Consider the following 57,671-nt stretch of genomic DNA (forward strand, 5'->3'; position numbering starts at 1 on the left):
TGCGAGGCGCTCGGTGCCCGCCTGTCGGAGCTGCTACGCGAGGTCAGCGACACGGTCGCCCTCGCCGAGCAGATGCCCGGCGTGCTGGTGCCGGTGCAGGACGAGCCGGCCGAGCCGACGCCGGTCGCCGCCGCCTCGGTGCGCAAGGCCACCAACCGTGGGGTCCGTCAGGTCACCACCGACGGCACGGTCGCCGTCCAGGTCCGGCAGGACTCGCCGCTCAAGGCCACCCTCCGCAGCACCCGGGTCCGTCCCGCCGAGCGGGACGTGGTCTGCGCCGCCTGAGCGCATCGCGCTGCGTGGTCGGGCTGGCCGCTGCCGCGTAGGGTTGATCCCGGGCAGTTCCGGTCGTCGTCCCCGCTCGCCGGTACGGACGCCGGGTTGGCGTCCGGCTGGGACGATGGGAAGCCAGTGCCGCCCCACGGCGGGGCCGGCCGTTCCGATCGTCGGGCGCAGCGAGGCTACTGAGGGGATATCACCGAGATGGCTAACCCGTTCGTCAAGGGTTGGAAGTACCTGATGGCGCTGTTCGGCGCCCGGATCGACGAGCACGCGGATCCGAAGGTGCAGATCCAGCAGGCCATCGAGGAGGCCCAGCGCCAGCACCAGGCCCTGGTGCAGCAGGCCGCCGCCGTGATCGGCAACCAGCGTCAGCTGGAGATGAAGCTGTCCCGGCAGATGTCCGAGGTCGAGACGTTGCAGTCCAACGCCCGCCACGCCCTCGTCCTCGCCGACCAGGCCCGCGCCCGCGGCGACGAGGCCGAGGCCGGCCGCTACGAGCAGTCGGCGCAGACCCTCGCCACCCAGTTGGTCGCCGCCGAGCAGGCCACGGAGGACCTGAAGACGCTGCACGACCAGGCGCTCGGTGCCGCCGGGCAGGCCCGTCGGGCGGTGGAGAACAACTCGATGATCCTCCAGCAGAAGCTCGCCGAGCGTTCGAAGCTGCTCAGTCAGCTGGAGCAGGCCAAGATGCAGGAGACGGTGGCGCGCTCGCTGGAGTCGATGTCCGCGCTCACCGCGCCCGGCACCACCCCCACCCTCGACGAGGTGCGTGACCGCATCGAGCGCCGCTACGCCAACGCGATGGGCCGCGCCGAACTGGCCAGCAACTCCGCCGAGGGGCGGATGCTGGAGATCCAGAAGGCGACCATCGACTCGGCGGGTTCCGCCCGGCTGGAGCAGATCCGCTCCAGCATGGCCGGCGAGCAGCTCGGCGGCCAGCAGGAGCAGCCGGCGGTGGCGCAGGACAGCTCCGCCGCCGACCAGGCGGGGGCGTCCCGCCTCGACGAGATCCGCGCCAGCATGACCCGCGACCGGGGTGCCGGCGGCACCACCGCCGCCGGCTGACCGGCCGGTCCGAGGAGGTAGAGGGTGGCAGACGAGCGTACGCGGTACTTCCGGCGCCTCGACCGGCTGCGCCGGTCCGCCCGCCGGTGGAGCGTTCTCGCCGGTGGGCTCGGCGGGGCGACGGCGGTCCTGACCCCGTACGCCGGGCTGGGCCTGCCCGACGCGGCATGGGCCGCCGGGGCGGGTGGTGCGGTCGCCCTCACCGCCTGGCGCTGGATCGACCTGCGGGCCCTGGCCGCCCGACCCGCGCCTCCCCCGCTCGACCCGGCGGAGGCCGCCGCCCGGTCCCGGGCCCGACTCGTCGCCGCCGTGGAGCGCCTGCCCGTCGGCCCCGGCGTGCTCGCCGAGGTGCGCCGGGTGCGGTCCCGGGTGGCGCTGCGCGGCACCAGCGCGGCGCAGCCGTGGGCCCGCCTCGACCGGGCCTCGCTCACTCTCGCCGGCATGACCGGCCGGCTGACCGGCCTCGCCGAGCCCGCGGTGCGGGAGGCGGCGGCCGCCGACCGGTCCCTGCGTGACCTGGCCGACCGGGTCGCCAGCGTCGAACGGGCGCTGCGGCTCGCCCCGCCGGACGCCCGACCGCCGCTGACCGAGGCGCACCGGGCGTTGACCGGCCAGTTGGAGGCGGGCGTGTCCGCGTACGAACGGCTGGTGGTGGCCGCCGCCGGTTACCTCGCCGAGGACTACCGTCCCGACGCCGCCGACCCGGCCGCGACCCGGCTGACCGAGGCGACCGACCTGCTGCACGGCGTCGCCGCCGCCCTGGCGGAACTCCGCTCGGGCGGTGCCCAGGTGCGCCCCACCTGAGCGTCACGGCGGCGTCGTCACGGTCACCGGCCCCGAGTACGGGGAGGTGCCGACCACGTTGAACGACCGGATCCGGTAGTGGTAGGTGACGCCCCGGGCGAGCCCGGTGTTGGTGAAGCCCCGGCCGGTGACCGTGAACGTGGCCAGGTCCCGGCTGAACGCCGGGTCCAGGGCCCGCTGCACGGTGAAGCCCGCGCCCGGCCCCGCCGTCGTGCCGGCCGCCCAGCCCAGCACCACCGTCGCCAGGTCCGGCGCCGGCGCGCTCGCGGTGACGCTCAGCGCGCTGGGCGGGTTCGGTCGTGGCGGGGTGGTCACCGTGGCCACGGTCGACCAGGCCGAGGCGGCACCCAGGTACGTGGTCCGCACCCGGTAGTAGTAGGTGGTCTCCGGGGCCACGGCGGTGTCCAGGTGCTGGTCGCCGACGCCCACCGCGGTCGTCCCCGGCCCGCTGGTGAACGTCGGATTGGTGGCCCGCTGCACGTCGAGGCCGGTGGCGAAGGACCGGTTGGCCCAACGCAGCGCCACCCGCAGCGGGGCCGCCGGGGGGATCGCGGCGGTCAGTCCCGCCGGGGCGGTGAGTTCGACGGTGGCGGGCACCCCGTTCGACCAGGCGGAGCAGCTGACGGCGTTCTCCGCCCGGATGCGGTAGTGGTAGGTCACTCCCGGCGTGACCGTCGCGTCGGTGTAGCGGGACGCCGTCGCCGCCACGGTGATGACGGTCAGCTCCCGGGTGAAGCCGGCGTCGGTGGCCCGTTGGAGCAGGTGGCTGCTGGCCGATGGTCGGCTGCCGTTGCCGGTCCAGGTCAGGGTGATCGCCGGCAGGGCGGTCGCCGAGCCGGGTGCCGGGTTGGCCGTCAACCCGGTGGGTGCCTGGGGGGAGACCCGCAGCACCAGCGGTCGGCTCGCCCCCTGGTCGCGGTGCCCGGCCAGCCGGCTCGACCAGCGGTACTCCCAGCCCAGGTTGACGGGCTGGTTGAGCACCGTCGTGGGCCGGCCGTCGAAGGGGCTGACCGGGGTGCCGTCGAGCCGTACACCGCTCGGGCGGGTCGGGTCCAGCAGGCGGACACTGTCACCGACCTTGAAGGGCAGGGGGGGCGCCACGGGCCGCAGCGCCACCACCACGTCCTCCCGGGGGTCGACGCGAACCACCTGCCGCCAGCCCAGCTCGCCCGGCTGCGGCGGGCGGATCGTCCCGTCCCGCCCGACCCGGTTCACCACCTGCACCTCTACCCCGTCGAACTGCACCGGGTGCGTCTGCCGGGCGTCACCGCGGATGCGCCACAGCTGGGTGCCGTCGGCCGGTGCCCCCACCGCCACCGTGGGGTCGGTGACCAGCACGACCTCCGTGGCCGGGTCGGTGGGGCCCAGCGACAGCGTGTCGGGGGACAGCGGGCCGGCGTTCGGATGCCCGACCCCGAGCCGGCCGGTGAGCCGCCCGTGGCCGGGTTCGAACGCCTGCCGGACCGCCTTGACCGCCAGCGGCAGGGTGACCGGCGTGGCGCTGCCCGCCGGGGTGAACGTGACCGTGGTGGCGTGCACCGGCACCGTCGTGTCCCGGGCGGTACGGGTGCCGAACGCCGGATCGTACGCCGGCTGCGGCACGATCGGTGGCCGCTGGGCGGTGGCGTACGCGCCGGGCAGCCGGGCCCGCAGCCGCTCCCAGTCGTACGGCGCCTCCGGCGTGCCGGTCACCCGGAACTGCACGAGCGTGCGGGTGTTCGGGCCGTACCCGGGCAGGGTGGGCGGTGCCCCACCCCCGGCGGTGCGGTCGGGGGCGCCGGTGTGGTGGTCGTACCGGGGGTCGGCCGCCGGCAGCGGGGCCGGGCAGTCGTTGTAGAGGATCAGGGTGCTGCCCGGGGCCACTTCGGCGAAGTCGACGAGGACGTCGGCGCGTTCACCGGGGGCCAGCAGCAGGGCCGGGCAGTCGACGTTGAGCACCGTCGCGTCACGCCGGTCGTACCGGAAGCCCACCGGGCGGTTCGCCACCGCCACCGGGGCCGGCAACAGCCCGCACTCGTTGCCGATGCGTACCAGTTCGGGGCCGGCGGCCCGTGGGTCCGGCACGCCGCCCACCCGCCCGTCGGTCGGCCAACCGGTCGGGCGGTCCGGCGCGGGTACGGCCGCCACCATCGGCACCTCACCGGCGTCCCCGGCTGCCAGCCCGCCGTCCGGCCCCCACATGGGTGCGTCGGAGACGGCCCGGTACAGCTGGAGGTTCAGGGAGCGGTCCGTGCAGGCGTTGAGGATCCGGAACCGGTACAGCCGTGGCTCCACCTCCAGGTACGGGTAGGCCACGCCGTTGACGAGCACCGTGTCCCCGTACGCCTCGGGCACCGCCGACGGGTGCGGCACCTGCGGGGCCTCCGGCGGTTCGTCCGGGTCGGTCAGCGGGTCGTGGTGCGGGTTCGGCGCGGGCCCGGCGGCGTCCGCTCCGTCGGCGGTACGCGACCACGGCCCGTACTCCCAACGCCCGGCCGGGTTGGTCCCGTCCGCGCGGTACGGGTTCTGCCGTGCCTGGTAGACGTGCGGGAACCACAGGCTGCCCCGGGCCCCCCACCGGTCCCGGTCCCAGGTCGGGTCCTGCGCGGCGAGCTGGGTGTCGTCGGGTACGAAGGTCTTGTCCTCGAACACCAGGGGCCACTGATCCGCCGGCAGGACGCCCTCGGCGATCAGGTCGTCCTCGACCGGGTCGGTGATCAGGTAGAGCGCCACCTGCCCCGAGTAGCAGGTCAGCCGGGACAGTCCCTGGGTGTTGTCGTGGAACCACAGCAGCCGGCCGCTCTGGTCGTTGGGCAGGTACAGCGTGGTGGCACCGCGGCCGGGGGGCGGCATGTCCGGCACGTGGGTCAGGCCGGGCCCCGTCGGGTACGGCGTGATCTCGCCCGCCGGGGCGACCCACTGTCCGGGGTTGCCGGCGCTGGTCCATCCGGTCAGCGCTCCCGACAGGTGCAGTACGGCCCGGTTCTGCGGGTAGGGGGCGGGCCCGTCGAGCGGACCGGTGCCCGCCCCGGCCACTGTGGTGTCGACGGGCAGGAACAGTTCGCCGGCCCGGCCGGTGGGTAACTGGTTGATGAACTTGATCCGGACGGGCCGGCCCCGCCGCGCGGTGATCACCGGGCCCAGGTGCCAGGGCCGTTCCGGCGGCACCACCGTGTTGTGGCCGTCGGGGTCGGTGCCCAGGTTGATCTGCCGGTAACCGCGCAGCCGGGTGGCCGGCAGGTCCCGGTGCAGCCGCTGCGCGTACTCCTGGAGACTGATCTCGTAGTAGTCGCAGCCCGGGTAGGTGACGGTGTCCGGCACCGCCACCGGCAGGTGGGCACCCCGCGTGCCGGGCCGGGGGCCGAGCCCCGGCAGGGCGTCGACGAACTTGCGGATCCCGGTGCCGGGCACCAGGCGACCGGCTGCGTCGACCACCGGCAGGGGGCTGTGTGCGTGGTTCGGCACCGCACCGAAGCACCGGGGCACGGCAGCCGGGTCGAGGCTGGCCGGCGCAGCCTCCGAATGCCGGGGCGGGTCCGGGGTGTCGTCGGGGTCGGTCCGGGCGGTCGGCACCGGCGGGCCGTCCGCTGCCACGCCGCCGGGTCCGGTACGGGTGTCGCGGCCGATCCACGTCGACCGGAGCTTGCGGAACACGGCCATGGTTCTCCCCGGGGCCGGGCGCGGCGGCCACCACCCCGGCGGGGCGACCGTGAGCGCGCTTCGTTGACGGTCCGTGAGCACTCAACCGCAGCATGCGACGTCGACGGCCGGGTGAGGAAGTACCCAATCGTCCCTATCTCCCACCTGCCCGGCGTGTCGTCGATGCCACCCCGGCGGTCGTCCGCCCGGAGGACTTCCGGGCCCTTCCGGGAGGGGCGCCGAGCGGCGCGGGGGAGCCGGTCAGGCTGGCGGTGGGGGGCCGGGTTGGCAGGTGGGGCACCAGTAGGTGACCCGTCCGCCCAGATCCTGGTGGCGGATGGCTGTGCCGCAGCGCCGGCACGGCTGGGCGCGTCGGCCGTACACGTGACTGGTCTGCCCGCGACGCAGCGAGCCGGTGGTGCTCTGCGTCCAGCGGCCCCGGTTCGCGGCGAGCAGCCGCTGCGCCAGGGCGACCGTGCCGGCCAGGTCGGGGACCTGCCGCACCGGGGTCCACGGCGAGAGGCCGCGCAGGAACAGCACCTCGCACTTGTAGAGGTTGCCGACACCGGCCAGGTTGCGCTGGTCGAGCAGGGCCTCGCCGATGGTGGCGTCGGGGTGGGCGGTCAGCCGGCGCACCGCCTCCACCGGGTCCCAGTCGGGGCCGAGCAGGTCGGGGCCGAGGTGGCCGACCAGGGTGCCCTCGTCGGCGGTGGGGAGTAGCGCCACCTCGTGCAGGTGGTGACCGACGGCCACCGCCTGCGGGCTGCGCAGCACCACCCGGATCAGGTGGGCGGGCCGGGCGGCCCACCGCTCACCCGGCGCGTACGCCCGCCAGGCCCCGTCCATCCGCAGGTGGGAGTGCAGTGTCCAGCGGCCCCCGGTGCCGGGGGTGGGACCGCCACCGGACTCCGGGGCGGCGAGGCGCAGCAGCAGGTGTTTGCCCCGGCTGGCGGACTCACGCACGGTCCAACCGGTGAGGTCGGTGGCGGCGAGTTGCGGCACCCGGAAGTCGCTTCCGGTGAGCCGGGCGCCGGCCAGCGCGCGGTGCAGCACGCGGGCGGTGTTCCAGACGGTGTCGCCTTCGGGCACCCTGCCATCCTCCCTCGTCCGAGCGAAATTCGCATGTATCGCTATTTGTACTTAGGTTCCTATCGATCAGCGTAAAAGGCACTATCAGGGAGTTCTGAGGAGAACGCTATGAATCGCTCCCCGCGTCGCCCACGTCCCGCCGTCCTCGCCTGCGCCCTCGTCACCCTCCTGCCGGTCTCCCTGCTGCCGGGCCCCGCCGTCGCGTCCCCCGGGCGCGACCGCTGGGAGACCGACCTCAGCCTCGTCGACGGCGACGACGTCAACGTCCGATACTCCCGTTCCGGCCTGCGCCTGGCCGACGCCCGGCCGGCGCCGCCCACCGCCGGCGGTCCGCACCGTGCCGGCGGTCCGGATCGTGCCGGCGGTCCGGATCGTGCCGGCGCCGAGGGCATGCAGCTGTCCGCGCCGCGCCGGCTCCACCGGCCCGCCACCCGGATCCGCGCCGAGGTCACCGCCACGGTCAACGGCGGCGCCGTCGTCGTCACCCAGGTGCGTGGCTGGCGCCCCAGCGGCTGGTCCGAGTGGCGGGAGGCCACCCCGGCGGCCGTCTTCGACCGGCCGGTGCGCACCGTGCAGACCCGGATCGTGATCGTCGCCGGCCCGGCGGGCGGCGGCGTCGAGGTGCGGGCCGTCCGGCTCACCGCCGACCGGACCACCACCGCCCCCGACCGGGCCACCGCCCCGGCGGCCACCGCCGCCACCCCGGGCCTCACCTTCCGGGTGTACGCTACCCGGATCGGCCTGGTCGGCCAGGTCACCGCCAACGGGCACACCGTGCGGGCCCGGGACCACTTCGTCGCGCTGCCGTCACGGCGTGGCCTGTCCCCGCGCAACTCCGGCGACTACACCGTGCGGGTCTGCACCACCACCGGCAGCCGCTGCGAGTACGCCCCCGTGTGGGACGTCGGCCCGTGGAACACCCGCGACGACTACTGGAACATCAGCGGCGTACGGGAGAACTGGAAGAGCCTGCCGCAGGGCCGGCCGCAGGCGCAGGCCGCGTACCAGAGCGGCTACAACGGCGGGCGGGACCAGTTCGGCCGGGTGGTGCTCAACCCGGCCGGCGTGGACCTCGCCGACGGCACTTTCTGGGACGGGCTGCAACTGACCACCAACGCCTGGGTCGACGTGGCGTACCTGTGGACCGGCACCGGCCCCCGGGGCGTCGTCGGTGACGGCCCGCTGAACATCCGCACCGGTGCCAGCACCGCCTATCCGTCGCGCGGGCTGGCGGCGCGGTACGCCAGCGTGCCCATCCAGTGTTTCGTCACCGGGCAGACGGTGGCCGGCCCGTACCGCACCACGAGCCGGTGGGACCGGCTGGCCGGCGGCCAGTACGTCAGCCACGCCTTCATCTCGGCCGTCTGGGGCGGCACCGTGCCCCGCTGTTAGTCGGTGCGTCGGCCCCGAAGTGTCGCCCTGATCCGGGCGGGCCCGGCGTGACGCCGAGCCCGCCCGGATCGCGGTCCGGCCTGTCTCAGATGTGTGGGATCTCGCCCTGCGGCTTGTGCACCTGCACGCCCGCGAACGGGTGGTGCGTCGAGTCGGTCATGCTCACCGTGCGAGCGGCGCGAGCCTGAACTGCTGGTTGGCTTGTCCGTGGCAGTCGTACAGCTGGATCTGGGCACCGTTGGTGGTGCTCCAGACGTCGAGGCATCGTCCGGATTGCACGCTGCTGATGGTGCCGTTGGAGTTGACGTTCCACTGTTGGTTGGTCTGGTTGTGGCAGCTGTAGATCTGGATGGCCGCACCGTTGCCGGAGCCCGCGGCGTCCAGGCACCTGTCGCCGTACACGCGTAGTTGCTTGTTCGTGGTGTACGTCCATGCCTGGTTGGGCTGCCTGTTGCAGTCGTAGAGCTGGACCCGGGTGCCGTTGTTGCGTGAGGCGTTGGGTACGTCGACGCACCGGCCCGACTGGATGCCGACGATCTCGCTGGCGGAGGTGGGTGGCGACGTGGGGGTGGGCCCCGGCGTGGTGGGCGTCGGAGTGGGCGTGGGGCCGGCGCTGTTCAGCGCGTCCAGAGTGGCCGTGTAGGCGGCCTTCTTGTTGCCGTTGCAGTCGAAGAGCAGCGGGGTGCCGCCGGAGCGCCACGAGTCACAGTCCCGTACCCCCCACACGGTGACTCCGTTGCAGCGGGCCACGGCCAGGCAGTCGTTGACCACGTTGCGGTAGGTGTTGGCCTGCGTGGTGCCGGAGCCCTCGATGTCCAACTCGGTGACCTGCACGTCCACCCCGAGTGCGGCGAAGCTGGACAGCGTGGTGCGGTAGTTGCTGTGGTACGGCGAGTTGGCGTTGAAGTGCGACTGGAACCCGACGCAGTCGATCGGCACGCCACGCTGCTTGAAGTCGCGCACCATGTTGTACACCGCCTGGGTCTTGGCCCAGGTCCAGTTGTCGGTGTTGTAGTCGTTGTAACAGAGCTTCGCGCCCGGGTCGGCGGCCCGCGCGGCGCGGAACGCCGCCTCGATCCAGTCGTTGCCGGTGCGCTGCAGGTTCGAGTTGCGACGGGCGCCGCTGTTGCCGTCCTCGAACGCCTCGTTCACCACGTCCCACGAGTCGATCTTGCCCCGGTAGTAGGTGGCCACCCGCGTGACGTGGTTCAGCATCGCGTTGCGCAGCGCGGTGCCCTCCATGCTCTGCATCCAGCCCGGCTGCTGCGAGTGCCAGGCCAGGGTGTGGCCCCGGACCTTCCAACCCCGGGAGATGGCGTGGTTGACGATCCGGTCCGCGTTGGCGAAGGTGAAGGTGTTCTGCTGCGGCTCGGTCGCGTCGATCTTCATCTCGTTCTCGGGGGTCACACTGTTGAACTCCCGATTCAAGATCGTCGTGTACGCGTTCTCGTTGAGCTTGCCGGCCGCGACGGCGGCACCGAAGTACCGGCCGGACTGGGCCGCAGCCGCGCCCAGGGTCGACTCGGCGGCCTGGGCGAGGTTGGGAAGCAGGGACACGGCCAGGACCGCAACTATCGCTACGGTTCCGGAAAGGGACAGTGCTCGTAGTCGGGTAGGCCCGGCGGGACGGGTCCGGGAACTCATGCTGATCCTCCAGGTGGATGGCTGGCTCTGGTCGCCCGCCGTAGGTGGTTGCGGGCGCTGGCTCTCAGGTGGTGGCGTGATCAGTAATGGCGTGATCAGTGGTGGAGCGATCTTTCGGCAGGTGGGATGCCTGATGGTCGCGTGAGGCGCCTCCAAGGGCCGGACAGGCCATGTGAACGTTCACGGATATCGACGGCTATCAGGCTGACAGAAAGTTCCGGGTTCTTCAACCGGTAGTTTCGGCGTTTTGCCGATAGTTTCGGCCGCCCCCCCGCGCGGTCGTCCACCGGGCGACCGTGACCGCTGTGGCAGTCCGGGTGTGTGTGAGACCCGGATCGGCCTGGTCGGTCAGGTCACCGCCGTGCCACGCGGCCAGTCGCCGAGGCGGGTCAGCGCAGCCGGCCGGCGCCGGGCCCGTTGCTGCCGAGGGTGTCCCCGGGATCGGTCAGCGCGCACCGTCCCAGGGACAGGCAGCCGCAGCCGATGCGGTCCGGCAACTCGTCGCGCAACTGCCCGAGCAGCGTCATCCGCGCGTCGAGGTCGTCGCGCCAGCAGTCGCTGACGCGCCGCCAGTCCTTCTCGGGCGGCGTGCGGCCGTCGGGCAGCAGGGCCAACACGTCGGGCAGCAGGGCCAACACGTCAGGCAGCAGGGCCAACACGTCGAGGATCAGGGACAGCGGGATCCCGAACCGCTGTGACGCCTTGATGAACGAACGCTATCCGGCGCAGCGGGTCGCGGTCGTGGCGGCGTTGGTTGCCCGAGGTGCCGCGCTCGCGGTGGCCCTGGCACTCGTGGTGGCCCTGCCGAGAAGCCGGGCGGCCATCGCCCGCGCGGCGGAGGGACGTCGGGCCGGTGCCGGCCGGGCGGTCAGCCCGCCAGCCGCAGCACGTCCCCGGCGGCGACCGCGAGCAGGTCGGCGGCCCGGCCGCCGTTGACCGCCACGGCCACCAGCCCCGCCGAGTCCGCGTGCACCACCAGGCCGCCGGGGTCGGCGTCGCCGAAGGTACGTCCCCGCACGGCCGTCCGCCCCGCCACCGTGACCGCGGTGGGCAGTGGATCCAGCAGGGCGGCGGGGGCGGCGAGTTGCACGTTGCCGAAGTGGTCCACGGTGAGCACCTCGGCGGTGAAGCCGCCCGGCTCGGGGCGGACCACCGGTGCCGGCAACCGGACCAGGGTGGCCGGGGCCACGGCCGGTCCGGCGTCGTCCAGTGGTGCGCCCAGCGCCAGCCGGGCGGCCACCGGCGCGAACACGTCCCGGCCGTGGAAGGTGGCCGAGACCCGGGGTGCCAGCCAGGCCGGGTTGGTCAGCTCCACGGCGGCGGTGATGCCGCCGAGAACCTGCGCGGCGTCGGGCAGCAGGCCGTTGTCGGGTCCGACCAGCAGCCCGTTCGGTGTGGCCAGGGCGATGCCCCGGCGGGCGGTCCCGACTCCCGGGTCGACCACCGCGACGTGCACCCCCACCGGCAGGTACGGCACCGTCTGCGCCAGCACCGCCGCGCCCCGGCGCACGTCGCCGGGCGGCACCAGATGGGTCACGTCGAGAACCCGGGCGGCGGGTGCCAGCCGGGCGATCACCCCGTGGCAGGCGGCGACGAAGCCGTCGGTGAGGCCGTAGTCGGTGGTCAACGAGATCGGATCGGCCATGCCCGGCAGGCTAGTCGACACGCGTGCCCCCTGGTCGGCGCGCGGCCCGGACATCGCGCGTGCCCCCTGGTCGGCGCGAGGCCCGGGCGTCGCACGTGCCCCCGGGCGTCGCACGTGCCCCCTGGTCGGCTGGGCGCGTTCGGGTGGCCTGGTGGGCCGGTGCGGTCGATGTGGTGGCGGATTCGCGACAGGGCTGTGGCCGACCAGCCACTGCCCATCGACGCGACCGTTGGGCAGACTGCCAGGGTGAGCCTCCGCAGCCTGCCCGTCGTCACCCTGCTCGTGATCGCCACCGCACTCACCGCCGCCTGCGGCGACGACGACCGGTCGCCGGCCGCGGCACCGGGGGTGACGGGGAGTCCCACGGCCGGGGTGGACGCGGTCCCGCCGGAGGGCGGCGCACCCGCCACCGCCACCGCCGTTCCGACTCCCGTGCCGCCGGGCGCGGCGTCGCCGGCACCCGTCGTTCCGAGCACCCGGGGCACCACCGAGCATCGACCGGCCAGCCCGCCCCCGGTGGTGCTGCCGCCGCGCCCGACGTCCGCGCCGAGCGCACGGGACGTCGTCGCCGCGTTCCGGGCCGCCGGGCTGAAAGTGCCCAACGCCCGGGACCGTTCCGTCGACTGCGGCCCGGACGGGATGGGGCTGGGCTGCTCGGAGCTGATCGCCACGGACACGGTGACCGTCTACGTCTTCCCCGACGAGGTCGCCGCCGCCGACATCGCCGAACAGTGGGCCGGCGGGGCGTACCGCAGGGGCGAGGTGGTGCTCAACTACCTGGAGGCCCCGACCCCGGCCGCCATGCGCCCCGCCTACGCCAAGGTCCTCGACCGGCTGCGCTGACCGCGCCAGCCGCGAGCGCGGCGTGGGCGGCGCTCCGGTGCGGCGTGACCTGTGCGGTGCCATGTGTGCGGTGCTTCGGGTGCGGCGGAACGTGGGCGGTGCCACGGTGTGCGGATCCGGCCGGTGTGGCGGGTTCAGGAGCGCAGGCGCAGGCCACGGGGAGTGGCGCGGAAGCCGGCGGCGGTCAGGGCGTCGTGCAGCGGCGAGGACCGCACCGCTTCGCCGTCGGCGCGTTCGACCGAGATGGCACCCAGCGCTCCGGAGTGCACGGCGTCGGCGAGGGCCTTGCCGGCCGTGGCCAGCGGGTCGGGTTCGTCGGTGAACGACAGGATCGTCCGGCCGCCCCGCTCGACGTAGAGCACCAGGTCGCCGCCGGCCAGCACCACCAGCGCCCCGGCCTTGCGCCCGGCCCGGTGGCCCGTCGCCGGGGCCGTGCCGTCACCGGAGTCGACCACCCGCTCCGGCCAGGGCAGCGCCGCGCCGTACGGGTTCGCCGGGTCGGTGGCCGCCAGCACCAGCGCCGGCCCGCCCCGGCCCCGCCCGCCGTCGACCGGCTCGGCCAGAGCGCGGATCCGGTCGACCGCCCCCGGCACCGCGAACTGGGCCGCACCGAGCCCCTCCACGAAGTAGCCCCGCCGGGCCGCGCCGCGTTCCTCCAACGCGGACAGCACCGGGTACACGGCGGCGAAACCGCCGGTCACCTGCTCGGCCACCACCGCGCCCCGGGTGAGGACCCCGTGCCGTTCGAGCAGCACGTCGGCCAGGGCGGCGGCGCGGCGGGTCGGGTCGATGTCCCGTTCCGGCAGCCGTGACCAGCGACCGGCGACTGTCGGCGGGCCGCCCCGGCTGGGCAGCGCCACCCGGCCCGGACGGCGGTAGCGGGTGCGCGGTGTGGCGGGGCGGGCCCGGTGGGCACCGCCGCCGCCGAGGGCCGCCCGCAGCGGGGCCAGGGTGTCGTTGGTGAGGTGGCCGGCCCAGACGAGGTCCCACACGGCGGCGGCCAGCGCGGTGTCGTCGGTGGAACCCACCCGGTCGGACAGCGCCCGGAAGAACAGCGCCTGCCCGGCGCCGAGGGCGTCGAGCACCGCGTCGTGCACGGGGGTGCGGGTGAGTGCGTCGTCGGGCGGGGGGAGCAGCAGCGGCGCGACGTCGGCGTACGCCAGGGCGACCCAGCCGTCGCCGCCGGAGATCGCCCCGGCCCCCGCCCACAGCACCTCCCCGCTGGCACACAGCTCGTCGAGTTGGGCGGGGGAGTAGTCGGCGACCCGGGCCGGCAACACGAGTCGTTCCAGCGCGGACGCGGGCACCGTCACGCCCTGCAACTGCTCGACGGCGGCGGCGACGGCCTCCACCCCCGGGCCGAGGACCCGACCTGCTGCCAGCGGGGCAGGAACGCGGCCAGGGCGCGCGGCGCAACCGGCTCGATCTCCCGGCGCAGGGCGGCGAGGGAGCGGCGGCGCAGCAGCCGCAGCACCTCCGCGTCGCACCACTGGCTGCCGGCCGTGTCGGGGCTGAACTCGCCGGGAACCACCCGACCGGCGGCGGCGAGCCGGCGCAGTGTCTGCTCCACCACGAACACGCCGAGCCCGAACCGGGCCGCGCAGGTGGCGGCGGCGAACGGACCGTGGGTGCGGGCGTAGCGGGCGACGAGGTCGCCGAGTGGGTCGGCCACCGGCGTCAGGTACGCCTCGGCCACCCCGACGGGCAGAGCCACCCCGAGGGCGTCGCGCAGCCGGGCGGCGTCCTCCACCCCCACCCAGCGCTCCTGCCCGGCGATGCGGACCCGCAGTACCCGGCGGGCGGCGGCCAGCCCGGTCAGCCAGTCGTCGGGCACCCCGCGCGCGGCCAACTCCTCGTCGGCGAGGTCACCGACCACGCGGAGCAGTTCGACCACGTCCTCGGCGTCGCGGACGCGGCGCTGCTCGGTCAGCCAGCGCAGCTGACGCTCGGTCTCGGCGAGCACCGCCGGGTCGAGCAGCTCGCGCAGGTCGACCCGGCCGAGCAGTTCCCCGAGCAGGGCGGAGTCGAGCGCGAGCGCGGCGGCCCGGCGTTCGGCCAACGGCGCGTCGCCCTCGTAGAGGAACGCGCCGACGTAGCCGAACAGCAGGGACCGGGCGAACGGCGAGGGCTGGGGCGTCTCCACCTCGACCAGGCGCACCTTCCGGCTGGCCAGGTCGCGCATCAGGTCGGCCAGCGCGGGCTGGTCGAAGACGTCCTGGAGGCATTCCCGGGCCGCCTCCAGCGTGACCGGGAAGTCGGCGTACTCGCGGGCGACGTCGAGCAGTTGCGCGGCGCGCTGCCGCTGCTGCCACAGCGGTTGACGGCGGCGCGGGTCGCGGCGGGGCAGCAGCAGGGCACGGGCGGCGCACTCGCGGAACCGGGAGGCGAACAGCGCGGACGTGCCGACGGACTCCTCGACCAGCTGGGCGACCTCGTCGGGCTCGAAGACCACGACGTCGGCACCGGGCGGCTCCTCGGCGGTGTCGGGCAGGCGCACCACGATGCCGTCGTCGGAGGGCATCACCTGGGCGTCGACCCCGTAGCGCTCAGCGAGCCGGCGGCCGACGGCCAGGGCCCAGGGGCCGTTGACGCGAGCGCCGAGGACGCTGTGCACGGCCAGCCGCCAGTCGCCCAGCTCGTCGCGGAACCGTTCCACCACCACCGTGCGGTCGTCCGGCAACGCGCGGGTGGCCTCCCGCTGCTCCCGCAGGTATGCCATCAGGTTGCCGGCCGCCCAGTCGTCCAGCCCTCCGGCGCGCAACGCCGCCACCGCCTCGGCGTCGGGCTGGCGCAGCAGGGTGCGGACCCGGGCGCCGATCGCCCGCCCCAGCTCCACCGGCCGACCCAGCTGGTCGCCCTTCCAGAACGGCATCTTCGCGGCCTGCCCGGGGGCGGGGGAGACCAGCACCCGGTCGGGGGTGATGTCCTCGATGCGCCAGGAGGAGGAGCCGAGCAGGAACACGTCGCCGACGCGGGACTCGTAGACCATCTCCTCGTCGAGTTCGCCGACCCGGGCGGCGCGTTCGGCACCGGCGAGGAAGACACCGAACAGCCCACGGTCGGGGATGGTGCCGCCGCTGGTGACGGCGAGGCGCTGCGCGCCCGGCCGACCGGTGAGCACGTCGGCCGCGCGATCCCACACCAGGCGGGGGCGCAGCTCGGCGAAGGCGGTCGACGGGTAGCGGCCGGAGAGCATGTCGAGAACGGCGTGCAGGGCCGAGTCGGGCAGCTCGGCGAAGGGCGCGGCGCGGCGGACGACGACGGCCAGGTCGCCGACCCGCCAGGGCTCCAGCGCGACCATCGCGACGACCTGCTGGGCGAGCACGTCGAGGGGATTGCGGGGGTAGTGCAGCTCCTCGATCGCGCCGTCGGTCATCCGTTCGGCGACCACGGTGCAGGACAGCAGGTCGCCGCGGTGCTTGGGGAACACGACACCCCGGGAGACCGCGCCGACCTGGTGGCCGGCCCGGCCCACCCGTTGCAGCCCGGCGGCCACGCTGGGCGGGGCCTCGATCTGCACGACCAGGTCGACCGCGCCCATGTCGATGCCCAGCTCCAGGCTGGAGGTGGCGACCACGGCGGGCAGCTGACCGGACTTGAGCGCCTCTTCGATGTGCTTGCGTTCCTCGCGGGAGACGCTGCCGTGGTGGGCCCGGGCGATCACCGGGACCGCGCCGGCCGCCGCGCCGGCCTGCGCCATCAACTCCCCGGGGGTACGCCCCGGTCGCGCCGGCCCGGAGTGGTCGTATCCAGGCGTAGCGGCCCGGCCCGTCGCGGGGTCGGCGCTCACCGCCCGGCCCGTCGCGGGGTCCGCGGTCACCGCCCGCCCCTCCGCCGGCTCCTCGGCTGCCAGTTCGTTGAGCCGGGCGCAGAGCCGCTCGGCGGAACGCCGCGAGTTGGTGAACACGATCGTCGAGCGGTGTGCCCGGATCAGGGCCAGCACCCGCTCCTCGACGGCGGGCCAGATCGAGGCGCGGCGTGGGCCGGGGCCGCCGAGGTCGTCGGGCGGGGTCTCCTGCTCGTCGAGGCGGGTCATGTCCTCCACCGGGACCTGGACGCTGATCTCGATGGTCTTGGCGGTGGTGGTGGCGACCACCTCGACGGGGCGGGCACCGCCGAGGAATCGGGCGCAGAGGTCGACGGGCCGGACGGTGGCGGACAGGCCGATGCGCTGCGCGGGACGGGGCAGCAGCTCGTCGAGACGTTCCAGGGACAGCGCGAGGTGGGCGCCGCGCTTGGTGCCGGCCACGGCGTGCACCTCGTCGACGATGACCGTCTCGACGCCGCGCAGCGAGTCCCGGGCGGCGGAGGTGAGCAGCAGGAACAGCGACTCGGGGGTGGTGATCAGCACGTCCGGCGGGGTGCGGGCGAAGGCACGGCGCTCGTCGGTGGGCGTGTCGCCGGTGCGCATGCCGACGGTGATGTCGGGTGGGGCCACGCCGAGGCGGGTGGCGGCCTGCCGGATGCCCGCGAGGGGGGTGCGCAGGTTGCGTTCGACGTCGACCGCCAGGGCCTTGAGCGGGCTGACGTAGAGCACCCGGCAGCGACGTCGCGGCTCGGCGGGAGCCGACTCGCGGGCGAGTCGGTCGAGGGACCAGAGGAACGCGGCGAGGGTCTTGCCGGAGCCGGTGGGGGCGACGACCAGGGCGTTACGCCCGGCGGCGATCGCCCGCCAGGCGCCGGCCTGCGCGGCGGTGGGCGCCTCGAAGGCGGCGGTGAACCACTCGCGGGTCGCCGCGCCGAAGCCGTCGAGCACGCCGGCGGCCCTGGATTGCGTCACGTTCCCCATCCTGCCCCGCCGGTACGACAACCAACCGGTGCGGAGCGGGGACGTGTCCGGTGCGGCGTGCGAAGAGACGGTATGGAGCGTTCCGCACGTTAAGTCTTACTTAACTGCTTGCTAGTGGGGGGCAACATAAAGTAACTTCACCCGCAACGTGAAGTGGGTGGGGGGATCGGATGACCGTCGACGAGTGGAGGGTCGAGCCCGGGAGCGACGTGCTCATCCGCAAGGTCGACGGTCACCTCGCGGCCCTGCGGGCCGGCCTGCACGGTCCCGAGCTGGAACTGGCCGAACGTCTCGCCCGGTGTCTGCGGGAGATGGTGGTCGCCACCGCCCAGGCCAGCGCCGCCGACCGGGGGCAGGTCCGTGCGGCGGTGCACTACTTCGTCCTGCGCCGGGAGAGCCGTGGCCGGCTGTTGTCGGTGCGGTCGCTCGCCGCCGCGCAGCGCGTCGCCAACCGGGTCGCCCGCCAGCTCGGCCGACCCGACCTGGTCGTCGATGTCCGCCCCGAGCGGCCCGCGTCCGACGGTGTCCGCGACGCCGTCGACGCGGCCGCCTGCTGACCGACCGGCCCACCGCCCGACAAGCCCCCCGCCGCCTCGGCCGAGGTCACGACGGCTCACTCGGTCACCGGCCGGGACGAGGGGGTGCCGCCGCGCCAACCCCACCCGGGCGCAACGTCCCAACAGGGCTATTTCGGGAAAACCGCCCATCGGGCGGCGATCTGACGTCTGATCGCAGCTAGGGCGTGTCGCGTGGACCGCCGGGCGACCGCCCGGGATCCGTCTCCCGGTCCGACCGGCACCCCCACGGGACGCGCCCGGGGCCCGGTCGGCAGACCAGGCGCGCCGCGGCCACCACGACCGGGGAGCACGGGTGCTCGTACTGCTGATCCTCCACCTCGTGGCGGCCCTCGTCGCCCCGCTGCTCGTCCGGTGGTGGGGGTCCCGGGCCTGTTACCCGTTGGCGCTGGCCCCGGCCGCCGCGTTCGGCTGGGCGCTGGTCCACACGCCGGACGTCGCCGACGGCGGCGCGGTCGTGCAGACGTACCCGTGGATTCCTCAGCTCGGCCTGGACATTGCCCTGCGGGCGACCACCCTGTCCTGGCTGATGACCCTGCTCGTCGGCGGCATCGGTGCGCTGGTGCTGGTCTACAGTGCGCGCTACTTCCACCCCGGCTCGCTCGGCCTGGCCCGGTTCGCCGCGGTGCTGGTCGCCTTCGCCGGGGCGATGCTCGGTCTCGTCCTCGCCGACGACCTGCTGCTGCTCTACGTCTGCTGGGAACTCACCACGGTCTTCTCCTACCTGCTCATCGGGCACAGCACCGAGCGGCGTTCCAGCCGCTGGGCGGCGGCCCAGGCGCTGACGGTGACCACCCTCGGCGGGCTGGCGTTGCTGGTCGGCATCATCATGCTGGGCGAACACGCCGGCAGCTACCGGTGGTCGGTGATCACCGAGCGGCCCCTGCCCGGCGGCGCCTACCTGGTCACGGCGGTGCTGCTGATCCTCGCCGGGGCGCTGTCCAAGTCCGCCGTGCTGCCGTTCAGCGCGTGGCTGCCGGTGGCGATGGCGGCACCGACCCCGGTCAGCGCCTACCTGCACGCCGCCGCGATGGTCAAGGCCGGCGTCTACCTGCTCGGGTTGCTCGCCCCGGTCCTCGCGGCGGTCGGCCAGTGGCGGCCGGTGGTGCTGGTCGCCGGTCTGGTCACCATGCTGGCGGCGGGCTGGGCGGCGCTGCGACAGGACGACCTGAAGCTGCTGCTGGCGTACGGCACGGTCAGTCAACTGGGTCTGCTCACGGTGGTGGTCGGGGCGGGCACCCCCGACGCCGCGTTGGCCGGCCTGGCCATGCTGCTCGCCCACGCCCTGTTCAAGGCGGCGCTGTTCCTGGTCGTCGGCATCGTCGACCACAGCACCGGCACCCGGGACCTGCGCGAGTTGTCCGGGCTGGGCCGGCGCACCCCGCTGCTGGCGGGCGTGGCGGTGCTCGCCGCCGCCTCGATGGCCGGCCTGCCCCCGCTGGTCGGCTTCGTGGCCAAGGAGGCGGTGCTGGCGGCGTTCACCGACCAGCCTCTCGTGCTGGCCGGGCTGGTCGCCGGCACCGCGCTGACCGTGGCGTACAGCATCCGGTTCTGCTGGGGCGCGTTCGCCACCCGACCGGACGTGGCCGACGCCGCCCCGGGGCCCGTCGCGGCGTCGATGCTCGTCCCCCCGGCGCTGCTCGCGGTGGCCGGGCTGGCCGTCGGCCCCGCCGCGGGGGCGCTCGACCACCTGTTCCGCCCGTACGCGGACCTGTTCGGCACGGTCGGCAAGGACCTGGCGCTGTGGCACGGCCTGACCCCCGCGCTGGGTCTGTCGGCGCTGGCGATCGCCGGGGGCGTGGCGCTGTTCGCGCTGCGCGGACCGCTGGCCCCCGCCCTGGCCCGGCTGCGGTCACCGGTCGGCGGCCAGGCGTGGTACGAGGCGGTCACCCACCGCTTCGACCGGCTCGCGATCCAGGTCACCGGCGCCACCCAGCGGGGTTCCCTGCCGCAGTACCTCGGCAGCATCCTGATCGTCCTCGCGGTGCTGCCCGGCGGGGCGATGCTGCTGACCCGACCCTGGCGCGAACGGCTGCCGCTGTGGGACGACCCGCTGCAACCCGTGGTCGTCGTGGTGATCGCCGTGGCGGCGGTGCTCGCGGTCGGCGCGCGACGACGGCTGACCGCGATGCTGCTGGTCGGCGTGACCGGCTACGGCACCGCCATGCTCTTCGTGCTGTACGGCGCACCCGACCTGGCGCTGACCCAGTTCCTCGTGGAGACGGCCACCATCGGCGTGTTCGTCCTGGTGCTGCGTCGGCTGCCCGAGTGCTTCTCCGCACGGCCGCTGCGCCGGAGCCGGTGGGCCCGGCGCGTCGTCGGAGCGGTGGTGGGGGTGGTGGCGGCCGGCCTGGCGCTGACCGCCGCCGGTGCCCGCCGGGAACCGACCATCTCCGAGGCGTTCCCGGAGCTTGCCGTGACCGGCGGCTACGGCCGCAACGTCGTCAACGTGACCCTGGTCGACATCCGCGCCTGGGACACGATGGGGGAGTTGTCGGTGCTGGTGGTGGCCGCCACCGGAGTGGCCAGCCTGATCTTCCAGCGGTCCCGCACCGGACCCCGCCCGCGCCGGCCGGAACCGACCACCCGGCCCCGGCGCAAGGGGCGACCGGTGTGGCTGCGCGGCGGTTCCACCCTCCGGGAGCGCCGCCGGTCGATCGTGCTGGAGGTGGTCACCCGGCTGATCTTCCACACGGTGGTGGTGTTCTCCTTCTTCCTGCTCTTCTCCGGGCACAACGCCCCCGGCGGCGGGTTCGCCGGGGGCCTGGTGGCGAGCCTGGCGCTGACCGTGCGCTATCTGGCCGGCGGGCGGTACGAGCTGGCCGAGGCTGCTCCGGTCGGCGCCGGGACGGTGCTCGGTGCCGGTCTCGCCGTCTCCGTCGGCACCGGGGTGGTGTCACTGCTCGTCGGCGGTGGGGTGCTGGAGAGCGCCAGGGTGGATCTGACGCTGCCGCTGCTCGGCGACTTCTACGTGGTCACCTCCCTGTTCTTCGACGTCGGCGTGTACCTGGTGGTGATCGGCCTGGTGCTCGACATCCTGCGCAGTCTCGGTGCCGAGGTGGACCGGCACATCGAGGCGGCGGGCAACTCGCCGGGTGGCCTGGCAACCGAGGGACGGGGGGCCGCACGTGAGGGGGGTCGGGCCGAACCTGGTGCTCGTCGTGGCCGTGGGCGTGCTGGTGGCCTGCGGCGTGGTGTTGCTGCTGGAACGCAGCCTGAGCCGGATCCTGCTCGGCATCATCCTGCTCGGCAACGGTGTCAACCTGCTCATCCTGCTCGGAGGCCGGTCGGGGCAGGCTCCGGTCGTCGGCGTCAACGACCCCGCCGACACCAGTGACGCCCTGCCGCAGGCGATGGTGCTCACCGCCATCGTGATCACCTTCGGGTTCACCGCCTTCCTGCTCGCCATCAGCTACCGCAGCTGGTACCTCACCGGGGACGACGACGTGCCGGACGACCTCGAGGACCGGCAGATCGTGCGGCTGGCGGAGCGCAACGAGGTGAGAACCGCCGACGTGGGTGGCGAGGGGCCGAACGGTGACCCGGAGCAGGTCGACCCGCCGCTGACCCGCCGGCCCCGCCGGGAGGGCCCCGGATGAGCGTCGCGTCCCTGGTTCCGCTGCCCGTGGTGGTGCCCCTGCTGGGTGCGGCGCTGACGCTGCTGCTGGCCAACCGGCCGTGGCTGCAACGCACCGTCAGCATGACCTGTCTCGCCGGAACCCTGGCGGTGGCGGTGGTGCTGCTGGTGCAGGCGTACCGGTACGGCCCGGTGGTGGTGCAGGTGGGTGGGTGGCCCGCGCCGGTCGGCATCGTGCTGGTCGCCGACCAGTTGGCCGCCCTGATGCTGGTGGTGTCCTCGGCGGTGACACTGTGCGTGCTGCTGTACTCCATCGGCCAGGGCCAGGGCGAGACGGGCGAGAGCGCGCCGGTGACCATCTACCACCCCACGTACCTGGTGCTGACCGCCGGGGTGACGAACGCCTTCCTGGCCGGTGACCTGTTCAACCTCTTCGTCAGCTTCGAGATCCTGCTCGGCGCGAGCTTCGTGCTGATCACCCTGGGCGGCACCGCGGCGCGGATCCGCACCGGCTCGACGTACGTGGTGGTCAACATCCTGTCCTCGCTGGTCTTCCTGACGGCGGTGGGTCTGGTGTACGCGGCGACCGGCACCCTGAACCTGGCGCAGCTCGCGCAGCGGCTCGACGCCCTGCCCGGCGGCGTACGGCTGAGCCTGCAACTGGTGCTGCTGCTGGCCTTCGCGATCAAGGCGGCGGTCTTCCCCCTGTCGGCGTGGCTGCCGGACAGCTACCCGACGGCTCCGGCCCCCGTCACGGCGGTCTTCGCGGGCCTGCTCACCAAGGTCGGCGTGTACGCGATCATCCGTACCCAGACCCTGCTCTTCCCGGACGGGCAGGTGAACGGGCTGTTGATGGTGGTGGCCGGGTTGACCATGGTGATCGGCATCCTCGGCGCGGTGGCCCAGTCCGACATGAAGCGGCTGTTGTCGTTCACCCTGGTCAGCCACATCGGCTACATGATCTTCGGAGTGGCGCTGAGCACCGTCGCGGGGCTGTCCGGGGCGATCTTCTACGTGGTGCACCACATCACCATCCAGACCACGCTGTTCCTGGTCGCCGGGCTGGTCGAGCAGCGAGCGGGCAGCACCGACCTGCGCCGCCTGGGCGGGCTGGCCCGGATCGCCCCGCTGCTCGGGATCCTGTTCTTCGTACCGGCGATGAACCTCGCCGGAATCCCGCCGTTCTCGGGCTTCCTCGGCAAGCTGGGCCTGCTCCAGGCCGGGGTGGTGGCCGGCGGGCCGCTGCCCGGCGCCCTCGTCGCGGCGGGAACGGTGACCAGCCTGCTCACCCTCTACGTGGCGACCCGGGTGTGGAACATCGCCTTCTGGCGGGCGCCCCGCCTGGCCACGGCGGAACCGGTGGTGCGCCTGCCCGCCCTGATGGTCGGCGCCACCGTGGCGCTGGTGGTGCTCGGCCTGGCTCTGACCGTCGCCGCGGGCCCGCTGTTCGACATCACCGCCGCCGCCGCGTCGGACCTGCGCGAGCGCGGGCCGTACGTGCGCGCCGTCCTGCCCGGGGAGCCGGGGTGAGCGCGGACGACGGGGTGCCGCCGGGGCCGGCCACCGGCGGCGACGGTCCGGGGACGACGGGCCGCGACCAGTCCGGCCGGGTGGCGGGGACGGACCCGGAGCGGACCGGCCCGACCGGCATCCGGTGGCGCGACCAGGCCATCGCGGTCGGCTGGCTGGTGCTCGTCTGGAACCTGTTATGGGGCGAGTTCACCTGGGGGAACCTGCTCGGCGGGCTGCTGGTCGCCGGGGCGGTGCTGGTGTTCTTCCCGCTGCCGCCGGTCACCTTCGCCGGGCGGCTGCGCCCCCGCGCGCTGCTGGTGTTCTGCGTCCGGTTCGCCGTCGAACTGGTCAGTGCCAGCGCCCACGTGGCCCGCATCGCCGTGCAACCCGGGTACCGCCCCCGGTCGGCGATCATCGCGGTGCCGCTGCGGGTGCGCACCGACCTGAACCTCACCCTCACCGCCGAGGTGCTCTCCCTGGTCCCGGGCACCCTCATCGTCGAGGTGGACCGGGACGCCGGGATCCTCTACGTCCACGTCCTCGACGTACGCGGCCCGGCGGACCTGGCCGCCTGCCGGGAACGGATCCACGGCGTGGAGGAGCGCATCGTCCGCGCGGTCGGCTCCGACGCCGAGCTGCGCCGGGTCCGCACCGAACCCGTCGAGAGGGGTACCGAACCGTGACCGCCGTCCTCGCCGTCGTGATCGCCGCGCTGCTGTCGGTGACCGCGTTGCTCGCGCTGATCCGCCTCTACCGGGGGCCGTCCCTGCTGGACCGGGTGGTCGCCGCCGACATGCTGCTGGCCACCATGGTCGGCGCGGTGGGTGCCGAGGCCGCGGTCAACCGGCACGCCACCACCCTGCCGGTGCTGGTGGTGCTCTCGCTGCTGGGCTTCGTCGGCTCGGTGGCGCTGGTCCGCTTCGCCGTGCGGGAGGAGTCCTGATGCCGGGCGCGGTGCTGGACTTGGTGGGGGCGGCCTGCCTGGTCGCGGGCGCGGGGTTGAGCCTGGCCGCCGGGATCGGCGTGCTGCGCTTCCCGGACGCCCTGAGCCGGATGCACGCGGCCACGAAGCCACAGGTGCTGGGGCTGCTGCTCATCCTGGTCGGGGTGGCGCTGCGCCTGCGGACGCCGGGTGACCTCGGCATGGTGGTCCTCGTCGGGGTGTTCCAGCTGGTCACCGCGCCGGTGGCGGCGCAGATGATCGGCCGGGCGGCGTACCGGTCGGGGCGGGTCGACCGGAGCCTGCTCGACGTGGACGAGTACGCCGATCGGTGAGAGGTGCTCCGGGGATGACCTTCGGCTCACTCCCGGCGACCCACCGGGACCGCCGGTAGAATGACCGCATGATCGACTCTTCTGCCCCGGAGGGCAGCAGTAGCCAGCCGGGTCAGCCCCGGCATCCCCACGACCCGACCGCCCCGGGAGCCCTGAACCTCCCGTGCTGATCGCGATCGGTCTCGTACTCATCATCGTCCTCACCGCCGCGACGGGTTACTTCGTGGCGCAGGAGTTCAGCTACGTCGCCGTCGACCGGGGCAAGCTCAAGCACCTCGCCGACTCCGGCGACCAACCGTCCGTCCGGGCCCTGGAGGTCACCGGCCGGCTCTCCTTCATGCTCTCCGGCGCGCAGCTGGGGATCACCGTGACCGCCCTGCTGGTCGGCTACGTGGCCCAGCCCTACCTGGGCGCCGGCCTGGCGGACCTGTTCGGCCTCGCCGGGGTGTCCGCGCGGGTCAGCCTTCCGGTGGCCGTCGCGCTCGCCCTGGTCATCGCCACCGTGGTGCAGATGGTGCTCGGCGAGCTGGCCCCGAAGAACCTGGCCATCGCCCGCCCCGAGCCGCTGGCCCGGTGGCTCAGCCGGTCCACCCTCATCTACCTGAAGGTCGCCGGGCCGCTCATCACGCTGTTCGACAAGGCCGCCGTCCGGCTGCTGCGCCGGCTCGGCATCGAACCCATCGAGGAACTGCCCAGCGGCGCCACCCCGGAGGATCTCGAACAGATCATCGCCGAGTCCCGGCAGGAGGGGCACCTCTCCGCCGAGATGTCCGCGCTGCTCGACCGGGGTCTGGACTTCCGTCAGCTCACCGCCGGTGAGGCCATGGTGCCCCGGGTCGACGTGCACACCGTCCGGGCCCACGAGCCGGTCAGTCGGGTCGTCGAGCTGCTCGACACCGGCCGGTCCCGGTTCCCCGTCCGGGGTGCCGAGGGCGTCGACGACGTCGTCGGCGTGGTGGGCATCGCCGACGTGCTCCGGGTACCGCCGGAGCGGCGCGCCACCACCCCGACGAGCACCGTCGCCGTACCGCCGCTGCTGGTGCCGGAGACGCTGCCGCTGCCGACGGTGCTGGACCGGCTGCGCTCCGGGCACCGGCAGCTCGCCTGCGTCGTCGACGAGTACGGCGGCTTCGCCGGGGTGATCACCCTGGAGGACATCGCCGAGGAACTGGTCGGCCCGATCCGGGACGAGGACGACCCGCCGGAGCGGGCCCCCGCCCGCCAGGACGACGGTTCCTGGGTGGTGCCCGCCCGCTGGCGGATCGACGAGGTGGCCGACAGCACCGGCATCTCGCTGCCCGAGGGGCCCGAGTACGACACCCTGTCCGGGCTGGTCATGCGGGAACTGGGTCGGGTGCCCGAGGTCGGCGACCGGTTGGAGATCAGCCTGCCGGCCGACGGCGAGGACGGCGGGACGGAACCCCGGGCTCTGGTCGAGGTGCTCGCGGTGGACCGGCACGTCGCCGACTCCGTACGCCTCCAGGTCACCGGCGGCCGGGAGGTGGGCGCGTGAGCGCCGGCCTGGCCCTGGCCATCTCCGTGGTCCTGCTCGCCCTCAACGGCTTCTTCGTCGCCGCCGAGTTCGCGCTCGTCGCGAGCAAGCGGTACCGGCTGGAACAGCTGGCCGCCACCGGCGGCCGGGCGGCGAGGGCGGCGCTGGACGGCGTCCGTGAGCTGTCCCTGATGCTGGCCGGCGCGCAACTCGGCATCACCCTGTGCACGCTGGGCCTCGGCGCGCTCGCCGAGCCGGCGATCGAACACCTGCTCAGCCCGCTGCTGCACGCGGTGGGTCTGCCGGAGACGGCCAGCCACGTCATCGCGCTGGTCTTCGCGCTGAGCCTGGTGACCTTCCTGCATCTGGTGGTCGGCGAGATGGCTCCGAAGTCGTGGGCGATCACCGACCCGGAGCGTTCGGCGCTGCTGCTCGGCCTGCCGTTCCGGGCGTTCGCCTGGGTGGCCCGGCCGGTGCTGTCGGCGCTCAACGCCGTGGCCAACGCCATGCTGCGGCTGGTGAAGGTCAACCCGCAGGACCAGTTGGCCCAGGTGCACGGCCCGGACGAGCTGCGGATGCTGCTCGAACAGTCCCGCGAGCACGGGCTGCTCGGCGCCGCCCAGCACGAACTGCTCACCAGCATGCTGGAGTTGCAGGGCACCACCGTGTCACAGGTGATGGAGCCGTTCGACCGGATGGTCACCGTCGGCTGTGACGACGGGGTCGACCGCATCGAGCGGGTCAGTCGCGACAGCGGCCGGTCCCGCCTGGCGGTGCTGGACGCCGTCGGTGACGTGTGCGGTCTGGTCCACGTACGGGAGGCGGTGCGCGCCACCGCCTCCCGGCCGGACGCCACCGCCGCGGACCTGATGAACGACGCGTTCACCCTGCCCGCCTCCGCCACGGTTCCCGAGGCGGTGGCGGCGATGCGGGCCCGCCAGTCGCAGCTCGCGCTGGTACGCAACGGCGGTGGCCCGGCCCGGCCCGTCGGTTTCGTCGCGCTGGAAGACCTGTTGGAGGAGGTCATCGGCGAGTTCGACGACGAGACCGACCCGATTCCGCGCGCCGCGCGCCGGCTGCGGTAGGGCGGCCACGCGGTGCGGCTGACGGGGGTGTCGCCGGAGTCGGGCGGAACGGGCCTGACGGTGCAGACCGCTCTGGCCAACCCGAGCACCCGTCCGGGCCTGAGCCTGCCCGGGCGGGTGACGGTCACCGCCGACGCGGGCGACGTCTCGGTCCACCACGTCCGGCTCGGCCTGGTGGCTCAGGCCGAGCCGGACGATCCGGAGGCTCCCCGTCGCCTCATGCAGTACCACAGCGCGCAGGTGGCCGAGGGGTTCGTGTTGCGGGCGGGGCGGACCCGGTCGATCCCGTTCGCGTTCCCGCTGCCGTGGGAGACCCCGGTGACCACGTTCGGCGGGGTTCCGCTCCTGAGCCTGGAGACGGCGCTGCGTACGGAGGTGGCGGTCGCGCCGCTGCTCGACCAGGGAGCCATGGTGCCGTTGTTCGTGCATCCGCTGCCCACCCAGCGGCACGTGCTGTCGGCGCTCGACGAACTGGGTTTCACCATGCGCCAGGCCGGACTGGTGGCCGCGCGGCTGCCGGGGGTGGAGCAGACGTTGCCGGTGCACCAGCGGCTGGGTTTCTGGGTGGCACCGCTGTACGCCGGCCCGATCACCGAACTGGAGGTGATCTTCGTGGCGAACTCCGCCGAGCTGGAGGTGATCCTCTGGTGTGACCGGCGACTGTCACTGGCTGGCATCACCCACACCAGCATCAGCCGGTTCCGGGTCTGGCACGTCGACGCCGACCAGCGGGACTGGGTGTCGACGGTCGACGGCTGGCTGCGCCACACGATCAACCGGCACGCCGCGGCGGCGGCCCACGCGGACTGGTCGGCCACCATCAGCGAGTCCGCCCATGTGAGCCGCCCACCCGACCGGCCGGTCCCGCCCGGCTTCGGCCTGGGCGGCACGGCCGGCGGCGCGGGCGTCGGTGGCGGCGGCTCCGGCGGCGACGGCACCTGACCCGGCCCCGGTGGGGCAGTGGGACCGGCCCACCCCCGGTGGGGCAGTGGGTGGGGCAGGCGGAGGCCGGCCCGGCCCGGCCCGGCCCGGCCCGGTCGGGGCGGGGCGTGGGGCGGAACGGGTCAGGCGGAGGCGGTGGCGAGTTTGACGCTGAAGGCGAGGAAGAGCGCGCCGATCGTCGTGGTGGCGCCGGCGGCGAGGCGGCGGCGAGCCCGGAACTGGGCCGCCAGGAACGTCCCGGCGAAGATCAACGCGGTCAGGTAGAGCACGCTGGTGAGCTGGGCGATCAGCCCGAGCAGCAGAAACGACAGTGTCGGCCAGGCGTACCCGGGGTCGACGAACTGGATGAAGAACGACACGAAGAACAGGATCGCCTTCGGGTTGAGCAGGCTGATCACCAGCGCCTTACGGAACGGGCTGCGCATGGCCGCCGGCTCCGCGGCGTCGATCAGCCGCGGCGTGGCCGGGTCGTTGCGGTCGCGCCAGCGCCGCCACGCCCCACGCAGCATGGTCACCCCCACGTAGCCCAGGTACGCGGCACCCGCGTACCTGATCACGAGGAACAGCGGTGGGTACGCCTTGAGCAGCGACGCCACCCCGGCGGCGGAGAGCACCATCAGCACCCCGTCGCCGACGAACACCCCGCCAGCGGCCCGGTAGCCGGTCGCCACGCCCCGACGGGCGGCGGTGGAGAGCACGAACAGCGAGTTGGGCCCGGGCAGCAGGATGATCGCCACGGTGCCCAGCACGTACGTCCAGATGTCGGTGATGCCCAGCACGCCCGTCATCATCGGGCCACCTGTGCCGTCCTGCGAAGCCGACCGACCTGTGCTTCCGGCCACTGGTCGAGGGTCAGCGCGTGCGGCACGGTGTCCCGCCGGGTGCCGTCGGGGCGCAGTCGGGGCCTCCGCAGCATCCGTGCCGGGGGCCCGGCGTCGGCCGCAGGTACGCCGGCACGGGCGCGGTGACGCCCTCGTCCGGCTCGGGCAGCCCGGCGGTGAGGCGCAGCGGCACCACCCCCGCCCAGTGCGGCAGCGCGTAGTCGTCGGGCTCGTCGCGGACGCCGCCGCTCCGGACGCGTAGCGACACCTCGCGCAGCGGCAGGGCCAGCACGGCCGTCTCGGCCAGTTCCCGGCGGTTCGGGGGGCGGCTGTCGGCGGCGCGTCCCACGCCGACCTTCTCCACCAGCGCGGTCAACGCCTCGGTCTTCTCGACCGGGTCGGTGACCAGGTGGGCGGTGCCGTGGGCGACGACCGAACGGTAGTTGGCGCTGTGGTGGAACTGGGAGCGGCCGTAGACCAGCCCGTCGAGCAGGGTGACCGCGACGCAGGCCGGCAGACCGCCGCCCCGGGCGGCGAGCAGTGGCCGGCTGCCGGTGGAGCCGTGCAGGTAGAGGGTGTCACCGACGCGCACGTGCAGGGTGGGCAGCATGCGCGGCTCGCCGTCGACGGTGAACCCGAGGGTGCAGTGGTAGGCCTCGTCGAGCACGGCGTGGACGGCGGCCCGGTCGTAGCTCATCCGGTCTCGGGACCGGCTGGCGGTGGTGCGGTCGGTCTGCGCGTACATGCTCCCGCCTTAGTTATAGTACAATCTTGTGTTTGTGTCAGAACGCTATCAGGTGACCGGTGCGACGGCAGTCGAGATTTCGGCCAGCATCGAGTCGGGCATCCGCCGCGCCGCCCTCGCCCCCGGCGACCTCCTCCCGCCGGTCCGGGCCCTCGCCGCCGACCTGGCCGTCAGCCCCGCCACCGTCTCCCGCGCCTACGCCGAGCTGCGCCAACGGGGGCTCATCGTCACCGCCGGCCGGCACGGCACCCGGGTCCGACCCCGGCCCCCCGTCGCCGCCCGCCGCGCGGCCATGCGCCCACCAGCCGCCCCCGGCCTGCGCGAACTGTCCCAGGGGGAACCCGACACCCGGCTGCTGCCCCCGCTCGGCCCGCACCTGGCCCGACTCGCCGCCGAGGCCGGCCACCCGATCGGGTACGCCACCGCCGGGGTGCTGCCCGAAGTGGCCGAGGCCGCCCGCGCCCGGCTCGCCGCCGACGGGGTGCCCGCCGACGAACTGACCCTCACCGGCGGCGCGCTCGACGGCATCGAGCGGCTGCTCGGCGCCCACCTGCGCTTCGGCGACGCGGTCGCCGTGGAGGACCCGGGCTGGGCCAACCAGCTCGACCTCGTCGCCGCGCTCGGGCTGCGCCCCATCGGCGTACCCGTCGACGACGACGGGCCGCTCGTCGCCGGGATCGCCGCAGCCCTCGCCGCCGGGGCGCGGGCACTGATCGTCACCAGCCGGGCCCAGAACCCCACCGGCGCGGCACTGTCGGCCGGCCGCTGCGCCGCGCTGCGCCACCTGCTCGCCGACCGGTCCGACCTGCTGCTGATCGAGGACGACCACGCCGCGGAACTGGCCCGCGTACCGCTGCACCCGCTGGCCGGCGCGACCCGCAACTGGGCCTTCCTGCGTTCGGTGAGCAAACCTTTCGGCCCCGACCTGCGCCTGGCCGTCCTCGCGGGCGACGAGACCACGGTGGCCCGGGTGGCCGGCCGGGTCCGGGTCGGCGCGGGCTGGGTCTCCACCGTCCTGCAACGCCTCGTCCTGACCCTGTGGCGCGACCCCGCCGCGACCGCGCTCGTCGCCCGCGCGGCCGACAGCTACGAACGGCGTCGCGGGGCGCTCGTCGCGGCCCTCGCCGACCGGGGGGTGGCCGCCCACGGCCGCACCGGAATCAACGTCTGGGTGCCCGTGGCCGACGAGACCAGCGCGCTGACGGCGCTACGCGACGCCGGCTGGTCCGTCGCGCCCGGCGCGCTCTTCCGCATCGCCGCCGGGCCGGGCCTGCGCGTCTCGGTCGGTCCGCTCGACGACGCCGAGATCCCGGCCCTCGCCGACGCGGTGGCCCGCGCGATCCACCCCGCGCCGGACGGCGGCTTCACCGCCTGAGCCGGACGGTCGGCCGTCCGGCACCCTCGCGCAGGGGCCGGCTTCGCTGCCGGACGACCGCCTCGGCCCCGGCGGGACGGATCGGGTAGAACAGTCGTCATGTCCGAAACCGACACCGCGCCCGGCGCGCAGAACTTCATCCCGCCGGGGGCCGCCAGTCTCGCCGCGCTACGCGCCGCCGCCACCGGGTGCCGGGGCTGCGAGCTGCACCGGGCGGCCTCCCAGACGGTCTTCGGCCGGGGCGACGCCACCGCCCGGCTGGTCTTCGTCGGCGAGCAGCCCGGTGACCTGGAGGACCAGAAGGGGCTGCCCTTCGTCGGCCCCGCCGGCAGGCTGCTGCGCCGGGCGGTCGACGACGTGGGCCTGGACCCCGCCCACATCTACCTCACCAACGCGGTCAAGCACTTCCGCTTCGAGCTGCGCGGCAGGCGGCGCATCCACCAGACCCCGGACCAGGTGCACGTCACGGCCTGCCGGCCCTGGCTGGTGGCCGAGTTCGCCCACCTGAACCCGCAGATCGTGGTGGTGCTCGGCGCCACCGCCGCGAAGGCGCTGCTCGGCCCGGGCTTCCGGGTCACCCGCCAGCGCGGGGAGTTGCTGCCCTGGCCGGACGCCGCCCAGCGCCCGGACGACTTCCGGCAGGTGCCGGTGGACAGCGCCGGACGGACCGCCGACGCCCCACCGGCCCGGTTGCTGGCCACCATCCACCCGTCCGCCGTGCTGCGGGCGGACAACCAGGAGGTGGCGTACCAGGGCCTGGTCGCCGACCTGACCGTCGCCGCCCGCGCCCTCACCACCTGAGGTCGCCGCCCTCACCACCTGAGGTCGCCCTCCTCGCGGCCGACCGGCCGTCCGGCCGCGAGCGGCCCGGACGAGTAGATCCCGGGCCGGCGCCCTCCGGCCCTGGGCAGGGGGCCCGACAGGGCCTGGGCAGGGTGCGTGAGCGGTGCCACACTTGCCGCCATGGAGCAGCACCTCTACGAGCGTGACCACGACGAGTTCCGCGACCTGTGCCGGGCGTTCCTGGCCCGCGAGGCGGTGCCGCACCACGACCGCTGGGAAGCCGACGGCATCGTCGACCGTGAGGTGTGGCGCAAGGCCGGCGCGGCCGGGCTGCTGGGCATGGACGTCGACCCGGAGTACGGCGGCGGCGGGCAGCGGGACTTCCGGTTCAACGCGGTGCTGGTCGAGGAGATCGTCGCCGCGGGCTGCTCGGGGCTGGGCTTCGGCCTGCACAACGACGTGGTGGCCCCGTACCTCACCGAACTGACCACCGACGAGCAGCGCAAGCGGTGGCTGCCCGGCTTCTGCTCCGGCGACCTGGTCACCGCCATCGCGATGAGCGAGCCCGGCGCCGGTTCCGACCTGGCCGGGGTACGCACCACCGCCGTCCGCGACGGCGACACCCTCGTGCTCAACGGGCAGAAGACGTTCATCACCAACGGCGAGATGGCCGACCTGGTGCTGGTGGTGGCCCGCACGGCCGACCAGGGCGCGCACGGGGTGAGTCTGATCGCGGTGGAGGCCGGCACCCCCGGCTTCACCCGGGGCCGACGGTTGGCCAAGGTCGGCCTGAAGGCCAACGACACCGCCGAACTGTTCTTCGACGACTGCCGGGTGCCGGCGGAGAACCTGGTCGGCACCGAGAACCACGGCTTCTACCACCTGATGGCCAACCTGCCCAGGGAGCGGCTGAGCATCGCGGTCTCCGCCGTCGCGGCGGCGGAGAAACTGCTCGCGATCACCCTCGACCACGCCCGCTCGCGGGAGGCGTTCGGCCGGCCGATCGGCAGGTTCCAGCACAACCGGTTCCTGCTGGCCGAGATGGACACCGAGGTGACCATCGCGCGGACCTTCGTCAACCACTGCGTCGCGGAGTTCGGCGCGGGCCGGCTGTCCGTCACCGACGCGGCCAAGGCCAAGTGGTGGACCACCGAGTTGCAGAACCGGGTCGCCGACCGCTGCGTGCAGCTGCACGGCGGCTACGGCTTCATGCTGGAGTACCCGGTGGCGAAGTACTGGCTGGACGGCCGGGTGCAGACCATCTACGGCGGCACCACCGAGATCATGAAGGAGATCATCGGCCGCGGGCTCGACCTGTAGCGAAACCCGCTGCCGGCCGGCCCGGCCGATGCGCAAGGATGGGACGGCGTACCGCCCCTTACCGTGCCCGGGAGTCGCCGATGGCCACCGACCTCACCACACCGGTCGCCGCGCTCGACGCGGCACCGATCCAGCGGCGCACCCTGCGGCTGCTGTTCGGCACCCAGATCATCGGCGGCATCGGTGTCACCATCGGCATCTCCGTGGGGGCGCTGCTCGCCGCCCGGGTCGCCGGCACCGCCGTCGCCGGCCTGGCGCAGAGCGCCGCCGTGGTCGGTGGCGCCCTGCTCGCCGTACCGGTCACCCGGATCATCGACGCGCACGGTCGCCGGCCCGGACTGGTCGTGGCGTACCTGGCCGGGGCGGCCGGTGCGGTGCTGGTGGTGCTCGCCACGGTCACCGGCTCGGTGCCCCTGCTGTTCCTCGGCATGCTCCTGTTCGGCGGCGGCAGCGCCGCCAACCTCCAGGCCCGCTACGCGGCGGTCGACCTCGCCGAGCCGACCCGGCGGGGTCGGCAGCTCTCCCTGATCGTCTGGGCCACCACCATCGGCGCGGTGGCGGCACCGAACTTCGCCGCGCTCGCCGACCGCACCACCAGCGGCTGGGGGCTGCCCGCGCTGTCCGGGCCGTTCGCGTTCAGCGCGGCCGCGTTCGTGCTGGCCGCCGGCGTACTGCTGGCCCTGCTGCGGCCCGACCCGCTGCTGACCGCGCGCCGGCTCGCGGCGGCCGACGCCCCCGTGGCCCCACCGGCGCGCACCGGTGGGCGCGGGCCGGGGATGCGGGCGGCCTGGCGGGTGGTCCGGGAGCGTCCGGCGGCCCGGCTCGGCATCGCCGCCGTCGCGGTCGGCCACGCCGTGATGGTCGCCGTCATGTCGATGACCCCGGTACGCCTCGGCGAGTCGCACGGCGACGCCGACGTGCTGCGGGTGGTCGGTGTGGTGCTGAGTCTGCACATCGCCGGCATGTACGCCCTCGCGCCGGTGGTGGGCTGGCTCACCGACCGGTTGGGCCGGCGGGCGGTGATCCTCGGCGGCGTCGCGTTGCTGTTGGCGGCCTGCGCGGTCGCCGGCACCGCCGGACACGACACGCCGCTGCTCTCGGTCGGCCTGGTTCTGCTCGGGCTGGGCTGGTCCGGCACGATGGTGGCCGGGTCGACGCTGTTGTCGGAGTCCGTGCCGGCGGCGGGCCGGCCACGGGTGCAGGGGTTGTCCGACCTGACGATGGGCCTGGCCGGGGCCGTGGCGGCGGCGGCCAGCGGGTTCGTCATGCGAGCCGCCGGCTATCCGGCGCTCACCCTGCTGGCGGCGATCGCGGTGGTGCCCCTGGTGGCGCTAGCGTTGCGGACGGCGTCTCCGGGGATCCCCGGCGGTCAGGTGCCGTCCGGGGTCACCGGCGGTCCGGTGCCACCGGCGGCTGCCGGCGGTCGGGTGCCGCGCGGCGCGGCGGACGAGGAGGGCTGATCACGTGCGGCTGACCGACTTCTGGGGGCGGCTGGAGGAGGCGTTCGGTCCCGGCTACGCGGCCAGCATCGCCCGCGACCAGGTGCTGTCCCAACTGGGTGGGCGGACCATCGAGCAGGCGCTCGCCGCCGGTGAGCGGACGAACGTGGTGTGGCGTGCGGTGGTCGCCGCGTACCCCGACCGGGTGCCCTCCCGACTACGCTGAGCAGCCGATTCGTCACTTCCGTGTGTCACTTGCCGACTCGTACACCTGTTCGGCTATTGTCCACAGCGGGGTGCTCGTCCACAGCTCACGGCCGGTCGGCTGGTGTTCTGTCGGACCCAGCGCCTAGCGTGTCCCGCGTGACGCGAAGCTCAGGAAAGACGCCGGCGAAGGCAGGGGTGGCAAACATGGCCGCAGGGCCCGATCGGGAGAAGGCACTCGACCTTGCTCTCGCTCAGATCGACAAGCAGTTCGGCAAGGGTTCGGTGATGCGCCTGGGTGAGCGGCCCGTCGTCCAGACCTCCGTCATCCCGACCGGTTCCATCGCGCTCGACGTGGCGCTCGGCGTGGGCGGCCTGCCACGCGGCCGGGTCGTCGAGATCTACGGCCCGGAGTCCAGCGGTAAGACCACGGTCGCCCTGCACGCGGTGGCCAACGCCCAGCGGGCCGGCGGCATCGCGGCCTTCGTCGACGCCGAGCACGCGCTCGACCCGGAATACGCGAAGGCCCTCGGCGTCGACACCGACGCCCTGCTGGTCTCCCAGCCGGACACCGGCGAGCAGGCGCTGGAGATCACCGACATGCTGGTCCGCTCCGGCGCGATCGACATCATCGTGATCGACTCGGTGGCGGCCCTGGTGCCGCGCGCCGAGATCGAGGGCGAGATGGGCGACAGCCACGTCGGCCTCCAGGCCCGGCTGATGAGCCAGGCGCTGCGCAAGATCACCGGCGTGCTCAACAACACCGGCACCACCGCGATCTTCATCAACCAGCTCCGCGAGAAGATCGGCGTGATGTTCGGATGCATGTCGTACTCGACCCGGGTCACTCTGGCCGACGGCACGCAGGAGAAGATCGGCAAGATCGTCAACCAGCGGATGGACGTCGAGGTTCTCTCGTACGACCCCGTGACCGACCGGGTCGAGCCGAAGCGGATCGTCAACTGGTTCAACAACGGTCCGGCCGAGCAGTTCCTCCAGTTCACCGTGGCGAAGTCGGGGGGCAACGGCCGGGCGCAGTTCGCGGCCACCCCGAACCACCTGGTCCGCACCCCGGGCGGGTGGCGGGAAGCGGGCGAACTGATTGCCGGTGACCGGGTGATGCTCACCGAGCCACGCCGGCTCAGCGACCAGCAGTGGCAGGTGGTGCTCGGCTCGCTTCTGGGCGACGGTGCCCTGTCGCCCAACCGGCGCGACCGTGGCGGTGTCCGCTTCCGTCTCGGCCACGGTGCCCAGCAGGTCGACTACCTCGACTGGAAGGTTTCGCTGCTCGGCAACATCGACCACTCTCGTCGTACGGACGCGCGGGGTGCGGCGTTCGTCGACTTCACGCCGCTGCCGGAACTGGACGAGCTGCGCCGCGCGGTGTATCTGGGTGACGGCAAGAAGCACCTCAGCTGGGATTACCTCAAGGCGTTGACTCCGCTGGCCCTGGCGGTGTGGTACATGGACGACGGATGCTTCACGGTCCGCTCCAAGGGTGTGCAGGAGCGCACGGCCGGCGGTTCCGGTCGGATCGAGATCTGTGTCGAGGCGATGGCCGAGGGCAGCCGGGACCGACTGGTGGAGCACCTGCGCGACGCGTACGGCATGGATGTGAAGCTGGTGTCCCGGGGGGCCCGGCAGACGGCCTCCGTCATCTTCACCACGGAGTCGTCGGCGCGTTTCCAGGAACTTGTCGCGCCCTACGTGCCTGCGGCGATGGAGGCCAAGCTACTGCCCCGGTTCCGCGGCCGGTACACCGTCGAGCCGCAGTTCGTCGCGGCGGAGCTGATGCCGGTTCCGGCGCGAATCATCGACGTGCGGGTCAAGCCGAAGAGCCGCTCGATGAATCGGTTCGACATCGAGGTGGAGGGCAACCACAACTACTTCGTCGACGGCGTCATGGTGCACAACAGCCCAGAGACCACCACCGGTGGCCGGGCGCTGAAGTTCTACGCCTCGGTCCGGCTCGACGTGCGCCGCATCGAGAGCCTGAAGGACGGCACCGACGTGGTCGGCAACCGCACCCGGGTCAAGGTCGTGAAGAACAAGGTCGCCGCCCCGTTCAAGCAGGCCGAGTTCGACATCATGTACGGCAAGGGCATCTCCCGCGAGGGTTCGCTGATCGACGTGGGCGTCGAGCAGGCGATCATCCGCAAGTCCGGCGCCTGGTACACGTACGACGGCGACCAGCTCGGCCAGGGCAAGGAGAAGGCCCGCGAGTTCCTCCGGGAGAACCCGGACGTGGCGGCCGAGATCGAGAAGAAGATCCTGGAGAAGCTCGGCGTGGGGGTCAGCGCGGGCGACGCCGCCGGTGGCCCGGAGCTGCCGCCGGTCGACTTCTGATCGGCCGCTGATCGGTGGCCGGAAGACGTGCCCGCACGGGGCGTGGCTGGGATGCCAGCCCGCCCCGTTCGGGTGACGGTGACGTCGCGCCCCGACCGCGCCGGGGTCGAGGTGGCCGCACCGACGAGACCGAGCGGGAAACCACACCGTCCCCGCCGCGCGACGAGGCCGAGGTGGCCCGCGAGATCTGCCTGCGGCAGCTCGCGGTGCGTCCGCGCACCCGTGCCGAGCTGGCCGGGGCGCTGGCCAAGCGGGGCATCTCCGACGAGGTGTCGGTCGAGGTGCTCGACCGCTACGACGAGGTCGGCATCATCGACGACGCGGCCTTCGCTCGGGCCTGGGTGTCGAGCCGACACGCCGGGAAGGGCCTGGCCCGGCGGGCGCTCGCCGTCGAGCTGCGCCGCCGTGGGGTCGACGGTGAGGTGGCCGGTGAGGCGCTCGACGAGCTGGACGAGGACACCGAGGCCGAGACGGCCCGTGCGCTGGCGGAGCGGAAGCTGCGTACGGCCCGGGGTGCGCCCGACGCGGTGTTCCGGCGGGTGGTGGGCATGCTGGCCCGCAAGGGCTATCCGCCGGGGGTGGCGATCCGGGCGGTGAAGGACGCCCTGGCCGCGCAGAGCGCCGAGGCGGCCGAGTTCGCCGAGCAGGTCGACGCCGACGCCCTGGCCGAGGCCGAAGGGGAGTTCGACCGGTAGGACCGGCCGCCGGACGAGGCCGCACCGGCCGAGGGTCGCGGACGCGGGCGGCGGCGTGTCGGTGCGTGACGTCCCGGCCAGGCTCGCGCGGCGGCGTGTCCTTCTTTGTCCCTCGCTGTCCGCCCTCGTGGTTGGCGGAAAGTCACGCCACGGATCCTCTCCGTTCGAGGGGTTTGATCATGACTTCTTGACCAGACCGCCCTCGGAGACCTAGCCTCGCCATACAGGCTCACTTTGCCCGACCAGCGCAGGCTAAGCGCACAACATAGAACGCGTAACGGAACAGCATCACTTTGGGCCGGCGTGCCGGCCCGGCACCGCCCTGGACTGGCCGGTCCGGGGTCGATGTGACAACTGCACCCCGGCCGTCGACGGTGCCTGTGGCCCCGCCGACGGTGAGAGCTAACCCATGGCCAGCCGCTCCGGTCGGGCGTCCAGAGCCGCAGGCGCGTGCCCACCGGCACGTACTGCGGCGCGACGTTCAGGGGAGGCGCGCCATGGCGAGGCGGCAGAGGTCCATCGGGGGGCCGACGTGAACGCGTGGCCGACGCAGATCCCCGCCGGTCGGCACGGGTTCAGGCCCCGGAGCGGGGTTTCGGCATGAGCGCCCTCGACGTCGTCCTCCTCGTCGCCGTCCTGGCGCTCACCGTGGTGGTGCTGGGCGCGGTGGCCGTCGGCGTACGCACGGTGCGCCGTCTCGGTGCCGCGCCGCGACCGGAGGATCCGGCGTTCATCGCCGAGAAGGACCGTCAGGAACAGTCCCTGGCCGCCCTGCGGACCGCCGCCGACGAGGTCAACAGCACCATCGACGTGGCGAAGTCCGCCGCCGCGGCGGCCCGCACGGAGGCGGCGGCGGCGAAGGCCGAGGCGAAAGCGGCCCGGGCCGAGGCCCGTCGGGTCCTCGACGACGCGCGGGCGGAGGCCGACACGGTCCTGGAGCGCGCCCACAAGCAGGCCGAGGCGGATGCGGAACAGCTGCGCGCCGCCGCGCGACGCAGCGGTGAGCGGGAGGTCGCCGTGCTCGCCGCGACCACCCGTGAGCAGGCAGCGGAGGTGGAGCGGCGGGCGACCCGGATGGACGAGCGGGAACGCCTGCACACCGAGGAGGTGGAGCGGCTCGCCGAGCGGGAGCGGCAGCTCACCGCCGCCAGCGCCGCCCTCGCCGCCCGGGAGGCCGCCCTGACGCAGCGGGAGGCGGAGCTGGCCGAGGCGGAGACGCAGCGCCGCCGCGAGTTGCAGCGGGTGGCGGGGTTGACCGCCGACGCCGCCCGGGCCGAGCTGATCGAGGTGATCGAGACGCAGGCCAAGCGGGAGGCGGCGCTGCTGGTGCGGGACATCGAGTCCGACGCTCGGAGCACCGCCGAGCAGCGCGCCCGGCACATCGTGGTGGAGGCGATCCAGCGGGTGGCCAGCGAGCAGACCGCGGAGAGCGTGGTCAGCGTCCTGCACCTGCCGGGCGACGAGATGAAGGGGCGGATCATCGGCCGGGAGGGCCGCAACATCCGCGCCTTCGAGTCGGTGACCGGCGTCAACCTGATCATCGACGACACGCCCGAGGCGGTGCTGCTGTCGTGCTTCGACCCGGTTCGCCGGGAGGTGGGCCGGCTGACGCTGGAGAAGCTGGTGCTGGACGGGCGCATCCATCCGCACCGCATCGAGGAGGTGCACGACCTGGCCCGTCAGGAGGTGGAGCAGCTCTGCCTGCGGGCCGCCGAGGACGCGCTGGTGCAGGTGGGTATCACCGAGATCCATCCGGAGCTGGTGGCGCTGCTCGGCCGGCTGCGCTACCGCACCTCCTACGGGCAGAACGTGCTCAAGCACCTGGTGGAGACCGCGCACATCGCCGGTGTGATGGCCGCCGAGCTGCGCCTGGACGTGCCGCTGATCAAGCGGTGCGCGTTCCTGCACGACATCGGCAAGGCCCTCACCCACGAGGTGGAGGGCAGTCACGCCATCATCGGAGCCGACGTGGCCCGCAAGTACGGCGAGAGCGAGGACGTGGTGCACGCCATCGAGGCGCACCACAACGAGGTGGCTCCGCAGACCGTCGAGGCGGTGCTGACCCAGGCGTCCGACGCCTGTTCGGGCGGGCGGCCCGGGGCGCGGCGGGAGAGCCTGGAGGTGTACGTCAAGCGGCTGGAGCGGATCGAGGAGATCGCTGCCGGCAAGCTCGGGGTGGACAAGGTCTTCGCGATGCAGGCGGGCCGGGAGATCCGGGTGATGGTCAAGCCCGACGACGTCGACGACATCGGCGCGGCGGTGCTGGCCCGGGACGTGGCCAAGCAGATCGAGGAGGAGCTGACCTATCCGGGGCAGATCCGGGTGACGGTGGTGCGTGAGTCCCGGGTCACCGAGATCGCCCGCTGATCCGGGACGGTGGTCGCGGCCCGCTCGCGGGCCAGCGCCACCAGCACCGCCGCCACACCCGGACAGCACCGCCGCCACCCCCCGCAATCACCGCCACCGCACCCGGAGACGGTTGGGGCCGGCCCGTGGCGCGGGCCGGCCCCTCGGTGTTCACCGTGCCGGGTGGCTCAGGTGCCGGCTGCGTCAGGGAGTGTTGCTCTCCGCCTGCGATGTCAGCGAGGCCGGGGGCGGGTTCTGTGCGGGCAGGTCGGCGGTCCTGCGTCCGCGTGACAGTCGGCGCTGGACGTACTCGGCGAGCTTGGACAGCGAGTAGTTGACCAGGATGAACATCAGCGCGATCACGATGTAGACCTGGATCGGGTTGTCCAGCACACCGATGATCTGCTTGCCGACGTTCAGGGTCTCCTGGTAGCTGATGATGAAGCCGAGCGAGGTGTCCTTGAGCACCACCACGAGCTGGCTGATCAGCGCCGGGAGCATGATCCGGAACGCCTGCGGCAGCAGGATCATCCGGGTGGTCTGCGCGGGGGAGAGGCCAATCGCCGCCGCCGCCTCGGCCTGCCCGCCGGGCAGGCCCTCCATGCCGGAGCGCAGGATCTCGGCGATCACCACGGAGTTGTAGATGGTCAGGCCGATGACCAGGTACCACAGGGTGTCGAAGGTGACGCCGAACTCGGGAAAGCCGCGGGCGACGAAGAAGATCGTGATGACCACCGGCAGACCCCGGAAGATCTCCACGCAGAACCGGGTGACGGCCGACAGCAGCGTGCTCAGCCCGCGCAGCAGGTAGGCCACCGGGGTGGCGAGGCCGGTGAAGCGACGTCGCGACAGGCTCTTGAGCTGGATCCGCAGCACCCCCAGCAGGGTGCCGACCACCAGTGAGGAGACGATGGCCAGGGCTGCGGCGGTCAGGGTGTTCTTGAAGCCGACCCCGATCCGTTCCCAGACCAGCGCGAAGTTCTCGTTGGCGGGGTCGATCAGCGGGCCCCACAGCTCCATCGAGAACTGACCCTTGTCCTCCAGGGGACGGTAGATCAGGAAGTACGCGGCGGCGAGCAGGACGACGGTGGCGACGATGCTGCTGATCAGGGTGATCCGGCGCTGACGGGGGCCGGGGACGTCGTAGAGGACGCTGGTCTGCTGACTCATCGGGCCACCGCCTGTCGCTTCTCGATCTGGTCGAGCAGGGCACCGAGCGGCACAGTCATGATCAGGTATCCGATCGAGATGCCGATGGCGACCGGGAGGAAGGCGAGGCCCTCGGCCGAGGTGAGCTGGTCGGCGGTCTGCGCGAGGTCACCCACCACGCCGAAGAAGCCGACCAGCGCCGAGTTCTTGATCATCGCGATGATGACCGAGCCGAGCGGCACCACGGAGGCCTTCCAGGACTGCGGCAGCACCACGTACCGCAGGTTCTGGGTGAAGGTCAGACCGAGCGACCGGGCCGCTTCGGCCTGACCGGCGGGGACGGCGTTGACGCCCGAGCGCAGCGCCTCGCAGACGAATGCGGCGGTGTAGAGCACCAGGGCGATCAGCCCGAAGCGGAAGTACGGCAGGTCGGTGCCGAGTCGGCTGAACAGCGAGTCGAGCACCGGGATGCGGAGGAAGTCCGCGTTGGAGCCGAGTGAGGGTAGGCCGAATGCGGCGAAGAACATCACCACGGTCAGCGGTAGGTTCCGGAAGACGTTGACGTAGCCGGTGCCGACCAGCCGCAACGGGGGCACCGGGGAGATCCGCAGGACCGCCACGACAGCGCCCAGGAGGAGGGCGCCGATCGCGGCGAGCACGCAGATCTGGAGGGTGAGCCAGAAGCCACTCGCGAAGACGTCGAACCTGTCGATGAGCACGTTCACGGGTCGGACTTCCTCCCCACCCTCCAGACCGTACGGGTCAGATCAGTAGCGGTTGATGGTCGGCGCGTCGCCCAGCTCGGCACCGAACTTGCCGGCGGTGTCGTCCCAGGCCTGCTTCCAACTGCCGTCGGCGTACGCCTTCTCCAGGGTGTCGTTGATGAAGTCCCGGAACTCGGTGTCCTCCTTCTTCACCCCGATGCCGTACGGCTCCTTGGTGAAGTTGTCGCCGGCGAGCTGGAACGAGGCCTCGTCCTTGGCGATGTAGCCGAGCAGGATGACGTTGTCGGTGGTGACGGCGTCGACCTGGCCGCCCTTGAGGGCGTCACGGCACTTGTCGTAGGTGTCGAAGAGCACCAGCTGGCTGGCGACGTCCTTGACGTACTTCTTGATCTCCTCGGCCGGGGTCGAGCCGGTGACCGAGCAGACCTTCTTGGTTCCGTCCTTGAAGGAGTCCGGGCCCGTGATGCTGGTGTCGCCCTTCTTCACCATGATGTTCTGGCCGGCCTCGTAGTACGGCCCGGCGAACGCGATGCGCTCCTTGCGCGCGTCGTTGATCGTGTAGGTCGCGGCGACGAGGTCGACGGTGCCGTTGACGATCACGTCCTCGCGGACCTTCGAGGGGGTCTCGATCCACTCGATCTTGTCCTCGGGGATGTCGAGTTCCTTGACAATGATCTTGGCGATCTCGACGTCGAAGCCCTCCGGGTCCTCCGAGAGGCCCTTCTGGCCGAAGCCGGGCTGGTCGAACTTGGTGCCGACCTTGATGGCCTGGGCCTTGTTGAGCCGCTCCATGGTGCTGCCGGCGGCAAACGACTTGCTGTCGGCGCCGGTGCCCTCCTCGGCCTCGTCGCCACCGCAGGCGGTCAGCCCGAACGCCAGGGTGGCGGCCGCGGCGAGCGCCGCTACGCGCGTGATACGCATACTCTTCTCCTTCTTCGACTCAAGCCCGCCGCGGACGGCGCACTCGGATGGTCAGTGCGTGAGGATCTTGGAGAGGAAGTCCTTGGCCCGTTCGCTGCGCGGGTTGGCGAAGAACTCGGCCGGCGGCGCGTCCTCGACGAGCTGCCCGTCGGCCATGAAGATGACCCGGTTGGCCGCGTGCCGGGCGAAGCCCATCTCGTGGGTGACCACGACCATGGTCATGCCCTCGCTGGCCAGCGACGTCATCACGTCCAGCACCTCGCCGACCATCTCCGGGTCGAGCGCGCTGGTCGGCTCGTCGAACAGCATCGCCTTGGGCTGCATGGCCAGGGCGCGGGCGATCGCGGCCCGCTGCTGCTGGCCGCCGGAGAGCTGGGCCGGGAACTTGTCGGACTGGTTGGCGATGCCGACCCGGTCGAGCAGGGCCAGGCCGCGTTCCCGGGCCGCCGCCGGCTTCTCGCCGCGCACCTTGATCGGGCCCAGCGTCACGTTCTCCAGAATGGTCTTGTGCGCGAAGAGGTTGAACGACTGGAACACCATGCCGACCTCGCTGCGCAGCTTCGCCAGGGCCCTGCCCTCGGCGGGCAGCGGTCGACCGTCGAACGTGATGGTGCCGGAGTTGATCGGCTCCAGCCGGTTGATCGCGCGGCACAGGGTCGACTTGCCGGAGCCGGACGGGCCGATGACCACGACGACCTCGCCACGGTCGACCGACAGCGAGACGTCGTCCAGCACGTGCAGCGGCCCGAACCACTTGTTGACCGAGTCAAGCACGATGAGCGGTTCGCCCGTCGTCACGTCGTCCACCGTCCCTGTCGTCGCGGCTCCGGGGTCGGTTGGCCCCCGGTGACGGCCACTGTAGGCGCGGTGATGTGGCAGAACACAACCCAGATGGTCACGGAGCGGTAACACCAGTTCGGATCGGGCCGGGGAGTCCGAATTCGCCCCGTCCGGGTGGCGCGGGCGGCGGGTGGCGGAGATCATGTGGAGATGACCGCGCCGGTACGGCTGACCACGTACGCCCGGGGCGGCGGCTGCGCCTGCAAGATCCCGCCCGGGGAACTGGAGGCCATGGTCGCGGGCCTCGGTCCGGCCGCCGGGGCCGCCGACCTGCTGGTCGGGCTGGACCACGGCGACGACGCCGCGGTGGTCCGCTGGGACGCCGCCACCGGCGTGGTGGCCACCGCCGACTTCTTCACCCCCGTCGTCGACGACGCGTACGACTGGGGCCGGATCGCCGCCGCGAACGCCCTGTCCGACGTGTACGCGATGGGCGGCGACCCGCTGATCGCGCTGAACCTGCTCTGCTGGCCTCGCGGCGTGCTGCCGGTGGAGTTGGCCCGGGAGGTGCTGCGCGGCGGTCGGGACGTGGCACGGGAGGCCGGCTGTCACCTGGCCGGCGGGCACAGCGTCGACGACGACGGCCCGAAGTACGGCCTGGCGGTCACCGGGGTGGTCCGGCCGGCGGAGCTGATCACGCTGGACGCGGGCAGGGCGGGGCTGCCGTTGTCGCTGACCAAGCCCCTCGGTGTCGGGGTGCTCAATGCCCGGCACAAGGCGACCGGGGAGGTCTTCGCCGAGGCGGTGGCCGCGATGACCACCCTGAACCGGGATGCGGCCCGGGCGGCGGTGGCGGCCGGTGTGCGCTGCGGCACCGACGTGACCGGTTTCGGCCTGTTGGGGCACGCGTCGAAGCTGGCTCGGGCGAGCGGGTTGACGGTCGCGATCGACGTGACCCGGGTGCCGTACCTGGCCGGCGCGCGGGAGGCGGTGCGGGACGGCCACGTCAGCGGCGGAACCCGGCGCAACCTGGAGTGGGTTGCCCCGTGGACCGATGTCGGCGGAGTCGGCGAGGAGGAGTTGCTGCTGCTGGCCGACGCACAGACCTCGGGCGGGCTGCTGGTCGCCGGTGAGCTGCCCGGGGCCCCGGTGGTGGGGGAACTGCTGCCGGCGGGCGGGCATCGCGTCGTGCTGCGCTGAGGCTCATCGTGCTGCCTGAGCGCCGCCTAGCGCTGTGCGTGAGCGCCGCCTAGCGCTGTGCGTGAGCGCCGCCTAGCGCTGTGCCTGAGCGCCGCCTCGTGTTGCGCCGAGCGTGATGTCGCTACGCCCGGCGGGGCACCATAGCCGATAAACTGTCATCTTCCCGCTACTCCGAGCAATGGTGCTCAGGGAATTTTTGCCCGGAATGGTCACAGACCGATAACTTGCCCCCGGTTGGGGTCATTTGCCCCCCACCATCGTGAGTAAGGCCCGATCCGGAGGCCGGTGGGACGAGCACAGCGAGGAGGCGGCGTGACCGAGCTGTGGAACTGGAGAATCGACCAGGTACGACCCGAGGAGGTCTACCCGGCACTGGCCGAGGCACTCGGCCGGGTGGTGATGCCCCTGGCGGTGGCCGACCCGGCCTGCCTGCCGACGTACGCGGTGGTTTGTGACGTCTGGCAGGCGCCCGGGGAGTTCGCCACCATCGTGGACTGCTACGGGGTGCCCGACACCCTGCCCGAGCTGCCCGCCATCGCGGCGCTGGCCCGGCTGCTCGACCGCAACTGCCTGATGCGCGACGACACCCTCGACGCCGGGCGGCACCTGCTGGTCACCCCGGACGGCACCATCCGGCCGGTGCACTTCGACGTCCGCGAGACCGACGACGGTGAGGTGCTCGCCAACCAGCGGCTGTGCACGTCGGCGCACCCCGGCTGCCGGGGCTGGTCGCAGTGCCACCGCTCCCGCTGGGCGCCGGACACCGTCGTCCCGGCGCTCGCCGCCGCCTGACCACCCGCCGCGCGGGCCAGCCGGTCGGGCCCGCGCGGCGGCGGCCCGCCCTCAGGGGAGCCGATCCGGCCGGTGCCGAGCGGCGATCCGGCCCGGCCACAGCGGTCTGACCCGGATGTCCGGAACGCCGGCCCGGTCAGTCGGCGCGGGCCGCCTGCCGGGCGCCCCGGACCTCCAACCCGTCGAGCAGGGTGCGGGTGGCGGCGGCCACGGCGGCCACCGCCGCGTCGAACGCCGCCGCGTTGTGCGCGGCCGGGGCCCGGAAGCCGGAAATCTTCCGGACGTACTGCAACGCCGCCGCCTCGACGTCCGCGTCGGTCACCTCCGGGGTGTACGGCTCACGCAGGGTCTTGATGCTCCGGCACACGGGGTCCTCCTCGTTCGGTCGATCGGTTCGACCCGGATACGCTGTCCGGGTCATGACTACCGCAGCGGCGGGCAGCCCGCGCACCTACCAGGTGCGTACGTACGGCTGCCAGATGAACGTGCACGACTCCGAGCGCATCTCCGGCCTGCTCGAACAGGCCGGCTACGTCCGCGCGGGCGAGGCCGAGGACACCCCCGACGTGGTGGTGTTCAACACCTGCGCCGTCCGGGAGAACGCCGACAACCGGCTCTACGGCAACCTCGGTCACCTGCGCCCCGTGAAGAACAGGCACCCGGGGATGCAGATCGCGGTCGGTGGCTGCCTGGCCCAGAAGGACCGGGGCGACATCGTCCGCAAGGCCCCCTGGGTGGACGTGGTCTTCGGCACGCACAACATCGGCTCGCTGCCGGTGCTGCTGGAACGGGCGCGGCACAACGCAGCCGCCGAGGTGGAGATCCTCGAATCCCTCGACGTGTTCCCCTCGACGCTGCCCACCCGCCGCGAGTCGACGTACGCCGGCTGGGTGTCGATCTCCGTCGGCTGCAACAACACCTGCACGTTCTGCATCGTGCCCGCTCTGCGCGGCAAGGAGAAGGACCGCCGGCCCGGCGACATCCTCGCCGAGGTGCGCGCCCTGGTCGACGAGGGCGTGCTGGAGGTGACCCTGCTCGGGCAGAACGTCAACTCCTACGGCGTGGCGTTCGGCGACGCCGTCGAGCCGAACTGGAAGCGCAGCGGTGACCGGTCGGCGTTCGCCGAGCTGCTGCGGGCCTGCGGCGACATCGACGGGCTGGAGCGGGTCCGGTTCACCAGCCCGCATCCGAAGGACTTCACCGACGACGTGATCGCCGCGATGGCCGAGACGCCGAACGTGTGCCACTCGCTGCACATGCCGTTGCAGTCCGGCTCCGACGACGTGCTGCGCGCCATGCGCCGGTCCTACCGGTCGGAGCGCTACCTGGGGATCATCTCCAAGGTCCGGGCGGCGATGCCGGACGCGGCGATCACCACCGACATCATCGTCGGCTTCCCCGGCGAGACCGAGGCCGACTTCGAGCAGACCCTCGACGTGGTGCGGGAGGCCCGGTTCTCCTCGGCGTTCACGTTCCAGTACTCCAAGCGCCCCGGCACCCCCGCCGCCACCATGGAGGGGCAACTGCCCAAGCAGGTGGTGCAGGAGCGTTACGAGCGGCTGATCGCCTGCGTCGAGGAGATCACCTGGGCGGAGAACAGGAAGCTGGTGGGGGAGGCCGTCGAGGTGCTCGTCGCCGTCGGCGAGGGCCGCAAGGACGAGCGCACCGGTCGGCTGTCCGGCCGGGCCCGCGACGGTCGCCTCGTGCACTTCGACGCCGGGTCGTACGCCGGGTCGATCCGGCCGGGCGACATCGTGCACACCACCGTGACGTACGCCGCGCCACACCACCTCAACGCCGACGGCGAGCCGCTGTCGCACCGGCGTACCCGCGCCGGCGACGCCGCCGAGGCCGGCCGGGCCCCGCGTACCCCCGGGGTGTTGCTCGGTCTGCCCACGGTCGGTGCGCCGGCCGCGCCGCCCGCGCCGACGACCGGCTGCGCCGCCCACTGACGCAGGTCGGGGCCCGCCGACGCGCGGCGGACCCCGACCGCAGGGTCAGACCGAGATCCGGCCGGCGCCCGCGCCGCCCGTCACGATCGACTTGACGCTGCTCGCGCTGTCCAGGGTGTACGGGTACGGAATGCCGGCGACGCTGCCGCCGGTCTGCCCGCCGCCCGAGTTGACGAAGTGGTTGTTGCGGGCCACGAGCGAGCCCGGCCCGGAGCTGCCCTCGCCGAGGTGGTACGGGTCGGGGGTGTTCTCGAAGTAGTTGCCCTCGACCAGCACCCCGGCGTTCATCGTGGAGGCCACGCCGTAGCCGCGCACGTTGCCGTAGTAGTTGTTGTAGACGTGCACCGGGTTGCCGAAGCGGACCCGCGGGTTGCGCTGGTTGCTGCCGTCGAACCAGTTGTGGTGGTAGGTCACCCGCAGGTGCCCGACGTCCTGGCTGGCGTTGCTGTCGCTGTGCCCGAGCAGCATCGCCTTGTCGTGGCTGTGGACCCGGTTCCACGACACCGTGACGAAGTCGGAGCCACGCTTGATGTCGACCGCGCCGTCGTAGCCGTCGGTGAAGGTGTTGTGGTCGATCCAGACGTTGGTGGCCGACTGCTCGACGTTGATCGCGTCGTCGTCCCAGTTGCGGAAGGTCAGGTTCCGCACGATGACGTTGCGGTCGCCGTTGATGGTGAAGCCGCAGCCGGCGATGGTGGCGCCCGCGTTGCCGAGGATGGTCTTGTTGGACCGCACCCGCAGCATTCCGGAGCAGTTGATGGTGCCGGAGACCCGGATCACCGACGCGCTGCTGGAGCCGAGCGCGCTGCTCAGCGCCGAGGCGGTGGACACGGTGGTGACAGCGGAGTTGCCGCCGCCGGTGGTGCCGCCGTTCTGGGTGGCCCAGCCCACCAGCCCGGTGCTCGGCGGCGGGGGATTGGTGCCGCCCCCGATCTTGATCATCTGCCACTGCTGGTTGTAGCCGTCGAGGTCGGCGTACTGGGAGACCATGCCACCGTCGGCGGTGGACCACTCCCACAGGTCGAGGGCCTTGCCGCTGTGCCGGTTGATGAACCGCACGTAGCCGCCTGCGGAGTCCTTCAGCGTGAAGTGCTGCCGGGTGTCGCTGCTCGCCGTGACCTGGGTGACCTGCACCCCGTCGTTGACGTTGGGCACGGACACGACCTTGCCGGAGTGCCGGTTGCGCAGCTGGTAGTAGCCGTTGCCCACGTCGACGAACTGGAACTGCTGGTTGTTGCCGTCAGTCCGGCTGAACTGCCGGATCTCGCCGCCGTCGGCGGTGGACCACTCCCACAGGTCCATCGCCTTGCCGCTGTGCCGGTTGACGAACACGTAGTGGGCGCTGGTGTCGACGGTGGCCGCCTCGGCGGGGGCCACCGTCACGGCGACGGCCGCCACGGGTACCGCGAACACTGCCGCGGCCAGGGCCGCCAGCCTACGCTTGACTGTTTGCACGCTGGATTCTCCTCATCCTGCGGAGGAACAGGGACGGTTGGTGCGTGTCGTGCGCCACGCAACGCTTTTCCGGGCTGCCCGGACGCGGACCCGTGACGCGGGCCGCCGCGACGGGCCGGTGGTGGTACGACGCGGTGGCGCAGGTGTGGTCGGCGGGGGGCGGTCCCGCGACCCGACGCTGCCGTTGCCCAGCGGAAGCGTTGCGGTGGTGCTCGCCGGATGTGCCCTGCCGGTGGATGGATGGAATCGGCTCCCCGCGCCCGCCAAGGGATCGGCAAGCGCTTTCCCGATGGAAGCACAGACGTGCTTCGACTTAAAGGCTGAGTTGTTAGCGTTATCATCGACCTCGCCGACGCCGACGCCGACGCCGCCTCGGCCCCGACGCCGCCTCGGCCCCGACCCCACGGGCCCGTGGCCGCCGTGGGATCGGTCAGTCCGAGGACCGCGTCCGCCGCCACGGCAACCCGCGCGCCGGGACATCCCGGGCTCAGGTCACCGCCGGAACGTCAGGACCCCCGCGCCCGAAGCGGGCACAGGGGTCCTGACGTGGTGCGGCAGCAGGCTGCCGACCGTGTCGTTGCTCGGTCAGCGCCGCGCCCTGCTCGGGCGCGGCGGACTCAGCCGGCCTGCTCGGCGAGCTGGAGGAACTGCCGCTTGGACTCCAGGGCCCGCTCGGCCTCCTTGACCCGCCGTGCGTCGCCGGCGGCCTGGGCCCGGCTCAGGCGCTCCTCGGCCTCCGCGACCTGGGTCCGCATCTGGGCCAGCAGGGGGTTGTCCTCCTTGCTGGTGCGCCGCCACGCCGAGTCCATGACCTCACGGACCTTCTCGTCGACGGCGCGCAGCCGGCGCTCCAGTCCCGTGGCGGCCTCCCGGGGCACCCGACCGGCCTCGTGCCACTGCGCCTGGATCTCGCGCAGCTTGGCCTGGGAGCCCTTCGGGTCGGCGTCGACGTCCAGCGCCTCGGCCTCGGCCAGCAGGGCCTGCTTGCGCTCCAGGTTGGCGCGCTGCTCGTTGTCCCGCGCGGAGAAGACCTCGCTGCGCCGGGTGAAGAACTCGTCCTGCGCGGCCCGGAACCGTTCCCAGAGCTTCTGCTCCGCCTCCTTGGAGGCGCGCGGCGCGGCCTTCCACTGGTTCATCAGCTCCTTGAGCTGATTGGCGGTGATCGCCCAGTCGGTCGAGTCCTTCAGCTTCTCGGCCTCGGCGACCAACTCCTCCTTGACCGTCTGGGCCTGCTTGCGCTGCGCGTCCAGGGAGGCGAAGTGGGCACCCCGGCGGCGGGTGAACCCGTCCCGGGCGGCGGCGAACCGCTTCCACAGCTCACCGTCGGTCTTCTTGTCGACCCCCCGGATGGTCTTCCACTCGTCGAGGATCTCCTTGAGCCGGTCCCCGGCGGTCTTCCAGCCGGTGGACTCGGCAGCGAGCGTCTCCGCCTCCTCGACCAGGGCGGTCTTGCGTGCGAGCGCCTCCGTGCGGGCGGCCTCCTTCGCGGCCTTCGCCTGTCCGGCCTTCTCCTCCGCCACGATGGCGAGCTTGTCCAGCCGGGCGGCGAGTGCGTCGAGATCGCCGACGACGTGCGCCTCGGCCAGCGAGGCGCGGATCCGGCGGATCGTGGTCAGGGAGTGGCCGGCATCCGCCGCACCCGAGTTGAGCCGGGCCTCGGTGAGATTCACCTCGGTCACCAGGTCGGCGTAGCGGCGGGCGAAGTGTGCCAGGCCCTCCTCCGGCGCTCCCGCCTGCCAGGATCCGACCACCCGCTCGCCCTCGGCGGTCTTCACGTACACGGTGCCGTCCGCGTCCACCCGTCCGAAGGCAGTCCAGTCGCTCATGTGCCCATCCTCGTTCTCCCGGCGTCGCGGGAGTCCCCCCGCGATCGCCGCCACCGCGCAGCAAAGTTTTCCCCGGGCATTGTCACAGGTCTGCCCCGGTCCGCGTCGAGCGCCTATCGCCGACCGTGACCATACGGTGTCCTAGCGCCTGCCGGCACGCTTCGATCGGCGTGCCACATTTCGCCGTACGTCGTACCGTACAATGTACGGAAGCGGTGTTCCGGCGCGCGGGCACCGCCGAGGAGGAAAGATGACACAGTCGCAGACCACGCTCCTGCCCCCGGCCGACGCCGGATACTCGCCCACCGCAGAGGACCTGGCAACGCTCGACGAGTGGTTCCGGCGCTACGACGAACTGGCTGGCGCAGGTGACGTCGAGGGCACCGCCGACCTGGCGATGTTCCCGCTCAACACGGTCACCGACGACGCCGCGGGCGAGGGGTCGGCCCGCCAGCTCACCCGCGCCGACTACCTGCGGACGATGGGCGGGGTGCTCGGCGGCGGCGGCGACCTGACCATGTCGAGCCGACGGACGCCACACTTCCTCACCGCCAGCCTGGTGGTCGTCTTCACCGACGCGGAGTTCACCATCGACGGGGTCACCCAGCGGGTTCGCTACGCCGACCTGCTGGTCAGGACCGGCGGCCAGTGGCGCTTCCAGACGATGATCCAGGGCGGTTGGGGCGACCAGCAGGGCTGAACCACGGGGCCGGGCCGGGGCGCACCACCCCGGCCCGGCCCGGCCATCCCGGCCCGGCCCTCCACCAGCACCAGCCCTCCCACCGGCACCGGTACCGGACCGCTACGGTTGCTCCGTGCCTCTGGTCGCCGCCGCCGTCTGCCCCCACCCGCCCCTGCTCGTGCCCGAGGTGGCCGGTGCCGCCGCCGCGGAACTGGACGACCTGCGCGCCGCCTGCGACAGCGCGCTCACCCGTCTGCTCGCGGCGCAACCGGACGACCTGCTCCTCGTCGGCGCCGGCCCGGAGACGACGGCCTTCAGCGCGGCCGACCACGGCTCGCTGCGGCCCTACGGCGTCGACCGGGCGGTCCGGCTGTGGAAGACCACCTGCGCCGGCTCCGAACGGCTCCCGCTCAGCCTCACCATCGGTGCCTGGCTGGTCGGGCGCACCGGCACCGAGTTGCCCCGGCTGGCCCGGTCCGTGGCCGCCGACGCCCCGCCGTCGCAGTGCGCGGCGCTCGGCGCGGATCTCGTGCACCGGGCCGAGCGCCGTACCGCCCTGCTGGTGCTCGGGGACGGGTCGGCCTGCCGGGGCGAGAAGTCCCCCGGCTACGCCGACCCGCGCGCCGAGGCGTACGACGACGGGGTCGCCCGGGCCCTGGCCGACGCGGACGCCGACGCCCTGCTCGGCCTGGACGAGGTTGTGTCGGCGCAGCTCAAGGCCGCCGGACGGGCGCCCTGGCAGGTGCTGGCCGGCGCGGTCCGCGCGGTGGGTGGCGACTGGCGCGGCGAGTTGCTGCACCACACGGCGCCCTACGGCGTCGCCTACCTCGTGGCCTGCTGGGAGCCGGCGTGACCGGCCCCACCGGGGCAGCCGTCGGGGGGCCGCCCACGGTCGTCGCCGTCGTCGGGCCGACCGCCGCCGGCAAGTCGGCCCTGAGCATCGCCCTGGCGCACGCCCTGCACGGCGAGGTGGTCAACGCCGACTCGATGCAGCTCTACCGGGGCATGGACATCGGCACCGCCAAGCTCACCCCCGCCGAGCGCGGGGCCGTGCCCCACCATCTGCTCGACATCTGGGCGGTCACCGAGCCCGCCAGCGTCGCGCAGTACCAGCGGCTGGCCCGTGCGGCCATCGACGACATCCTGCGTCGCGGGCGGGTGCCGCTGCTCGTCGGCGGCTCCGGTCTGTACGTGCGGGCCGTGCTGGAGCGGTTCGAGTTTCCGGGCACCGACCCGGCCGTCCGCGAACGGCTGGAGCGCGAGCTGGCCGACGCCGGGCCGGCCCCGCTGTACGCCCGGCTGCGGGCTGCCGACCCGGACGCGGCGGCCGGCATCCTGCCGGGCAACGGCCGGCGGATCGTCCGGGCGTTGGAGGTCATCGAGCTGACCGGGGCGCCGTTCACGGCGTCGCTGCCCGAGCCCGCGCCGCACTACCCGGCGGTGCAGATCGGCGTCGACCTGGACACCGCGCTGCTCGACGAGCGGATCGCGCTGCGCGTCGACCGGATGTGGGCCGACGGCCTGGTCGCCGAGACCCGCGAGCTGGTCGGGCAGGGCCTGCCAGAGGGGCGTACCGCCAGCCGGGCCCTCGGGTACCAGCAGGTCCTGCGGTTCCTCGCCGGCGAGCTGACCGAGGCGCAGGCACACGACGAGACCGTCCGGGCCACCCGCCGCTTCGTCCGCCGGCAACGTTCCTGGTTCCGCCGCGACCCGCGGATCCACTGGTTCGACGCGGCCTCACCCACCCTGGTGACCGATGCCCTGAAGGTGGCTGAGGCCGCTACGCGATGATGGGGGCGTGGAGTTCACCAAGGGGCACGGCACCGGCAACGACTTCGTGATCCTGCCCGACCCGGACGGCGCGCTCGATCTGAGCCCCGACCTGGTCGCGGCGATCTGTGACCGGCGACGCGGCATCGGTGCGGACGGCGTGCTGCGGGTGGTGAGGGCGGCCCGGCACCCCGAGGGGGTCGCCCTGGCGGGCGAGGCCGAGTGGTTCATGGACTACTGGAACTCCGACGGCTCGTTCGCCGAGATGTGCGGCAACGGCGCCCGGGTCTTCGTCCGCTACCTGCTGGAGACCGGGTCGGCCGCGCCGTCCGGTGCGGCGCTGCCGGTGGCCACCCGGGCCGGCGTCGTGCGCGCGCGGGTCGAGGGGGAGGGCGTCGCCGTGGAGATGCGTCACCCCCGGCTGTACGACACGTCCACCGCCACCCTCGGCCACCTGACCCTGGCCGGCACCGCAGTGGACGTGGGCAACCCGCACCTGGTGTGCCCGCTGCCGGCCGGGCTGGAGCTGACGGCGCTCGACCTGACCAGGCCGCCGGAGGTGGACACGGCGGTCTTCCCGGCCGGCGTCAACGTCGAGTTCACCGCACCGGGCGAGCCGGTCGACGGCACCGACCGCCACGTCCGCATGCGGGTGTACGAGCGGGGAAGTGCGGAGACGCTCTCCTGCGGCACCGGCGCCTGCGCGGTGGCCGCAGTGGCCCTGCGGGACGCGCACCGGGACACCGGCGTGGTCGCGGTCGACGTTCCCGGCGGCCGCCTCACCGTGACGGTGACCGGTGACTCCTGCTGGCTCTCCGGCCCCGCCACCCTGGTCGCGACCGGCCACCTGACCCGCCCCGCGCTCTCCCGTCCCTGACCTACGGCGTGGCGCTGGCGGTGGCGGCGACCTCGGGCAGGTCGGCGGGACCCGGGTCGGCGGCCGGCGGGATGGCCGCGCCCGGGTTCTGCGCGGCGGCGCGGACAGCCGCCGCGACCGCCGGGGCCACCCGCGGGTCGAACACACTGGGCACGATCACCGTCGGGTTGATCTTCTCCTCGCCGACCACGTCCGCGATGGCGCGGGCGGCGGCGAGCGCCATCTCCTCGGTGAACTCCTCGGCGTGCGCGTCCAGCATGCCCCGGAACACGCCGGGGAAGGCGAGCACGTTGTTGATCTGGTTCGGCTGGTCGGAGCGGCCGGTGGCGACCACCGCGGCGTGCTTGCGCGCCTCCCGGGGATCCACCTCCGGGTCGGGGTTCGCCAGCGCGAACACGATCGCGTCCGGCGCCATCGTGGCGACGTCGTCACCGGTCAGCAGGTTCGGTGCGCTCACCCCGATGAAGACGTCCGCGCCGCGGACCGCCCCGGCCAGGTCGCCCGAGTAGTTGTCCCTGTTGGTGTTCTCGGCCAGCCACTGCCAGGCCGGGTTGAGCCCGGTCAGGCCGCGGTGCAGGGCGCCCTGCCGGTCGTACGCGACGATGTCGCCCACGCCCTGCCGCAGCAGCAGCTTCATGATCGCGGTGCCGGCCGCGCCCGCGCCGGACACCACCACCCGTACGTCCGCGAGTTGCTTGCCCACCACGCGCAGCGCATTGGTCAGCGCCGCGAGCACGCAGATCGCGGTGCCGTGCTGGTCGTCGTGGAAGACCGGGATGTCCAGCGCCTCGCGCAGCCGGGCCTCGATCTCGAAGCAGCGCGGCGCGGCGATGTCCTCCAGGTTGATCCCGCCGTACGCGGGCGCGATCGCCTTCACGATCGCCACGATCTCGTCGGTGTCCTGGGTGTCGAGCACCACCGGCCAGGCGTCCACCCCGCCGAAGCGCTTGAACAGCGCCGCCTTGCCCTCCATCACGGGCAGCGACGCGGCCGGACCGAGGTTGCCCAGGCCCAACACCGCCGAGCCGTCGCTGACCACCGCGACCGTGTTGCGCTTGATGGTCAGTCGACGGGCGTCGGCGGGGTTCTCCGCGATGGCCTGGCAGACCCGCGCCACCCCCGGGGTGTACGCCCGGGACAGTTCGTCCCGGTTGCGCAACGCCACCTTCGGGCTGACCTCGATCTTGCCGCCGAGGTGCAGCAGGAAGGTGCGGTCGGAGACCTTCCGCACGTCCACCCCGTCGAGGGCGGTGAGGGCGTCGACCACCTGGTCGGCGTGCCCCGCGTCGGCCGTGTCGCAGGTCAGGTCGACGATCACGTGGCTGGGGTCGGAGTCGACCACGTCCAGGGCGGTGACGATTGCCCCCGCCTCGCCGACGCAGGTGGTCAGTCGCCCGATGGAGGAGGCGTCGGCCGGCACCGCGATCCGGATCGTGATCGAGAATCCGGCGCTGGGCAGTCGGGTGATGGCCACGGTGTCCCTCCGTCGACGCTGAACGGCTCGCCTCGCATTTCTACTCGGCCCTTCCGCCCCGCCGGCATCCGCCCCCGCTACCGGCGGGTACGGCAGCGGGCATATACCGGGTGCGTCGGACGTTGGCACATGTCAGGATTGTTTTCTACGTGCCCCAGAGCGACAGGAGATGCGAGTTTGCGAGACCAGGAGACCTACGAACCGTTCGAGGACGACGAGCTGACGGCCACCACGGGCGAGTTCGAGCTGTCGGAGCGGCAGGCGCTGCGGCGGGTCCCCGGCCTCTCGACCGAGCTCACCGACATCACCGAGGTCGAGTACCGGCAGCTCCGGCTGGAGCGGGTCGTGCTCGTCGGAGTGTGGACCGAGGGCACGCAGGACGACGCCGACAACTCGTTGGCCGAGCTGGCGGCGCTGGCCGAGACGGCCGGCTCGCAGGTGCTCGAGGGGCTGATCCAGCGGCGCAACCGGCCCGACCCGGCCACCTACGTCGGCCGGGGCAAGGTCGACGACCTGGGCGCCGTGGTGCTGTCGACCGGCGCCGACACGGTGATCTGTGACGGTGAGCTGTCGCCGTCGCAGCTGCGCAACCTGGAGCAGCGCACCAAGGTCAAGGTGGTCGACCGCACCGCCCTGATCCTCGACATCTTCGCCCAGCACGCCAAGAGCAAGGAGGGTAAGGCGCAGGTCGAGCTGGCCCAGCTCGAATACCTGCTGCCCCGCCTGCGCGGTTGGGGTGAGTCGCTGTCCCGGCAGACCGGTGGTTCCGGTCGCGGCGGCGGCGCCGGTGGCGGTGTGGGCCTGCGCGGTCCCGGTGAGACCAAGCTGGAGACCGACCGGCGGCGCATCCGCACCCGCATCGCGCGGCTGCGCCGGGAGATCAAGGGCATGCGGACGGTACGCGAGACCAAGCGCGCCCGCCGTGCCCGCAACGCGGTGCCCTCGGTCGCCATCGCCGGCTACACCAACGCCGGCAAGTCCAGCCTGCTCAACCGGCTCACCGGCGCGGGCGTCCTGGTGGAGAACGCGCTGTTCGCCACGCTCGACCCGACCACCCGCAAGGCCACCACGTCCGACGGGCGGCTCTACACCCTGTCGGACACGGTGGGCTTCGTCCGGCACCTGCCGCACCAGATCGTCGAGGCGTTCCGTTCGACGCTGGAGGAGGTCGCCGAGTCGGATCTTGTGGTGCACGTCGTCGACGGCACCCATCCCGACCCCGAGGAGCAGGTCCGGGCGGTCCGCGAGGTGTTGGCCGAGGTCGGCGCCGACCGGCTGCCGGAGCTGCTGGTGGTCAACAAGACCGACGCCGCCGACGAGGAGACCCTGCTGCGGCTCAAGCGCCTGTGGCCGGAGGCGGTGTTCGTCTCCGCGCACAAGGGGCGGGGGCTCGCCGCGCTCCGCGACACGATCGAGCAACGGCTGCCCCGCCCCGCGGTCGAGGTGCGCGCCGTGCTGCCCTACGACCGGGGCGACCTGGTGGCCCGGGTGCACCGGCAGGGCGAGGTGCTCAGCACCGCCCACCTGCCGGAAGGCACGCTGCTGCACGTGCGGGTGGGGGAGGCGCTCGCCGCCGAGCTGGCACCGTACCGGGCCGGCGCGGAGCAGCCGGTCACGGCCTCCGCGTAGCGGTCCCCAGCGTCACCCGGGCGAAACCTGAGGCATGCGACACTTGCAGGATGCGCCGCGCTGTCTCCTCGGTCACCGTCGCCCTCGGCCTGTTCGGGGCGACGGTGGCGTACCCCGGTGCCGCCGCCGTCGCGGCACCGCTCCCGGCCGTGTCCTCGGTGTCGTTGTCGGCGTCGCTGCCGGTGGAGGCCCTGCCGGCCGCCGCACCGGGCAAGAAGCGGTGCGCGGTGACCGATCCCCGGCTGCGCGAGCTGTCGGGGCTCGTCGCCACCCGCGACGGCTACGTCGTGGTCAACGACGGCACCGAGGTGGAGAACCGTAAGCGGGTCTTCTACCTCGACGCGGACTGCGAGGTCACCCGCGAGGTGCGCTACTCCGGGGCGGGTCCGTTCGACACGGAGGATCTGGCCCTTTCCCCCGACGGCAAGACGTTGTGGATCGCCGACACCGGCGACAACGCCCTGAGCCGGGAGCGCCGGGAACGGGTGGCCCTGTGGAGCATGCCGGTCGCCGGCAGCCGGCAGCCCGTGCTGCACCGGTTGTCGTATCCGGAGAACAAGCCGCACGACGCCGAGGCGTTGCTGATCAACGGCGACGGCGCTCCGCTGATCATCACCAAGGTCACCGCCGGCACGGCCGAGATATACACCCCGGCCGCGGCGATGAAGCGCGGTGACACCGCGCCGGTGCCGATGAAGAAGGTCGGCGACATCGAACTGCCCCGCACGGAGACCGA

The 57,671-nt window shown here is 73.2% G+C and carries 44 protein-coding genes and 6 pseudogenes (2 of these 50 only partly in view); 34 read left to right on the top strand and 16 right to left on the bottom strand.

The window, feature by feature from the left end; genetic code table 11:
* The 3 genes from GA0070616_RS20260 to pspM all read left to right on the top strand — a co-directional run.
* Positions 1–285, top strand: the 3' portion of a protein-coding gene (locus GA0070616_RS20260; RefSeq protein WP_091085394.1) for a helix-turn-helix domain-containing protein. 165 nt of this gene lie to the left of the window's left edge; only the last 285 of its 450 coding nucleotides appear in the window; its start codon lies beyond the left edge, outside the window; the stop codon is at positions 283–285.
* A gap of 198 nt (positions 286–483) precedes the next feature.
* Positions 484–1,347, top strand: coding sequence for a PspA/IM30 family protein (locus tag GA0070616_RS20265; protein ID WP_091085398.1), 864 nt, complete (start codon positions 484–486; stop codon positions 1,345–1,347).
* A gap of 24 nt (positions 1,348–1,371) precedes the next feature.
* Positions 1,372–2,151 carry a phage shock envelope stress response protein PspM gene (pspM, locus tag GA0070616_RS20270; protein ID WP_091085401.1) on the top strand — a complete coding sequence of 260 codons (780 nt, stop codon included), beginning with the start codon at positions 1,372–1,374 and terminating at the stop codon, positions 2,149–2,151.
* Between the two features lie 3 nt (positions 2,152–2,154).
* Here pspM and GA0070616_RS20275 read toward each other — a convergent pair whose 3' ends face one another.
* Positions 2,155–5,790 (bottom strand): hypothetical protein, encoded by a 3,636-nt coding sequence (locus GA0070616_RS20275; RefSeq protein ID WP_091085404.1) that lies wholly within the window; start codon positions 5,788–5,790, stop codon positions 2,155–2,157.
* 240 nt (positions 5,791–6,030) lie between these two features.
* Positions 6,031–6,858 (bottom strand): DNA-formamidopyrimidine glycosylase family protein, encoded by an 828-nt coding sequence (locus GA0070616_RS20280; protein ID WP_091085410.1) that lies wholly within the window; start codon positions 6,856–6,858, stop codon positions 6,031–6,033.
* A 108-nt stretch (positions 6,859–6,966) separates the two neighbouring features.
* On the opposite strand from GA0070616_RS20280, the gene GA0070616_RS20285 reads away from it, so the two are divergent.
* Positions 6,967–8,250 carry a hypothetical protein gene (locus GA0070616_RS20285; RefSeq protein ID WP_091085413.1) on the top strand — a complete coding sequence of 428 codons (1,284 nt, stop codon included), beginning with the start codon at positions 6,967–6,969 and terminating at the stop codon, positions 8,248–8,250.
* Between the two features lie 162 nt (positions 8,251–8,412).
* Here the strand turns inward: GA0070616_RS20285 and GA0070616_RS20290 are convergent, their stop codons facing one another.
* From GA0070616_RS20290 to GA0070616_RS20300, 3 genes are all read right to left on the bottom strand, one after another.
* Entirely contained in the window at positions 8,413–9,894 is a 1,482-nt protein-coding gene (locus tag GA0070616_RS20290; RefSeq protein WP_091085417.1) for an endo-1,4-beta-xylanase, read from the bottom strand.
* Between the two features lie 389 nt (positions 9,895–10,283).
* Positions 10,284–10,550: a MerR family DNA-binding protein gene (locus tag GA0070616_RS20295; RefSeq protein WP_245712841.1), complete on the bottom strand. Its 267-nt coding sequence runs from the start codon at positions 10,548–10,550 to the stop codon at positions 10,284–10,286.
* A gap of 212 nt (positions 10,551–10,762) precedes the next feature.
* Positions 10,763–11,539, bottom strand: coding sequence for an S-adenosyl-L-methionine hydrolase (locus tag GA0070616_RS20300; protein WP_091085419.1), 777 nt, complete (start codon positions 11,537–11,539; stop codon positions 10,763–10,765).
* 246 nt (positions 11,540–11,785) lie between these two features.
* On the opposite strand from GA0070616_RS20300, the gene GA0070616_RS20305 reads away from it, so the two are divergent.
* Complete coding sequence (locus GA0070616_RS20305) at positions 11,786–12,382, top strand: hypothetical protein (RefSeq protein WP_139128949.1); 597 nt, start codon at positions 11,786–11,788, stop codon at positions 12,380–12,382.
* A 134-nt stretch (positions 12,383–12,516) separates the two neighbouring features.
* On the opposite strand, the pseudogene GA0070616_RS20310 reads toward GA0070616_RS20305, so the two are convergent.
* Positions 12,517–17,171 (bottom strand): annotated as a pseudogene (locus GA0070616_RS20310) (ATP-dependent helicase).
* 170 nt (positions 17,172–17,341) lie between these two features.
* On the opposite strand from GA0070616_RS20310, the gene GA0070616_RS20315 reads away from it, so the two are divergent.
* The 10 genes and pseudogenes from GA0070616_RS20315 (at position 17,342) to GA0070616_RS20355 (ending at position 27,629) form a co-directional block, all read left to right on the top strand.
* Complete coding sequence (locus GA0070616_RS20315) at positions 17,342–17,728, top strand: hypothetical protein (RefSeq protein ID WP_091085427.1); 387 nt, start codon at positions 17,342–17,344, stop codon at positions 17,726–17,728.
* 313 nt (positions 17,729–18,041) lie between these two features.
* Positions 18,042–20,867, top strand: a pseudogene (locus tag GA0070616_RS20320) (Na+/H+ antiporter subunit A); the annotation flags it as partial.
* A 7-nt stretch (positions 20,868–20,874) separates the two neighbouring features.
* A complete protein-coding gene (locus GA0070616_RS28495; protein ID WP_245712842.1) occupies positions 20,875–21,345 on the top strand; it encodes a Na(+)/H(+) antiporter subunit C in 471 nt (156 codons plus the stop codon).
* On the top strand, positions 21,342–22,853 hold the full coding sequence (locus GA0070616_RS20325; protein WP_091085434.1) for a Na+/H+ antiporter subunit D: 1,512 nt from the start codon (positions 21,342–21,344) through the stop codon (positions 22,851–22,853). Before GA0070616_RS28495 ends, GA0070616_RS20325 begins: the two co-directional genes overlap by 4 nt.
* An 80-nt stretch (positions 22,854–22,933) precedes the next feature.
* The gene (locus tag GA0070616_RS20330) at positions 22,934–23,518 is read left to right on the top strand and encodes a Na+/H+ antiporter subunit E (RefSeq protein ID WP_175440286.1); all 585 of its coding nucleotides are present in this window, start codon (positions 22,934–22,936) and stop codon (positions 23,516–23,518) included.
* Complete coding sequence (locus GA0070616_RS20335; protein ID WP_091085438.1) at positions 23,515–23,778, top strand: MrpF/PhaF family protein; 264 nt, start codon at positions 23,515–23,517, stop codon at positions 23,776–23,778. The genes GA0070616_RS20330 and GA0070616_RS20335 overlap by 4 nt, the downstream gene beginning before the upstream one ends.
* Positions 23,778–24,110 (top strand): monovalent cation/H(+) antiporter subunit G, encoded by a 333-nt coding sequence (gene mnhG / locus GA0070616_RS20340; protein WP_091085443.1) that lies wholly within the window; start codon positions 23,778–23,780, stop codon positions 24,108–24,110. The genes GA0070616_RS20335 and mnhG overlap by 1 nt, the downstream gene beginning before the upstream one ends.
* 163 nt (positions 24,111–24,273) lie before the next feature.
* Positions 24,274–25,623: a hemolysin family protein gene (locus GA0070616_RS20345; protein WP_091085447.1), complete on the top strand. Its 1,350-nt coding sequence runs from the start codon at positions 24,274–24,276 to the stop codon at positions 25,621–25,623.
* Positions 25,620–26,687 carry a hemolysin family protein gene (locus GA0070616_RS20350; protein ID WP_091085449.1) on the top strand — a complete coding sequence of 356 codons (1,068 nt, stop codon included), beginning with the start codon at positions 25,620–25,622 and terminating at the stop codon, positions 26,685–26,687. The genes GA0070616_RS20345 and GA0070616_RS20350 overlap by 4 nt, the downstream gene beginning before the upstream one ends.
* Before the next feature lie 12 nt (positions 26,688–26,699).
* Positions 26,700–27,629 carry a sporulation protein gene (locus GA0070616_RS20355; protein WP_091085453.1) on the top strand — a complete coding sequence of 310 codons (930 nt, stop codon included), beginning with the start codon at positions 26,700–26,702 and terminating at the stop codon, positions 27,627–27,629.
* 122 nt (positions 27,630–27,751) lie between these two features.
* Here GA0070616_RS20355 and leuE read toward each other — a convergent pair whose 3' ends face one another.
* A complete protein-coding gene (gene leuE, locus GA0070616_RS20360) occupies positions 27,752–28,420 on the bottom strand; it encodes a leucine efflux protein LeuE (RefSeq protein WP_091085456.1) in 669 nt (222 codons plus the stop codon).
* A gap of 127 nt (positions 28,421–28,547) precedes the next feature.
* Positions 28,548–29,195 (bottom strand): annotated as a pseudogene (locus GA0070616_RS20365) (pyridoxamine 5'-phosphate oxidase family protein); the annotation flags it as partial.
* 34 nt (positions 29,196–29,229) lie between these two features.
* Here GA0070616_RS20365 and GA0070616_RS20370 point away from each other — a divergent pair.
* The 10 genes and pseudogenes from GA0070616_RS20370 to rny all read left to right on the top strand — a co-directional run bounded on the left by GA0070616_RS20370 (position 29,230) and on the right by rny (position 39,724).
* Complete coding sequence (locus tag GA0070616_RS20370; protein ID WP_091085463.1) at positions 29,230–30,570, top strand: aminotransferase class I/II-fold pyridoxal phosphate-dependent enzyme; 1,341 nt, start codon at positions 29,230–29,232, stop codon at positions 30,568–30,570.
* 99 nt (positions 30,571–30,669) lie between these two features.
* A complete protein-coding gene (locus tag GA0070616_RS20375) occupies positions 30,670–31,371 on the top strand; it encodes a UdgX family uracil-DNA binding protein (protein WP_091085467.1) in 702 nt (233 codons plus the stop codon).
* 162 nt (positions 31,372–31,533) lie between these two features.
* Positions 31,534–32,673: an acyl-CoA dehydrogenase family protein gene (locus GA0070616_RS20380; protein WP_091085471.1), complete on the top strand. Its 1,140-nt coding sequence runs from the start codon at positions 31,534–31,536 to the stop codon at positions 32,671–32,673.
* A gap of 80 nt (positions 32,674–32,753) precedes the next feature.
* Positions 32,754–34,037, top strand: a pseudogene (locus GA0070616_RS20385) (MFS transporter); the annotation flags it as partial.
* Positions 34,038–34,137: 100 nt separating this feature from the next.
* Positions 34,138–34,338, top strand: coding sequence for a DUF3046 domain-containing protein (locus GA0070616_RS20390; RefSeq protein ID WP_091085478.1), 201 nt, complete (start codon positions 34,138–34,140; stop codon positions 34,336–34,338).
* Positions 34,339–34,523: 185 nt separating this feature from the next.
* Positions 34,524–35,375 (top strand): annotated as a pseudogene (recA, locus tag GA0070616_RS29200) (recombinase RecA); the annotation flags it as partial.
* 42 nt (positions 35,376–35,417) lie between these two features.
* A pseudogene (locus tag GA0070616_RS29205) lies at positions 35,418–35,990 on the top strand (LAGLIDADG endonuclease); the annotation flags it as partial.
* Between the two features lie 171 nt (positions 35,991–36,161).
* On the top strand, positions 36,162–36,662 hold the full coding sequence (locus tag GA0070616_RS29210; protein WP_281188613.1) for a hypothetical protein: 501 nt from the start codon (positions 36,162–36,164) through the stop codon (positions 36,660–36,662).
* A 14-nt stretch (positions 36,663–36,676) separates the two neighbouring features.
* Complete coding sequence (locus tag GA0070616_RS20400) at positions 36,677–37,357, top strand: regulatory protein RecX (RefSeq protein WP_091085485.1); 681 nt, start codon at positions 36,677–36,679, stop codon at positions 37,355–37,357.
* A 600-nt stretch (positions 37,358–37,957) separates the two neighbouring features.
* Entirely contained in the window at positions 37,958–39,724 is a 1,767-nt protein-coding gene (rny, locus tag GA0070616_RS20405; protein WP_091091218.1) for a ribonuclease Y, read from the top strand.
* 183 nt (positions 39,725–39,907) lie between these two features.
* Here the strand turns inward: rny and GA0070616_RS20410 are convergent, their stop codons facing one another.
* From GA0070616_RS20410 to GA0070616_RS20425, 4 genes are read right to left on the bottom strand one after another with little or no spacing between them, the layout of a single operon-like run.
* Positions 39,908–40,873 (bottom strand): amino acid ABC transporter permease, encoded by a 966-nt coding sequence (locus GA0070616_RS20410; protein WP_091085489.1) that lies wholly within the window; start codon positions 40,871–40,873, stop codon positions 39,908–39,910.
* Entirely contained in the window at positions 40,870–41,577 is a 708-nt protein-coding gene (locus tag GA0070616_RS20415) for an amino acid ABC transporter permease (protein WP_091085492.1), read from the bottom strand. The genes GA0070616_RS20410 and GA0070616_RS20415 overlap by 4 nt, the downstream gene beginning before the upstream one ends.
* A 42-nt stretch (positions 41,578–41,619) precedes the next feature.
* Complete coding sequence (locus GA0070616_RS20420; RefSeq protein ID WP_091085496.1) at positions 41,620–42,498, bottom strand: glutamate ABC transporter substrate-binding protein; 879 nt, start codon at positions 42,496–42,498, stop codon at positions 41,620–41,622.
* Positions 42,499–42,549: 51 nt separating this feature from the next.
* Positions 42,550–43,305, bottom strand: coding sequence for an amino acid ABC transporter ATP-binding protein (locus tag GA0070616_RS20425; RefSeq protein ID WP_091085499.1), 756 nt, complete (start codon positions 43,303–43,305; stop codon positions 42,550–42,552).
* 183 nt (positions 43,306–43,488) lie between these two features.
* On the opposite strand from GA0070616_RS20425, the gene selD reads away from it, so the two are divergent.
* Both selD and GA0070616_RS20435 read left to right on the top strand, forming a co-directional pair.
* A complete protein-coding gene (gene selD / locus GA0070616_RS20430; RefSeq protein WP_091091222.1) occupies positions 43,489–44,478 on the top strand; it encodes a selenide, water dikinase SelD in 990 nt (329 codons plus the stop codon).
* A gap of 312 nt (positions 44,479–44,790) precedes the next feature.
* On the top strand, positions 44,791–45,270 hold the full coding sequence (locus GA0070616_RS20435; protein WP_091085503.1) for a hypothetical protein: 480 nt from the start codon (positions 44,791–44,793) through the stop codon (positions 45,268–45,270).
* A 136-nt stretch (positions 45,271–45,406) separates the two neighbouring features.
* On the opposite strand, the gene GA0070616_RS20440 is transcribed toward GA0070616_RS20435, so the two are convergent.
* Positions 45,407–45,637 (bottom strand): DUF2277 family protein, encoded by a 231-nt coding sequence (locus GA0070616_RS20440; RefSeq protein ID WP_091085507.1) that lies wholly within the window; start codon positions 45,635–45,637, stop codon positions 45,407–45,409.
* Positions 45,638–45,689: 52 nt separating this feature from the next.
* Between GA0070616_RS20440 and miaB the strand changes: the two genes are divergently transcribed.
* Positions 45,690–47,222, top strand: coding sequence for a tRNA (N6-isopentenyl adenosine(37)-C2)-methylthiotransferase MiaB (miaB, locus tag GA0070616_RS20445; RefSeq protein ID WP_091085510.1), 1,533 nt, complete (start codon positions 45,690–45,692; stop codon positions 47,220–47,222).
* Between the two features lie 45 nt (positions 47,223–47,267).
* Here the strand turns inward: miaB and GA0070616_RS20450 are convergent, their stop codons facing one another.
* Together GA0070616_RS20450 and GA0070616_RS20455 are read right to left on the bottom strand one after the other, a co-directional pair.
* Positions 47,268–48,677 carry a pectate lyase family protein gene (locus tag GA0070616_RS20450; protein ID WP_091085512.1) on the bottom strand — a complete coding sequence of 470 codons (1,410 nt, stop codon included), beginning with the start codon at positions 48,675–48,677 and terminating at the stop codon, positions 47,268–47,270.
* Positions 48,678–49,294: 617 nt separating this feature from the next.
* Positions 49,295–50,503 (bottom strand): DUF349 domain-containing protein, encoded by a 1,209-nt coding sequence (locus tag GA0070616_RS20455; RefSeq protein WP_091085515.1) that lies wholly within the window; start codon positions 50,501–50,503, stop codon positions 49,295–49,297.
* Positions 50,504–50,753: 250 nt separating this feature from the next.
* On the opposite strand from GA0070616_RS20455, the gene GA0070616_RS20460 reads away from it, so the two are divergent.
* The 4 genes from GA0070616_RS20460 to dapF all read left to right on the top strand — a co-directional run bounded on the left by GA0070616_RS20460 (position 50,754) and on the right by dapF (position 53,832).
* Positions 50,754–51,203 (top strand): hypothetical protein, encoded by a 450-nt coding sequence (locus GA0070616_RS20460; RefSeq protein ID WP_091085517.1) that lies wholly within the window; start codon positions 50,754–50,756, stop codon positions 51,201–51,203.
* Positions 51,204–51,318: 115 nt separating this feature from the next.
* Positions 51,319–52,038, top strand: a complete 720-nt coding sequence (locus GA0070616_RS20465; protein WP_091085521.1) for a class III extradiol ring-cleavage dioxygenase family protein — start codon at positions 51,319–51,321, stop codon at positions 52,036–52,038.
* Positions 51,921–52,976 (top strand): tRNA (adenosine(37)-N6)-dimethylallyltransferase MiaA, encoded by a 1,056-nt coding sequence (miaA, locus tag GA0070616_RS20470; protein ID WP_425413005.1) that lies wholly within the window; start codon positions 51,921–51,923, stop codon positions 52,974–52,976. The genes GA0070616_RS20465 and miaA overlap by 118 nt, the downstream gene beginning before the upstream one ends.
* A gap of 7 nt (positions 52,977–52,983) precedes the next feature.
* Positions 52,984–53,832, top strand: a complete 849-nt coding sequence (dapF, locus tag GA0070616_RS20475) for a diaminopimelate epimerase (protein WP_091085525.1) — start codon at positions 52,984–52,986, stop codon at positions 53,830–53,832.
* Position 53,833: 1 nt separating this feature from the next.
* Here the strand turns inward: dapF and GA0070616_RS20480 are convergent, their stop codons facing one another.
* Positions 53,834–55,306, bottom strand: a complete 1,473-nt coding sequence (locus GA0070616_RS20480; protein WP_091085529.1) for an NAD-dependent malic enzyme — start codon at positions 55,304–55,306, stop codon at positions 53,834–53,836.
* A gap of 177 nt (positions 55,307–55,483) precedes the next feature.
* Here GA0070616_RS20480 and hflX point away from each other — a divergent pair, with 177 nt between their 5' ends.
* Both hflX and GA0070616_RS20490 read left to right on the top strand, forming a co-directional pair.
* The gene (gene hflX / locus GA0070616_RS20485; RefSeq protein WP_091085532.1) at positions 55,484–56,935 is read left to right on the top strand and encodes a GTPase HflX; all 1,452 of its coding nucleotides are present in this window, start codon (positions 55,484–55,486) and stop codon (positions 56,933–56,935) included.
* 50 nt (positions 56,936–56,985) lie between these two features.
* Positions 56,986–57,671, top strand: partial view of an SMP-30/gluconolactonase/LRE family protein gene (locus GA0070616_RS20490; protein WP_091085538.1) — the beginning only. The gene runs 1,042 nt beyond the window's last position; the window shows 686 of its 1,728 coding nt (coding positions 1–686); the start codon lies at positions 56,986–56,988; its stop codon lies off the right edge, out of view.

Origin of the sequence: Micromonospora nigra, from assembly GCF_900091585.1 — a bacterium.
Taxonomy (GTDB): Bacteria; Actinomycetota; Actinomycetes; order Mycobacteriales; family Micromonosporaceae; genus Micromonospora; species Micromonospora nigra.

What these genes read in the sequence shown, in the direction of transcription:
- GA0070616_RS20265 (WP_091085398.1), top strand. Translation starts at nt 484, where the DNA reads ATGGCTAACCCGTTCGTCAAGGGTTGGAAGTACCTGATGGCGCTGTTC.
- GA0070616_RS20275 (WP_091085404.1), bottom strand. Translation starts at nt 5,790, where the DNA reads ATGGCCGTGTTCCGCAAGCTCCGGTCGACGTGGATCGGCCGCGACACC.
- GA0070616_RS20285 (WP_091085413.1), top strand. Translation starts at nt 6,967, where the DNA reads ATGAATCGCTCCCCGCGTCGCCCACGTCCCGCCGTCCTCGCCTGCGCC.
- GA0070616_RS20290 (WP_091085417.1), bottom strand. Translation starts at nt 9,894, where the DNA reads ATGAGTTCCCGGACCCGTCCCGCCGGGCCTACCCGACTACGAGCACTG.
- GA0070616_RS20300 (WP_091085419.1), bottom strand. Translation starts at nt 11,539, where the DNA reads ATGGCCGATCCGATCTCGTTGACCACCGACTACGGCCTCACCGACGGC.
- GA0070616_RS20315 (WP_091085427.1), top strand. Translation starts at nt 17,342, where the DNA reads ATGACCGTCGACGAGTGGAGGGTCGAGCCCGGGAGCGACGTGCTCATC.
- GA0070616_RS20325 (WP_091085434.1), top strand. Translation starts at nt 21,342, where the DNA reads ATGAGCGTCGCGTCCCTGGTTCCGCTGCCCGTGGTGGTGCCCCTGCTG.
- mnhG (WP_091085443.1), top strand. Translation starts at nt 23,778, where the DNA reads ATGCCGGGCGCGGTGCTGGACTTGGTGGGGGCGGCCTGCCTGGTCGCG.
- leuE (WP_091085456.1), bottom strand. Translation starts at nt 28,420, where the DNA reads ATGATGACGGGCGTGCTGGGCATCACCGACATCTGGACGTACGTGCTG.
- GA0070616_RS20375 (WP_091085467.1), top strand. Translation starts at nt 30,670, where the DNA reads ATGTCCGAAACCGACACCGCGCCCGGCGCGCAGAACTTCATCCCGCCG.
- GA0070616_RS20380 (WP_091085471.1), top strand. Translation starts at nt 31,534, where the DNA reads ATGGAGCAGCACCTCTACGAGCGTGACCACGACGAGTTCCGCGACCTG.
- GA0070616_RS29210 (WP_281188613.1), top strand. Translation starts at nt 36,162, where the DNA reads ATGAATCGGTTCGACATCGAGGTGGAGGGCAACCACAACTACTTCGTC.
- rny (WP_091091218.1), top strand. Translation starts at nt 37,958, where the DNA reads ATGAGCGCCCTCGACGTCGTCCTCCTCGTCGCCGTCCTGGCGCTCACC.
- GA0070616_RS20410 (WP_091085489.1), bottom strand. Translation starts at nt 40,873, where the DNA reads ATGAGTCAGCAGACCAGCGTCCTCTACGACGTCCCCGGCCCCCGTCAG.
- GA0070616_RS20420 (WP_091085496.1), bottom strand. Translation starts at nt 42,498, where the DNA reads ATGCGTATCACGCGCGTAGCGGCGCTCGCCGCGGCCGCCACCCTGGCG.
- selD (WP_091091222.1), top strand. Translation starts at nt 43,489, where the DNA reads ATGACCGCGCCGGTACGGCTGACCACGTACGCCCGGGGCGGCGGCTGC.
- miaB (WP_091085510.1), top strand. Translation starts at nt 45,690, where the DNA reads ATGACTACCGCAGCGGCGGGCAGCCCGCGCACCTACCAGGTGCGTACG.
- GA0070616_RS20455 (WP_091085515.1), bottom strand. Translation starts at nt 50,503, where the DNA reads ATGAGCGACTGGACTGCCTTCGGACGGGTGGACGCGGACGGCACCGTG.
- GA0070616_RS20460 (WP_091085517.1), top strand. Translation starts at nt 50,754, where the DNA reads ATGACACAGTCGCAGACCACGCTCCTGCCCCCGGCCGACGCCGGATAC.